The sequence below is a fragment of the Kosakonia sp. MH5 genome, from assembly GCF_009935945.1.
Taxonomy (GTDB): Bacteria; Pseudomonadota; Gammaproteobacteria; order Enterobacterales; family Enterobacteriaceae; genus Kosakonia; species Kosakonia radicincitans.
The window spans coordinates 1-57,671 of sequence record NZ_QODH01000014.1 but is presented as its reverse complement, the minus strand read 5'-3'; the positions used below and the strand labels follow the sequence as shown (position 1 = coordinate 57,671).

At 55.0% G+C, this 57,671-nt stretch carries 47 protein-coding genes, 1 tRNA gene and 2 pseudogenes (1 of these 50 running past the window's edge); 19 read left to right on the top strand and 31 right to left on the bottom strand.

Annotated elements, in window-relative coordinates; all coding sequences use genetic code 11:
* Together fadE and DK872_RS24555 are read left to right on the top strand one after the other, a co-directional pair.
* A protein-coding gene (fadE, locus tag DK872_RS24560) for an acyl-CoA dehydrogenase FadE (RefSeq protein ID WP_079516917.1) crosses the window boundary here: on the top strand, window positions 1-1,374 show its 3' portion. The gene continues 1,074 nt to the left of window position 1, outside the view; 1,374 of the gene's 2,448 nt are visible here — the last part of the coding sequence; the start codon falls outside the window, past its left edge; the stop codon is at window positions 1,372-1,374.
* 111 nt (window positions 1,375-1,485) lie between these two features.
* Window positions 1,486-2,256, top strand: a complete 771-nt coding sequence (locus DK872_RS24555) for an amidohydrolase (RefSeq protein WP_007373310.1) — start codon at window positions 1,486-1,488, stop codon at window positions 2,254-2,256.
* A 163-nt stretch (window positions 2,257-2,419) separates the two neighbouring features.
* Here DK872_RS24555 and DK872_RS24550 read toward each other — a convergent pair whose 3' ends face one another.
* The 11 genes from DK872_RS24550 to cysJ form a co-directional block, all read right to left on the bottom strand.
* Window positions 2,420-4,021, bottom strand: a complete 1,602-nt coding sequence (locus tag DK872_RS24550; protein WP_035889473.1) for a gamma-glutamyltransferase family protein — start codon at window positions 4,019-4,021, stop codon at window positions 2,420-2,422.
* Between the two features lie 9 nt (window positions 4,022-4,030).
* Window positions 4,031-4,906, bottom strand: a complete 876-nt coding sequence (locus DK872_RS24545; protein ID WP_079516918.1) for an ABC transporter permease — start codon at window positions 4,904-4,906, stop codon at window positions 4,031-4,033.
* Complete coding sequence (locus DK872_RS24540) at window positions 4,906-5,850, bottom strand: ABC transporter permease (protein ID WP_007373307.1); 945 nt, start codon at window positions 5,848-5,850, stop codon at window positions 4,906-4,908. Before DK872_RS24540 ends, DK872_RS24545 begins: the two co-directional genes overlap by 1 nt.
* Window positions 5,851-5,870: 20 nt before the next feature.
* Complete coding sequence (locus DK872_RS24535; RefSeq protein WP_007373306.1) at window positions 5,871-7,385, bottom strand: ABC transporter substrate-binding protein; 1,515 nt, start codon at window positions 7,383-7,385, stop codon at window positions 5,871-5,873.
* A 12-nt stretch (window positions 7,386-7,397) separates the two neighbouring features.
* Window positions 7,398-8,465 carry an ABC transporter ATP-binding protein gene (locus DK872_RS24530; RefSeq protein ID WP_071920246.1) on the bottom strand — a complete coding sequence of 356 codons (1,068 nt, stop codon included), beginning with the start codon at window positions 8,463-8,465 and terminating at the stop codon, window positions 7,398-7,400.
* On the bottom strand, window positions 8,462-9,475 hold the full coding sequence (locus DK872_RS24525; RefSeq protein ID WP_007373304.1) for an ABC transporter ATP-binding protein: 1,014 nt from the start codon (window positions 9,473-9,475) through the stop codon (window positions 8,462-8,464). The genes DK872_RS24530 and DK872_RS24525 overlap by 4 nt, the downstream gene beginning before the upstream one ends.
* Window positions 9,472-10,188 (bottom strand): FadR/GntR family transcriptional regulator, encoded by a 717-nt coding sequence (locus DK872_RS24520; RefSeq protein WP_007373303.1) that lies wholly within the window; start codon window positions 10,186-10,188, stop codon window positions 9,472-9,474. The genes DK872_RS24525 and DK872_RS24520 overlap by 4 nt, the downstream gene beginning before the upstream one ends.
* Before the next feature lie 773 nt (window positions 10,189-10,961).
* Entirely contained in the window at window positions 10,962-11,840 is an 879-nt protein-coding gene (locus DK872_RS24515; protein ID WP_035889476.1) for an NAD(P)-dependent oxidoreductase, read from the bottom strand.
* A gap of 95 nt (window positions 11,841-11,935) precedes the next feature.
* Window positions 11,936-12,670 carry a phosphoadenosine phosphosulfate reductase gene (gene cysH / locus DK872_RS24510; RefSeq protein WP_007373300.1) on the bottom strand — a complete coding sequence of 245 codons (735 nt, stop codon included), beginning with the start codon at window positions 12,668-12,670 and terminating at the stop codon, window positions 11,936-11,938.
* A gap of 108 nt (window positions 12,671-12,778) precedes the next feature.
* The gene (gene cysI, locus DK872_RS24505) at window positions 12,779-14,491 is read right to left on the bottom strand and encodes an assimilatory sulfite reductase (NADPH) hemoprotein subunit (RefSeq protein ID WP_007373299.1); all 1,713 of its coding nucleotides are present in this window, start codon (window positions 14,489-14,491) and stop codon (window positions 12,779-12,781) included.
* A complete protein-coding gene (gene cysJ / locus DK872_RS24500; protein WP_071920245.1) occupies window positions 14,491-16,296 on the bottom strand; it encodes an NADPH-dependent assimilatory sulfite reductase flavoprotein subunit in 1,806 nt (601 codons plus the stop codon). The genes cysI and cysJ overlap by 1 nt, the downstream gene beginning before the upstream one ends.
* Window positions 16,297-16,655: 359 nt before the next feature.
* Here cysJ and queD point away from each other — a divergent pair, with 359 nt between their 5' ends.
* Window positions 16,656-17,018: a 6-carboxytetrahydropterin synthase QueD gene (gene queD, locus DK872_RS24495; protein WP_007373296.1), complete on the top strand. Its 363-nt coding sequence runs from the start codon at window positions 16,656-16,658 to the stop codon at window positions 17,016-17,018.
* A gap of 43 nt (window positions 17,019-17,061) precedes the next feature.
* Here the strand turns inward: queD and DK872_RS27680 are convergent.
* Both DK872_RS27680 and queE read right to left on the bottom strand, forming a co-directional pair.
* Window positions 17,062-17,176, bottom strand: a pseudogene (locus tag DK872_RS27680) (oxidoreductase); the annotation flags it as partial.
* Window positions 17,177-17,374: 198 nt separating this feature from the next.
* Window positions 17,375-18,046, bottom strand: a complete 672-nt coding sequence (gene queE / locus DK872_RS24490) for a 7-carboxy-7-deazaguanine synthase QueE (RefSeq protein ID WP_007373294.1) — start codon at window positions 18,044-18,046, stop codon at window positions 17,375-17,377.
* A 383-nt stretch (window positions 18,047-18,429) separates the two neighbouring features.
* Between queE and DK872_RS24485 the strand changes: the two genes are divergently transcribed.
* Complete coding sequence (locus DK872_RS24485) at window positions 18,430-19,539, top strand: SDR family oxidoreductase (protein WP_035889478.1); 1,110 nt, start codon at window positions 18,430-18,432, stop codon at window positions 19,537-19,539.
* 57 nt (window positions 19,540-19,596) lie between these two features.
* Here DK872_RS24485 and eno read toward each other — a convergent pair whose 3' ends face one another.
* From eno to rlmD, 5 genes are all read right to left on the bottom strand, one after another.
* A complete protein-coding gene (gene eno / locus DK872_RS24480; RefSeq protein ID WP_007373292.1) occupies window positions 19,597-20,895 on the bottom strand; it encodes a phosphopyruvate hydratase in 1,299 nt (432 codons plus the stop codon).
* Between the two features lie 82 nt (window positions 20,896-20,977).
* Window positions 20,978-22,615 carry a glutamine hydrolyzing CTP synthase gene (gene pyrG / locus DK872_RS24475; protein ID WP_090397545.1) on the bottom strand — a complete coding sequence of 546 codons (1,638 nt, stop codon included), beginning with the start codon at window positions 22,613-22,615 and terminating at the stop codon, window positions 20,978-20,980.
* Window positions 22,616-22,967: 352 nt separating this feature from the next.
* Window positions 22,968-23,759, bottom strand: a complete 792-nt coding sequence (gene mazG, locus DK872_RS24470) for a nucleoside triphosphate pyrophosphohydrolase (protein WP_071920244.1) — start codon at window positions 23,757-23,759, stop codon at window positions 22,968-22,970.
* A gap of 63 nt (window positions 23,760-23,822) precedes the next feature.
* Entirely contained in the window at window positions 23,823-26,060 is a 2,238-nt protein-coding gene (gene relA / locus DK872_RS24465) for a GTP diphosphokinase (protein WP_007373288.1), read from the bottom strand.
* A 52-nt stretch (window positions 26,061-26,112) separates the two neighbouring features.
* Complete coding sequence (rlmD, locus tag DK872_RS24460) at window positions 26,113-27,414, bottom strand: 23S rRNA (uracil(1939)-C(5))-methyltransferase RlmD (RefSeq protein WP_035889487.1); 1,302 nt, start codon at window positions 27,412-27,414, stop codon at window positions 26,113-26,115.
* 57 nt (window positions 27,415-27,471) lie between these two features.
* On the opposite strand from rlmD, the gene barA reads away from it, so the two are divergent.
* Window positions 27,472-30,237 carry a two-component sensor histidine kinase BarA gene (gene barA, locus DK872_RS24455; RefSeq protein WP_161518928.1) on the top strand — a complete coding sequence of 922 codons (2,766 nt, stop codon included), beginning with the start codon at window positions 27,472-27,474 and terminating at the stop codon, window positions 30,235-30,237.
* Window positions 30,238-30,377: 140 nt separating this feature from the next.
* Here barA and DK872_RS24450 read toward each other — a convergent pair whose 3' ends face one another.
* From DK872_RS24450 to syd, 8 genes are all read right to left on the bottom strand, one after another.
* Window positions 30,378-31,517 carry a glycerate kinase gene (locus DK872_RS24450; RefSeq protein ID WP_161518927.1) on the bottom strand — a complete coding sequence of 380 codons (1,140 nt, stop codon included), beginning with the start codon at window positions 31,515-31,517 and terminating at the stop codon, window positions 30,378-30,380.
* An 87-nt stretch (window positions 31,518-31,604) separates the two neighbouring features.
* A complete protein-coding gene (gene gudD / locus DK872_RS24445; protein ID WP_035889489.1) occupies window positions 31,605-32,945 on the bottom strand; it encodes a glucarate dehydratase in 1,341 nt (446 codons plus the stop codon).
* An 18-nt stretch (window positions 32,946-32,963) separates the two neighbouring features.
* Window positions 32,964-34,304: an enolase C-terminal domain-like protein gene (locus DK872_RS24440; RefSeq protein ID WP_149289147.1), complete on the bottom strand. Its 1,341-nt coding sequence runs from the start codon at window positions 34,302-34,304 to the stop codon at window positions 32,964-32,966.
* Window positions 34,304-35,656: an MFS transporter gene (locus DK872_RS24435; RefSeq protein WP_007373281.1), complete on the bottom strand. Its 1,353-nt coding sequence runs from the start codon at window positions 35,654-35,656 to the stop codon at window positions 34,304-34,306. The genes DK872_RS24440 and DK872_RS24435 overlap by 1 nt, the downstream gene beginning before the upstream one ends.
* Window positions 35,657-36,034: 378 nt before the next feature.
* A complete protein-coding gene (locus DK872_RS24430) occupies window positions 36,035-36,484 on the bottom strand; it encodes a flavodoxin (protein WP_007373280.1) in 450 nt (149 codons plus the stop codon).
* A 5-nt stretch (window positions 36,485-36,489) separates the two neighbouring features.
* Window positions 36,490-37,284 (bottom strand): tRNA pseudouridine(65) synthase TruC, encoded by a 795-nt coding sequence (gene truC, locus DK872_RS24425; RefSeq protein WP_007373279.1) that lies wholly within the window; start codon window positions 37,282-37,284, stop codon window positions 36,490-36,492.
* Window positions 37,284-37,613 (bottom strand): YqcC family protein, encoded by a 330-nt coding sequence (locus DK872_RS24420; RefSeq protein ID WP_007373278.1) that lies wholly within the window; start codon window positions 37,611-37,613, stop codon window positions 37,284-37,286. The genes truC and DK872_RS24420 overlap by 1 nt, the downstream gene beginning before the upstream one ends.
* Window positions 37,614-38,245: 632 nt before the next feature.
* Window positions 38,246-38,791, bottom strand: coding sequence for a SecY-interacting protein (gene syd, locus DK872_RS24415; protein WP_007373277.1), 546 nt, complete (start codon window positions 38,789-38,791; stop codon window positions 38,246-38,248).
* Between the two features lie 69 nt (window positions 38,792-38,860).
* Here syd and queF point away from each other — a divergent pair, with 69 nt between their 5' ends.
* From queF to DK872_RS24385, 6 genes and pseudogenes are all read left to right on the top strand, one after another.
* Window positions 38,861-39,706: an NADPH-dependent 7-cyano-7-deazaguanine reductase QueF gene (gene queF, locus DK872_RS24410; protein ID WP_007373276.1), complete on the top strand. Its 846-nt coding sequence runs from the start codon at window positions 38,861-38,863 to the stop codon at window positions 39,704-39,706.
* 87 nt (window positions 39,707-39,793) lie between these two features.
* Window positions 39,794-41,158, top strand: a complete 1,365-nt coding sequence (gene ppnN / locus DK872_RS24405) for a nucleotide 5'-monophosphate nucleosidase PpnN (RefSeq protein WP_007373275.1) — start codon at window positions 39,794-39,796, stop codon at window positions 41,156-41,158.
* Window positions 41,159-41,602: 444 nt separating this feature from the next.
* Window positions 41,603-42,892 carry an HAAAP family serine/threonine permease gene (locus DK872_RS24400; RefSeq protein ID WP_007373273.1) on the top strand — a complete coding sequence of 430 codons (1,290 nt, stop codon included), beginning with the start codon at window positions 41,603-41,605 and terminating at the stop codon, window positions 42,890-42,892.
* Between the two features lie 56 nt (window positions 42,893-42,948).
* Window positions 42,949-44,316: an L-serine ammonia-lyase gene (locus tag DK872_RS24395; protein WP_079516926.1), complete on the top strand. Its 1,368-nt coding sequence runs from the start codon at window positions 42,949-42,951 to the stop codon at window positions 44,314-44,316.
* Between the two features lie 111 nt (window positions 44,317-44,427).
* Window positions 44,428-45,180 (top strand): flap endonuclease Xni, encoded by a 753-nt coding sequence (gene xni / locus DK872_RS24390; protein ID WP_007373271.1) that lies wholly within the window; start codon window positions 44,428-44,430, stop codon window positions 45,178-45,180.
* Window positions 45,181-45,367: 187 nt separating this feature from the next.
* Window positions 45,368-45,508 (top strand): annotated as a pseudogene (locus DK872_RS24385) (arginine/agmatine antiporter); the annotation flags it as partial.
* A 141-nt stretch (window positions 45,509-45,649) separates the two neighbouring features.
* On the opposite strand, the gene DK872_RS24380 reads toward DK872_RS24385, so the two are convergent.
* Window positions 45,650-45,726: transfer RNA gene (locus DK872_RS24380), tRNA-Asp, on the bottom strand.
* A gap of 133 nt (window positions 45,727-45,859) precedes the next feature.
* Entirely contained in the window at window positions 45,860-46,591 is a 732-nt protein-coding gene (gene dnaQ / locus DK872_RS24375) for a DNA polymerase III subunit epsilon (protein WP_090397556.1), read from the bottom strand.
* A 52-nt stretch (window positions 46,592-46,643) separates the two neighbouring features.
* On the opposite strand from dnaQ, the gene rnhA reads away from it, so the two are divergent.
* On the top strand, window positions 46,644-47,111 hold the full coding sequence (rnhA, locus tag DK872_RS24370) for a ribonuclease HI (RefSeq protein ID WP_071920241.1): 468 nt from the start codon (window positions 46,644-46,646) through the stop codon (window positions 47,109-47,111).
* On the opposite strand, the gene DK872_RS24365 is transcribed toward rnhA, so the two are convergent.
* On the bottom strand, window positions 47,108-47,815 hold the full coding sequence (locus tag DK872_RS24365) for a class I SAM-dependent methyltransferase (protein ID WP_071920240.1): 708 nt from the start codon (window positions 47,813-47,815) through the stop codon (window positions 47,108-47,110). The genes rnhA and DK872_RS24365 overlap by 4 nt on opposite strands.
* 33 nt (window positions 47,816-47,848) lie before the next feature.
* Between DK872_RS24365 and gloB the strand changes: the two genes are divergently transcribed.
* Together gloB and mltD are read left to right on the top strand one after the other, a co-directional pair.
* Complete coding sequence (gloB, locus tag DK872_RS24360; RefSeq protein ID WP_035889500.1) at window positions 47,849-48,604, top strand: hydroxyacylglutathione hydrolase; 756 nt, start codon at window positions 47,849-47,851, stop codon at window positions 48,602-48,604.
* A gap of 74 nt (window positions 48,605-48,678) precedes the next feature.
* Complete coding sequence (mltD, locus tag DK872_RS24355; RefSeq protein ID WP_035889501.1) at window positions 48,679-50,049, top strand: murein transglycosylase D; 1,371 nt, start codon at window positions 48,679-48,681, stop codon at window positions 50,047-50,049.
* 61 nt (window positions 50,050-50,110) lie between these two features.
* Here the strand turns inward: mltD and DK872_RS24350 are convergent, their stop codons facing one another.
* Window positions 50,111-50,911 (bottom strand): endonuclease/exonuclease/phosphatase family protein, encoded by an 801-nt coding sequence (locus tag DK872_RS24350; RefSeq protein ID WP_035889512.1) that lies wholly within the window; start codon window positions 50,909-50,911, stop codon window positions 50,111-50,113.
* Between the two features lie 228 nt (window positions 50,912-51,139).
* On the opposite strand from DK872_RS24350, the gene yafC reads away from it, so the two are divergent.
* A complete protein-coding gene (gene yafC / locus DK872_RS24345; protein WP_161518925.1) occupies window positions 51,140-52,039 on the top strand; it encodes a DNA-binding transcriptional regulator YafC in 900 nt (299 codons plus the stop codon).
* Window positions 52,040-52,072: 33 nt separating this feature from the next.
* Here yafC and dkgB read toward each other — a convergent pair whose 3' ends face one another.
* The gene (dkgB, locus tag DK872_RS24340) at window positions 52,073-52,876 is read right to left on the bottom strand and encodes a 2,5-didehydrogluconate reductase DkgB (protein WP_007373263.1); all 804 of its coding nucleotides are present in this window, start codon (window positions 52,874-52,876) and stop codon (window positions 52,073-52,075) included.
* 200 nt (window positions 52,877-53,076) lie between these two features.
* Here dkgB and DK872_RS24335 point away from each other — a divergent pair, with 200 nt between their 5' ends.
* From DK872_RS24335 to fabF, 4 genes are read left to right on the top strand one after another with little or no spacing between them, the layout of a single operon-like run.
* A complete protein-coding gene (locus DK872_RS24335; protein ID WP_035889502.1) occupies window positions 53,077-53,631 on the top strand; it encodes a helix-turn-helix domain-containing protein in 555 nt (184 codons plus the stop codon).
* Window positions 53,618-54,661, top strand: coding sequence for an HlyD family secretion protein (locus tag DK872_RS24330; protein WP_035889504.1), 1,044 nt, complete (start codon window positions 53,618-53,620; stop codon window positions 54,659-54,661). Before DK872_RS24335 ends, DK872_RS24330 begins: the two co-directional genes overlap by 14 nt.
* Window positions 54,658-56,220 (top strand): DHA2 family efflux MFS transporter permease subunit, encoded by a 1,563-nt coding sequence (locus DK872_RS24325; protein ID WP_035889505.1) that lies wholly within the window; start codon window positions 54,658-54,660, stop codon window positions 56,218-56,220. Before DK872_RS24330 ends, DK872_RS24325 begins: the two co-directional genes overlap by 4 nt.
* A gap of 19 nt (window positions 56,221-56,239) precedes the next feature.
* Entirely contained in the window at window positions 56,240-57,514 is a 1,275-nt protein-coding gene (gene fabF / locus DK872_RS24320) for a beta-ketoacyl-ACP synthase II (protein WP_161518924.1), read from the top strand.
* The last annotated feature ends 157 nt before the right edge of the window (window positions 57,515-57,671 follow it).

Below are 57,671 nucleotides of genomic sequence, written 5' to 3'. Positions count from 1 at the left end.
GCCGGTCAGGGCTGGCGTATGCTGGTGGAATGTCTGTCGGTTGGTCGCGGTATTACCCTGCCGTCTAACTCTACCGGCGGCCTGAAATCTGTCGCGATGGGGATTGGTGCTTACGCCCATATTCGCCGCCAGTTCAAAGTGCCAATCGGCAAAATGGAAGGTATCGAAGAGCCGCTGGCGCGCATCGGCGGTAACGCTTATGTGATGGATGCAGCCGCCTCGCTCATCACCTACGGCATTATGCTCGGCGAAAAACCAGCGGTGCTTTCCGCTATCGTGAAATATCACTGCACCCATCGCGGCCAGCAATCCATTATTGATGCGATGGATATTGCCGGCGGTAAAGGCATTATGCTCGGTGAAGGCAACTTCCTGGCTCGTGCCTACCAGGGCGCGCCGATTGCCATTACCGTCGAAGGCGCGAACATCCTGACCCGCAGCATGATGATCTTCGGCCAGGGCGCGATCCGCTGCCATCCGTATGTGCTGGAAGAGATGGCCGCCGCGCAGAATAATGATGTGGACGCTTTCGATAAACTGCTGTTTAAACACATCGGCCATGTCGGCAGTAATAAAATGCGCAGCCTGTGGCTTGGCCTGACGCGCGGTTTAACCAGCGCCACGCCGACCCGCGACGCCACCAAACGTTACTACCAGCATCTGAACCGCCTGAGCGCCAACCTTGCGCTGCTGTCTGATGTCTCAATGGCAGTGCTGGGCGGCAGCCTGAAACGCCGCGAGCGTATCTCCGCCCGTCTGGGGGATATTCTCAGCCAGCTGTTCCTCGCCTCTGCAGCGCTGAAACGTTATGACGATGAAGGCCGTCAGGAAGCGGATCTGCCGCTGGTCCACTGGGGCGTTCAGGACGCGCTGTATCAGGCGGAACAGGCGATGAGCGATCTGCTGGAGAACTTCCCGAACCGCTTCGTCGCGGGCGCATTAAGCCTGGTGATTTTCCCGACCGGTCGCCATTACCGCGCGCCGTCGGATAAGCTGGACCACAAAGTGGCGAAGATTCTGCAAACGCCGAGCGCCACCCGCTCCCGCATCGGGCGCGGTCAGTATCTGACGCCGAGCGAGCACAACCCGGTGGGCCTGCTGGAAGAGGCGCTGGTCGATGTGATGGCGGCCGATCCGGTTCACCAACGCATCTGCAAAGCGCTGGGCAAAAACCTGCCGTTTACCCGCCTCAACGATCTCGCCCAGCAGGCGCTGGCAAGCGGGTTGATTACTGCGGAAGAAGCGGCGCTGCTGAGCAAAGCGGAAGTCAGCCGCCTGCGCAGCATCAACGTTGATGACTTTGCGCCAGAGGCACTGGCAACTCAGCCGGTGGTCAAGGCGCCGGAAAAGCTGCGTAAACCGGAAGCGGCCTGATGCGGTAATCGCCTGAAAGCATTCTTCCCTTACCAAAACCCGCAACTGCGGGTTTTTTTCTGTCTTTGCATGCTACAGTGTGCAAATGCTGTCTTACGGGGAGTCAACACTGTGCCTGGTTTGAAAATTACACTGTTACAACAACCGTTAGTCTGGATGGATGGGCCCGCGAATCTGCGCCATTTCGACATCCAGCTGGAGGGCGTTACCGGCCGGGATGTCATCGTCCTGCCCGAAATGTTCACTACCGGCTTTGCGATGGAAGCGGCAAAACAGTCCATGTCGCAGGACGAGGTAGTGGCATGGATGCAAAGTAAAGCCCGCCAGACCAATGCGCTGATTGCGGGCAGCGCCGCGCTGCAAACCGACCGCGGGCCGGTAAACCGTTTTCTGCTGATTGAGCCAGAAGGCAAAGTGCATTTTTACGATAAGCGCCATCTGTTCCGTATGGCCGAAGAGCACCATCACTACGAAGCAGGGAATGAGCGCGTGGTATTTGAGTGGCGCGGCTGGCGCATCCTGCCGCTGGTTTGCTACGACCTGCGTTTCCCGGTGTGGTCGCGCAACCGCAACGATTACGATCTGCTGCTCTATGTTGCTAACTGGCCTGCGCCGCGCTCGCTGCACTGGCAGTCGCTGCTGGTGGCGCGCGCCATTGAAAACCAGGCGTGGGTGGCGGGCTGCAACCGCGTCGGCACTGACGGCAATGGTCATCACTACCGTGGCGACAGCCGGGTGATCAGCCCGCAGGGCGAGATTATCGCCACCGCCGAGCCGCACCTGGCAACCCGCATCGACGCCGAAATGTCGCTCAGCGCATTGCAGGAGTATCGTGCGCAGTTCCCGGCCTGGCAGGATGCCGATCCGTTTACGCTCGATTAACGCAAGGGTTGTAGTTTTGCAGGCCGGGTAAGCGAAGCGCTATCCGGCCTTTTTATTTACCGCGAGGTTCTGCCCGGTGGCGCGATGCTTACCGGGCCTACGGTCTGAAGATCGAAGAGAATCACAGGCCGGATAAGCCAGGCACCATCCGGCATGATGCCCTTTAACTGACTAACGCTTGTCCATCTTTGCGGCTTTCAGTCGCCGCAACGTAGTGCCCTTCCGGCAGGCGATAGATCACCTGCGCGCCACCGAAATGATAGCCTTCCAGCGGATCTTCCACCGTAATCCGGTGTCCCCGCGCGCGCAGCCCGGCAATCAGATTGCGTTCAAACGTAGCTTCCACCACCACGTCCCTGCCCTTCACCACGCGCCAGCGCGGCGCATCGATCGCCGCCTGTGGGTTCTGCCCGTGCAGCATAATACGCAGCGCCATCTGCATATGGCCTTGCGCCTGCATCGGCCCGCCCATTACGCCGAAAGACATCAGCGGTTTGCCGTCTGCTCCCATCGCAAAGCCAGGGATAATGGTATGCAACGGACGCTTGCCGCCCGCCAGCGCATTCGGGTGTTGCGGATCGAGCACAAAACCACAGCCGCGGTTTTGCAGGCTGATACCCGTTTCGGGCACCACAACGCCGGAACCAAAGCCCATATAGTTGGACTGAATAAACGACACCATCATACCGCTGGCATCCGCCGTGGAGAGGTACACCGTGCCGCTTTGCGTCGGCGAACCGTAAACAAAATCGGAGGCCTTATCCGGGTCGATCAACGCCGCGCGGGCTTTTAAATAGTCGTCGCTGAGCAGCAAGTCGGCGGCGAATTCCAGATGATCGGTATCAGCGACGTAACGATCGAGATCGGCCAGCGCCAGCTTCATCGCTTCAATCGACAGATGCAGCGACTGCACCGAATCCGGGTCATAGCGGCCAATATCGCAGTGCTCAAGAATGCCGAGCGCAATCAGCGTCGCAATCCCCTGCCCGTTCGGTGGCAGCTCCTGTACTGAACCACCGGCAAACGCCTTCGAGAGCAGCGGAACCCAGTCGGCTTTATGGTTTGCCAGATCCGCTTCGCTCAGGTGCGCCCCATGCTCTTTCGCGAAAGCGGCGATTTTCTGTGCCAGTTCACCGCGATAAAACGCTTCGCCATTGGTCTGCGCAATCAACTCCAGCGTTTTCGCCTGCGCCGGGTTACGGAAGATTTCGCCGATCTTCGGCGCGCGCCCTTCCGGCGCAAAACAGGCGCTAAAACCCGGTTGATCTTTTAACCTGTTATAGCCGCGCTGCCAGAGCTCACCAATCAGCGGCGAAACAGGAAAACCGTTACGGGCATACTCGATCGCCGGCTGCGCCAGCGTGGTCAGCGGCAGCGAACCGAAACGTTCGGCCAGCGCCACCCAGCCGGAAACCGCGCCCGGTACGGTAACGGCATTCCAGCCGAGCTCCGGCACCGCATCAAGACCGGCAAACATATCCGCATTCCAGCTTGCCGGTGAGCGACCGGACGCATTCAAACCGTGCAGTTCTTTGCCATCCCAGACAATGGCAAACGCATCGCTACCAATGCCGCAGCCGGTTGGCTCCACTACCGTCAACGCCATCGCCGTGGCAATCGCCGCATCCACCGCGTTCCCCCCGAGCGCCAGCATGCGCATGCCGGCCTGCGCCGCCAGCGGCTGGGAGGTGGCTACTGCGTTGTGTCCCATCATCGGTGCGCGGTATGAGGCATAACCTACTTTAAAATCAATCGCTTTCGTCATCGAGACTCCTTAGTCGTGGCGTGGATCGAGCGCATCGCGCAGCCCGTCGCCGAGTAAATTAAATCCCTGTACGGTGAGAAAAATCGCCACACCGGGGAAAACAGACATCCAGGGCGCCTGCTCCAGAAAACCTTTGGCGGTATTCAGCATCGCGCCCCAGGAGGGATACGGCGGCTGCTGGCCGAGGCCGAGAAAAGAGAGGCTGGCTTCGGTGATGATCGCCGAGGCAATCGCCAGCGTCGCCTGAACGAGGATCGGCGACATCACATTGGGCAGCACATAGCGCAGGATTATCCAGCGATCCGGCAGGCCAATCGCCCGCGCCCCGTCGATATACTCTTCGTTGCGAATGGCGATCACCTGGCCGCGCGTCAGACGGGCGAAGATCGGCATCGCCGACAGGCCAATGGCGATCATTGCATTACTCAGGCTTGGGCCAAGAAACGCGCCGAGGGCGATCGCCATGATCAAAAACGGACAGGCCAGCAGCGCTTCGATAAAGCGTGAAATCACGCCATCCCAGATCCCCTGGAAATAACCGGCCAGCAGGCCAAGCGGCACGCCAATCACCACCGCAATCAGCACTGAGATACAACCGGCCAGCAACGAGGTGCGCGCCCCCCAGACCATACGCGACAGAATATCGCGCCCCAGTTCGTCGGTGCCGAACCAGTACAGCTCAGAGGGGGGTTTACGTACCGCCAGAAAGTTCGCTTTTACCGGATCGAACGGTGCGATCCACGGCGCCAGCAAAGCGATCAGCACAAAGATGCCGACAATCACCGCGCCAATCACCGCACTTTTGTTGGCGAGGAATTTCTTCAGTACCCGGTTTTCCGTACGCGGCAGCGACGCCACCACGCCCGTAGTGGTCAGTTCTGCCATTATTCGCTCCGCATTTTCGGGTTAATCAGCACGTACAGCACATCGGCCAACAGGTTGAGCAACAGGAAGCCAATCGCCACCACCAGCACCACGCCCTGCACCACCGCGTAATCACGGTTAAACACGGAATCGACAATCATTTTGCCAAAGCCGGGAATGGTAAATACCTGCTCGGTCAGCACCGCGCCGCCCAGCAGTTCACCAAACAGCAACGTGGTCAGGGTGATCACCGGCACCAGCGCATTACGAAATGCGTGCTTCATGATCACCGTTTTCGGCAGCAAACCCTTTGCCCTGGCGGTACGGATGTAATCTGCTTTCAGAACAGCAATCATGGATGCGCGGGTGTGGCGCATTAAGGTGGCCGCCAGCCCGGTGCCAAGCACCAGAGAAGGCAACAGCAAGGTGCGCAGGTTCTGCAGCGGATCTTCGCTGAAGGGGACAAAGCCCGACGCGGGCAGCCATTGCAGATTGACGGAGAAAATCAGGATCAACAAAATCCCCAGCCAGAAGTGCGGCACCGAGATGCCGGAGATGGCGACAAAGTTAGTGCCGTGATCGATCCAGCTATTCCGGTTCACTGCCGCCATAATCCCCATGCTGATGCCGAACAGCAGCGCGAAGATCATCGCCAGCAAAGACATCTCCAGCGTAACGGGCAGTTTGGTGGCGATCAGATGCGTCACCGTCTCCTGAGTGCGTAAGGAGACGCCAAGATCCCCCTGCAAGGCGCGGGTAAGCCAGTGGAAATATTGCACCGGGATCGGCGCATCCAGATTCAGCTCCGCGCGTAGCTGGGCGATCACTGCCGGATCGCGCTCTTCCCCGAGCATGGCCGTCAGCGGATCGCCGGGCAGCAGCTTTTGCAACCCGAAGACCATCATACTGACCATCAGCAACGTCGGGATGGCGAGCAGCAGGCGTTTGCATATCAATTCCAGCATGGTATCTCCTTACAACTCCGTTACTTCGCGAACGTCATACCTGCCAGGCGCACAATGCCATCCGGGTAAGGTTTAAAGCCCTCTACTTTTTTATTCAGCCCAAAAATGCGCGGCTCGAAGTAGAGATACGCAATCGGCATATCCGTTTGCAATTGTTTAACAACGTTCTCATACAGCCCTTTACGGGTAGCCGGATCGTTATGCAGACGCGCCTGGGTCAGCCAGTCATCGACCTGCGCATTGCTGTAGCGGCCATCGTTGAGGGTGCCTTTGCTGTGAATAAAGCCGAAGATGCTGCCGTCTGGATCCGGGCGGCCAGACCAGCCGGAGTAGCTGAGCTGGAAGTCGCCGTTTTGCTGGCGATCCAGCAGCGTGGCGAATTCGGTCATTTGCAGATTGACGTTAAAACCGGCTTCGGCGGTCATCGCCTGTAATACCTGCGCCACCTGCTGCGAAGTCGGGTTATTCGGCACCAGCAACGAAACGGTGATCGGTGTCTGCACGCCTGCCGCTTTCAGCAGCGCTTTGGCTTTTTCGACATCGCGCGGCGGCACCGGTAGGTTAATGTGATACGGGCTGACCGGTGAGAACGCCTGGTTCGCCGGTGTGAAGAGGCCTTCGAATACCACCTGGTTTAACGCCTCGCGGTCAATTGCCTGCGAGAATGCTTCGCGCACGCGCGCATCTTTAAACGGATCGTTAGCCGGGACTTTGCCGTTGTTGATGTTAAAGGTGATGCCCTGATACCCCAGCCCGGTTACCTTCGCCAGTTTTAATTTGCCGTCGTTCTCCACCGTTTTCACATCGCTTGGCACAATGCCTTCGCTCAGATCCAGATCGCCCGCGCGCAGGTTCGCCAGACGCACCGAGGCATCCGGGATCGGCAGATAAATCACTTTGTCGAAGTGGTAAGCGCCTTTGTTCCAGTAGTTGTCAAAGCGCGAAAGTACAATGCGATCCTGCGAGACGCGGCTGTCAAACTTGTATGGTCCGGAGCAGACCGGATGCGCGGCGAAGTCAGGTTTTTTCGCTGCTTCTGGCGCCAGCATCGCGCCTGCGCGATCGGTAAGCTGCATCAGCAGCGCCGAATCCGGCGTTTTCAGATGCAGGGTGATTTGCATCGGCCCGGTCACTTCCACGGATTCTACCGAGGAGATCTCGCTTTTGCGCAGCGAGCCAGGCAATGTCAGGGCGCGATCGAGGCTGAATTTCGCGGCGGCAGCGTCAAATTTCTCGCCATCGTGGAACGTCACACCCTCACGCAGGTTCATGGTCAGAGTTTTGCCGTCTTCGCTCCACGACCACTCTTTCGCCAGACCCGGCACCACTTTCAGGTTTTCATCGACGTCCACCAGCCGATCGCACAGTGAGGCGAAGACAAAGCGGCCATAGTAGGTGCGCGCCAGGTGCGGATCGAGCATGTCCGGATCCGCGCCTAAACCAATACGCAGCACACTTTCAGCCTGGGCCGGCAGCGCCGCGCCCAGCAACATAACACTTCCCAGAACGGTCAAAAGAGAATTACGCACAATCATTATTTTTTTCCTTTAAAGGGATGAGTGAGAGGCCGCGTGTTCGAACAGAGCACGGCGTCGCAGGAACGCGGCGGAGGGTGGAGCAATCTGGATGATCGTGCGGTCACGGTTGAGCTCCTGCCAGCGATGGCAGGAGACCTGGCGGCCGCCTTCAAGTACCTGAGCGATCGGTTCGCGTTGCCGACACTCATCGGTGACGTGCGGGCAACGGGTGTGAAAACGACAGCCCTGCGGCGGGCTGGCCGGATTGGGTAAATCCCCCTGCAACAGCGGCATTTCACGCTTGAGGCCGGGCTGGGTTTGCGGCGCAGAGGCGATCAGCGCCTGCGTGTACGGGTGTAGCGGCGCATCGAAGATCTCATCGACGGTCGCCATTTCGACGATCTGCCCGAGGTACATCACCGCCACGCGATCGCTCATATGGCGGATCACCGCCAGCCCGTGTGCGACGATGATCATTGTCAGCCCAAGTTGCTGCTTCAGGTTTTCCAGCAGGTTCACCACCTGCGCCTGCACCGAGACATCCAGCGCGGACACCGGTTCATCGCCCAGCAGCAACTTCGGCCCGGAAGCCAGCGCGCGGGCAATGCCAATACGCTGGCGCTGGCCACCGGAGAATTCATGCGGGAAACGCCGCGCCCAGGCCGCAGGCAAACCAACGGTCGAGAGCAGTTCGGCGACGCGCGCCTGGCGATCCGCTTTGCCCATTTTCAGATGCAGCCACAGCGGTTCACCGACGATCTGCTCCACGGTCATGCGCGGGTTCAGCGAGGCGAAGGGATCCTGAAAGATAATTTGCAGTTCGCGGCGCAACTGGTTTAACCGCGCACCGCTGGCGTGAGTGATCTCTTCGCCCTGGTAGTAAACGCGCCCTTCGGACGCCGTCAACAGACGTAACAGCAGGCGGCCCAGCGTCGATTTACCGGAACCGGACTCGCCCACAATCGCCAGCGTTTCACCGGGGTAAACGGCGAGCGAAATGCGATCGACTGCCGTGACAAAGCGTTTTGGCGCGAACAGGCGCGTCGCGCCGACAAAGCGTTTGCTGAGATCGTGGGCCTCAAGGATCGGTGTGCTCATGCGGTTTCTCCCAGCGCAATATGTTGTTCAAGGGGCACGCGGAAACAGGCCGCCTGATGACCGCGGCCCAGCGGCTGTAGCGGCGGTTTTTCCGCGTGGCAGCGGCTCTGCGCAAACGGGCAGCGCGTGGCGAAACGGCAGCCTTTTGGCATCGCTTCCGGTAACGGTACGGCGCCGGGAATGGTGGAAAGCTGGCCTTTGCGTGCGCCCAGCGAGGGAATCGAGCCCATCAGGCCGATGGTGTACGGATGCTGCGGATCGGCAAAAATCGCCTCCACGCTGCCCTGCTCGACCACTTGCCCGGCGTACATTACGGCGACTTGCTGGGCGACTTCCGCCACCACGCCAAGATCGTGGGTGATCATCAATACTGCCGTGCCGGTGTCGGCTTTCAGAGTGTTGAGCAGAGCCAGGATCTGCGCCTGAATAGTGACATCCAGCGCGGTTGTCGGTTCGTCGGCAATCAGCAGACGCGGGTTGTTAATCAGTGCCATGGCAATCATCACGCGCTGGCGCATACCGCCGGAAAGCTGGTGCGGGTACGCTTTCAGGCGCATCTCCGCCGCCGGGATTTGTACCTTTTCGAGGATCTGCAGCGCGATATCCCGCGCGGCCTGGCGGGAGACATGCTGGTGGCGCATCACCGTTTCACTCAGTTGATCGCCAAGGGTGAACGAGGGGTTCAGCGAGGTCATCGGCTCCTGAAAAATCATTGCCAGTTCATTACCGCGCAGATCCGCATATTCCCTCGGCGAAAGCAGGCGCAGATTGTGGCTACGAAACTGCATTTCGCCGCTGAGGATCTGCGCGCTGTTGGGCAACAGCCCCATCAACGCCAGCGAGGTAATGCTTTTACCGCAGCCAGATTCCCCCACCAGCGCCAGTGTTTCCCCGCTTTTTATGGTCAGCGAAATACCGTCCAGTACGCTAACCGGGCTACCGGCGAACTGGACCTTCAGGTTGTGCAGACGCAGGACGGGCGCGGGATCGTGAAAAGGAATAGTGGTCATGGCGTATCGTCCTCGAGATGAATGGCCTGGATCAGGGCATGTTGCAGGTCGAGCAGATGTTCACGCATCGCCAGGAAGGCCTCCTGCGGCTGACGCTGCCGGATGGCGTGCATAATGCGGTGGTGGTGATCGTTATAACGATCGACCTTCGCCGGAGTACGCGCCAGCTCCCGCAGATGATGCCAGGCGGGTTCGCGACGCACGGCGTCAATGGCGTCAAAAAGACCGAGCATCAAACGGTTTCCCGCCGCTTCAGCGATGGCCCGGTGAAAAGCGCTGTCCCATAGCTCATTAAGATCCGGATCGTCCGGATTGACGTTATCGATGCGTTCCAGCATGCGCTGCATCAGCGCCAGGTTTTCCGGGTTGGCGCGAAGTGCCGCCAGCCGCGCAAGTCCCGGCTCAACCTGCAAGCGCGCTTCCATCACTTCCAGCATATTGGTTTGTTGCACCAGTCCCTGGAGTGCCAGCGGCGCGACCGGTGCAGCGGGGCCAATAAACGTGCCTTTACCCTGCTTACGCCAGATCCGCCCCTCTTCCTCCAGTACGTCCAGAGCGCGGCGTACTTCTCGTCGCCCGACGCCTAAGCGTTCCGCCAGTTCACGTTCCGTGGGCAGTGGAGTCCCTGGTGTTGACTCATGTTGGTGAATAAGCCCACGAAGTTGTTCAAGCGCCGTACTGGAATTTGCCAGATAGCGTGACGGTTTTTCCATATTGGTTCATCCGTATTTCGCGTTATCTTTTTCTTTAATTACATGAAGTTAATTATTTAATCCGCGATGTGTCGCCCTTATAACTAAGCAATTACCGAACCAATTAGGTATTGGTTCGGTCATATTTTTGAAATTTTTGTTAATACTTTGATTTATTAATGTTTATTTTTTACGGGCGAAACGGAGGTCTGGAAGGGCTGTGGTTCACTGAGCAGATAATGCACAATTTTAGTGCAAGGAATGCACTAAAACGGGAGGGATTGCCCGGTGGCGTTGGCGCTTACCGGCTTACATTGTTGGCTGTGGCGCTGGCCAGATAAGGCGGAGCCGCCATCCGGCAATCGTGCCTCCGGGCGTTTTGAGATTATTGTGGAATTATTCCGTTCACCATGCGTGCGGGAGTTTCTGTAAACCTTTATGCGGTGAACGGGATAAGGGGCGCTTACCGCGCTCCCCTTATCAATCCCCGCGGCCCCGCAGGAAATCGGTGCTACGCACTACGCTCACCTCCCGGTCATCTGCCTGCAGTCGGCTCAACTCGCCCTCCATGGCTCGGTTCGCCTCTGGACGCCATCCAGGGCGTCCAGACCTTGTCATCTGCCCTCCGGCTCGCCGATTTCAGCGGGGACTCAACCCCATCGCTTCAGCTTTTTTATTCATCGTAAGAAAGGTGTCGCTACAGGGAAATACCCGGAGGCTATGGCGCTTACCGGGTTTACATTGTTGGCTGTGGTGTAAGCCGGATAAGGCGGAGCTGCCATCCGGCAGGTTTGCTAAAGTTGTCCGGCGCGGCGGGCGGCGGTACGCGCCAGCGCGGCCCAGTCCAGATGCCCTTCATCATGGGCCAGGCTTTCGACATGCGCTGCGCGCAGCGTACCGGCAATCGCCATTGGCACATTCACTCGCTCGGCGGCATCCTGCGCCAGACGCACATCTTTCAACCCCAGTGCCAGCTTAAACCCGGCTGGCTCGAAGGTATCGCTGGCAATCGCCTGGCCGTAACCTTTATAGACCGGCGCGGCAAACAGCGTGGAGGTGATTAAATCAATGAAATCGGTTTTACTGACCTCATGCCCCTGCACCAGCGCAACCGCCTCCCCCATCGTGCCAATGGCGCTGGCGATCATAAAGTTGACCGCCAGCTTCGCGGCATTCGCCTGCTCCGGCCGCGCACCAAGATACCAGGTCTTCTGACCGAGCACATCCAGCAGCGGCTGCACCTTTGCCAGCAGCGCGCTGTCGCCAGCCGCCAGAATATTTAACTGCCCCGCTTCGGCAACATTTACCCGCCCCAGTACCGGCGCGGCAAGATAACCGATATTACGCGCCTGGTGCAGTTGCGCCAGTTCTACCGCCAGATCGACAGAGATAGTCGCCATATTCAGGTGGATAGCCCCGGGTTTCAGCGTTGCCAGCACATTGCCCTCCAGCACGACGCTGCGCGTGGCGTTATCGTCCGCCAGAATGGAAATAACCACATCAGCATCCCTCACCGCTTCTGCGGCCGTTTCCGCTGCGGTGGCGCCCAGCGATGCCAGTTTCTCGCGCGGCCCGGCAGAGCGGTTCCAGCCCTGAACCTGATAACCGGCTTTGATTAGATTCGCGGCCATTGGCAACCCCATGGTGCCAAGCCCCAGAAACGCAATCTTCATCACAATGCTCCTGTTGTTAGGTGACTGTGTTTAACTATAAAAAAGGCAGGGATTCCTCCCTGCCTCATTGTGTTTCAAAGTTTGATGCTGCTCTGTCAGCCTTCGTGCAGCCCGCATTCGCGTTTCAACCCGAAGAAGCGCGTCTCTTCTTCCGCCATGCCCGGCTCCCATTTGCGGGTGGTGTGCGTGTCGCCTACGGACAGATAACCCTGATCCCACAGCGGGTGATAATTCAGGCCGTGCTTTTGCAGGTACTGATATACCGTGCGGTTGTCCCAGTCGATAATCGGCAGCACTTTAAATACGCCGCGCTGGATAGCCAGCACCGGCAGATTGGCGCGGCTGCCGGATTGTTCACGGCGCAGACCGGCAAACCAGGTTTGCGCGTTCAGCTCGGCAAGAGCGCGATTCATAGGTTCAACTTTGTTGATTTCATTGTATTTTTCAATGCCTTCAACGCCCTGTTCCCATAACTTACCGTAACGCGCTTCCTGCCACGCCGGGCTTTGCTCTGCCCGGAATACTTTCAGGTTCAGCTTGAGCTTGTCCGTCAGCTCGTCAATAAACTGGTAGGTTTCCGGAAACAGGTAGCCGGTATCAGTCAGGATCACCGGAATGTTCGGCTGAACCTGGTTGACCAGATGCAGGCTTACTGCCGCCTGGATACCGAAGCTGGAGGAGAGCACATACTCGCCCGGCAGGTTTTCCAGCGCCCAGCCGACGCGCTCTTCGGCGTTCAGCTTTTCGAGTTGCGCATTGGTTTCAGCAAGCTGAAGCACACGTTCAACTTTCGGCAGTTCATTCAGCGCATTCAGATCGAGTCTGGACATAAGTTCCTCACCGTGTTTATTACCTGATGGCACTTCACTTATCAGGCCTACAAATTACGCCAACCCCAGGCCGGATAACGCGTTTACGCCGCCATCCGGTATTATGCATTATTCCCAGAAATCGCGCGCCGGATCGAGTACCGGACGGACGATCCCGGCACGAATGGTGAAATCGCCAAAGCCTTCACCCTCTTCGCGCTCGCTTGCCCAGCGTGCGACCAGTTCATCAAGCGTCGCCAGAATTTCCGTTTCGGTGATATTTTCCCGGAACATACGCGGAATACGCGTCCCGATGCGGTTACCGCCAAGATGCAGGTTGTAGCGGCCCGGCGCTTTACCGACCAGACCCACTTCCGCCAGCATCGCGCGGCCGCAGCCGTTCGGGCAACCCGTGACGCGCAGCACGATATGATCGTCGCCAACGCCATGTTTCTCCATCACCGCTTCCACTTTATCCACAAATGAAGGCAGGAAACGTTCGGCTTCGGCCATGGCCAGCGGGCAGGTCGGGAACGACACGCAGGCCATAGAATTTTCACGCTGCGGTTTCACCGCATCCATTAAGCCGTGACTGCGCGCCAGTTTTTCGATTTTCGCTTTCTGGCTTTCCGGCACGCCGGCCACAATCAGATTCTGGTTCGCCGTTAAACGGAAGTCGCCTTTATGGATCTTAGCAATTTCCAGCAGGCCGGTTTTCAGCGGACGGCCCGGATAATCCAGAATACGGCCATTTTCAATAAACAGCGTCAGGTGCCATTTATTATCGATACCTTTCACCCAGCCAATGCGATCGCCGCGACCGGTGAATTCGTACGGGCGAATCGGTTCGAATTTGATCCCCGCGCGGCGTTCCACTTCCGCTTTGAAGGTGTCGACGCCAACGCGTTCCAGCGTGTATTTGGTTTTGGCGTTTTTACGGTCAGTACGGTTACCCCAGTCGCGCTGGGTCGTCACCACTGCTTCCGCCACCGCCAGCGTATGTTCCAGCGGCAGATAACCAAACTCGCTCGCGGTGCGGGCGTAGGTTTTCTTATTGCCATGTTCAATGGAAAGCCCACCGCCCACCAGCAGGTTAAAACCGACCAGCTTGCCGTTTTCCGCGACCGCCACAAAGTTCATGTCGTTGGCGTGCAGATCCACGTCGTTCTGCGGCGGAATGACCACCGTGGTTTTGAACTTACGCGGCAGGTAAGTTTTCCCCAAGATAGGCTCTTCGTCCGTAGTCGCCACTTTCTCGGCGTCGTGCCAGATCTCCGCATAAGCGCGAGTGCGCGGCAACAGATGTTCGGAGAGCTTTTTCGCCCACTCGTAGGCTTCTGCATGCAGTTCCGACTCAACCGGGTTCGACGTACACAGCACATTACGGTTAACGTCGTTGGCGGTCGCCAGCGCGTCCAGACCAACTTCGTGCAGCATCTGGTGTGCCGGTTTGACGTTCTTTTTCAGAATGCCGTGGAACTGGAACGTCTGGCGATTGGTCAGGCGAATGCTGCCGTAGATCGTCTTATCGTCGGCAAATTTATCGATCGACAGCCACTGTTTCGGTGTAATGATGCCGCCCGGCAAACGGCAGCGCAGCATCATCGCGTGGCGCGGCTCCAGCTTCTGCTCGGCGCGTTCGGCACGAATATCGCGGTCGTCCTGCTGATACATGCCGTGAAAACGGATCAGCAGGAAGTTATCGCCGTTGAAACCGCCGGTCAGGCCGTCGTGCAGATCTTCTGCAATCGTGCCACGCAGATAGTTGCTTTCGAGCTTCAGACGCTCGGCGTCGGCCAGTTTACCTTCGACCACCAGTGGGCCGGGATGTTTTTCACTCATTAGTAGACATCTCGCTGATAACGGCGCTCAACGCGCAGCTCACTTAAAAATTCATCCGCCGCTTCGGTATCCATGCCACCGAATTCGGCAATCACGTCCAGTAAAGCCTGCTCGACATCTTTCGCCATGCGATTGGCGTCGCCGCAGACATAAATGTGCGCACCGTCATTGATCCAGCGCCACAGTTCTGCGCCCTGTTCGCGCAGTTTGTCTTGTACGTAGACTTTTTCTTTTTGATCGCGGGACCAGGCCAAATCAATGCGATTCAGCACGCCCTCTTTAACGTAACGCTGCCACTCCACCTGATAGAGGAAATCTTCGGTGAAGTGTGGGTTGCCAAAGAACAGCCAGTTTTTACCCGGCGCTTCATCGGCCGCGCGTTGTTGAATAAAGGCGCGGAACGGCGCAATGCCCGTGCCCGGGCCAATCATAATCACCGGCGTTTCCGGGTTGGCTGGCAGGCGGAAGTTATCGTTGTGCTCAATGAACACCCGCACTTCGCCCTCTTCTTCCACGCGATCCGCAAGGAAACTGGAAGCACCACCCGCACGCGCACGCCCTTCCACTTCGTAACGCACCACGCCGACGGTGATATGCACTTCGTTTTCCACTTCCGCCTGCGAAGAGGCAATGGAATAGAGCCGCGGCGTCAGCGGACGCAGCAGACCAATCAGCGCTTGCGCATCAAGCTGTGCCGGGGAGAAACGCACCATATCAACAATCGGCGTTGTCGCAGCATAGTGCTGCAACCGGGCTTTATCACCCACCAGCGGCAACAACGTTTCGCTGCGCGTCAGCGTGGCGTAATTTTCCACGATGTTGGCGGTGTTGACCGTCAGCTCGAAGTGCCACTGCAACGCTTCAGCGAGCGGCTGTGTTTTGCCGTCAACCGTAACCGGCTCATCGCCTTTCAACCACAGCAGTTCCACCAGTTCTTTCACCAGGGCCGGATCGTTCTGATACCAGACGCCCAGCGCGTCACCCGGCTGGTAGCGCAGCCCTGAATCCCCGAGATCGATTTCGATATGGCGAACATCTTTTTCGGAATGACGACCGGTGATTTTTTGGTTCACGGACAAACTCGCCGTCAACGGCGCTTCTTTAGTATAGGGGCTGGAGAAAACCTCGTTCACCGCGCCCGTCGCGCTCGCCGCCGCCTGCGCCGGAGAGTCTTTCGGTACGCGAGCTTTCAACACTTCGACAATGCGCGCACGCCATTCGGCGGCCGCAGCCTGATACTCGACATCAGCGTCAACGCGATCCAGCAGGCGCTCCGCGCCCAGCTCAGCAAGTTTGCTGTCGAAGTCTTTCCCCGCCTGGCAGAAGAATTCATACGAAGTATCGCCAAGGCCGAACACCGCAAAGGCTGTGCCATCCAGTTTTGGCGCTTTTTTCGAGAACAGGAACTTATGCAGCGCAACAGCTTCTTCCGGCGCTTCGCCCTCGCCCTGAGTGGAGGCCACCACCACCAGTAATTTTTCGTTAGCGATCTGTTTGAACTTATAGTCACCGGCGTTAACCAGGTTGACGTTAAGTTTCGCTGCCAGTAGATCGTCGCGCAGCGCTTCCGCCACGCGGCGAGCGTTGCCGGTTTGCGACGCGGAAATTAGCGTAATTGCCGGGATCTCTGCGGCAGATGTCGGTACGGTAACTGCTGTTGCGGGCTGTTGGTTCAGTACGCCCCAGAAATAACCAGAAACCCAGGCTAACTGGGTGGGCGTCAAATCAGTGGTTGCGGCCTGAAGGCGCGCCAGTTGCTCCGGGTTTAGCGGCAGCAACGCGGAAGGTGGAGCCTGAGTTGTCATGCGTTGTCATGTTCCAGTAGCGAAAATTCCCCTTCGTTTTGCAGACAGACTTTTTCGCGGTCAACAACGCAAAAACGATAAGGGGATATAATTTTAAAAAACGAAGTGAAACTAAGGTTAACGGCGGGATAATAACAATTAAAGAAAGGTTGGAAATAATAAATAACCAAAAGAACTAACCTGTTTTAGCTATAGTTAATAACACTAAAACTGGTTAATTAACTTATTGAATTGTAATAATAAAATAAATGCAGGTTAGTAGTATTCAGCGCGTAAACACTTTTAGCGATTTTAGTTAATGCTAAAAAAGGTCATTTCCGCTACTATGCGGCGGTTTTTTGTCAGTCTGAGAGTGCATTATGTCGACCACGTTGTTTAAAGATTTCACCTTTGAAGCCGCTCACCATTTACCGCATGTCCCGCAAGGGCATAAGTGCGGTCGTCTGCATGGCCACTCCTTTATGGTGCGCCTGGAGATCACCGGCGAGGTGGATCCTTATACCGGCTGGATCATGGACTTCGCCGAACTGAAAGCGGCGTTTAAGCCGTTGTATGACAGGCTGGATCACTACTATCTGAATGAGATCCCGGGCCTGGAAAACCCGACCAGCGAAGTGCTGGCGAAGTGGATCTGGGATCAGATGAAGCCGGTTGTGCCGCTGCTGAGCGCAGTCATGGTGAAAGAAACCTGTACCGCAGGTTGCGTCTATCGCGGCGAATAAGCGAGTCGGTCATTTCTTCCCGGAGATGACTGACCGATAGCCGTTAGTGAGTCAGGAAGCCGCCATCCACGGCCAGCATATGGCCGTTGGCAGAACCCGCTGCGCGGCTTGCAAGAAATCCCATCAAATCCTGCTTAATCTCCCCAGCGGTTCGCCGGACGTTTTGGCTTTACTGCGGGCGATTCGCGTCATATTTGCTGAATAATAGCCCGACACCATCAACCTGAATTATTTCTTGTTAATAAACGCAGAGAATGATTAATGACGGAACGGGCTTTGAAACGTGATATGCAGCGCAGTGAAAACTTCATCAGATATTGCGCGGAAAAAACAACCCGCCAGGGCGGGCTGATTTATCAGGCAATGTTCAGGTATTTATGTGTCTGCATCGAGAGCCGCCAGTTGCGGGCGATACAGGTTTCAATACACAGACGGGTTGCATCCTCTTTCTGGCTGATAGGCTGCAAGGCAATCACCCGCGGCTTGTCATCGGTTAACTGCGCCAGCAGCTCGTCCAGCGCTTCGATATCACGCATACGCCCGACCGGATGCTTAATTTCATCCGCACGCTCCAGCGCCGACAACAGCACATCGTAGCCGCCGCGCATATTCACCTTCGGCGATACCGTTACCCAGGTGGAATGGGAAGCGCGCACTTCATGCGTGCCGCTGGTTTCGATCTGGCAGCTAAAACCGTTCAGCTCAAGCAGGCTGGTGAGCGGCGTCAAATCATGGATGCAGGGTTCGCCGCCAGTGATCACCACATGGCGCGCCGTCCAGCCCTGGCGCGCAATAATCGCCAGCAGATCTTCACTACTGGCCGCGCCCCATTTATCACTCTCTTTGGTTTTCGCAAGGATGCTGAACAGCGACACTTCCCGATCTGCAAGCTTATCCCAGGTGTGTTTGGTGTCGCACCAGGCGCAACCAACCGGGCATCCCTGTAAACGAATAAAAATGGCAGGAACGCCGGTAAAATAGCCCTCGCCTTGCAGGGTCTGGAACATCTCGTTAATCGGGTACTGCATAGTCAACTCTGATCAGAAATAAACGCTAATTATTGCAGATCCTGGCTTAACCTTCATAGCCTTTCGCGGTATTGCGCTTTTTCTCCACTGGTGACAGCTAAAAATGATGTAACTATCTATGTTTTTTCTTACACTTCGACGCAAATTGTCGTCGCTATTTCACGCTGTCAATAAAAATATAAAGCATTCAAAATCAATTAGTTATTTTTTTAACGTTTCGTGCTGGAATTAATTGTTCACTGCCGTTGTCGAACGCCAATCCCCTTTCGTACTTTCCTTAAAACAAGCTTAAGAATCCCCCATTTCCCACTCAGCTTTATTGATATGGCGTTTAGCTTTCCGTGCCTACAATCCGCCCGAGCAACGCTGGAGAGATAGCACTCATGAATACATTATTAATAACGGGCGTGACGGGATTTCTGGGTGGAGCGGTATTGGAAAAAATCCTCCACGGCAGTGAAGCCATAAATTTACTGCTGTTGGTAAGGGCAGAAGACAAAGAGGCCGGACTTGAGCGCGTTAAAAGCAACATGCGCAAGTTTGGTCTGACGGATGCAGAACTTAACACACTTAATACTTCGCAAATCCTGCCAGGGGATTTGGGCGAACCGGAAGGCTTCATTAACGATCCGGCACTGGAAAGCGTCACTCACGTGCTGAACTGCGCGGCTGTTGCCTCTTTTGGCAATAACCCGCTGGTCTGGAAAGTGAATGTCGAAGGGACGCTGGCCTTTGCCCGCAGAATGTCGCAGGTGGCGGGCTTGCAGCGCTTTCTTCACGTCGGCACAGCGATGTCCTGCACGCCGGAACCAGATTCACTGGTGCCGGAAAGCGCAGAGTTTCACGAGAATGCTGAGCATCTGGTGGCCTATACGCGCTCCAAATCGACCATTGAGCAACTGATGCGCCTGGAGTGCCCGCAGATGCCGCTGGTGATTGCCCGCCCTTCTATCGTCGTCGGGCACACGCATCACGGATGTCTGCCATCAACCAGTATTTTCTGGGTCTTCAGTATGGGGCTGATGTTGCAGAAATTTATGTGCTCGCTGGAAGATCGCGTCGATGTGATCCCGGTCGATTACTGTGCCGATGCATTGCTGATGCTGCTTAAAGGTCCGGTCGCTCAGGGCGAAGTGGTGCATATTTCAGCCGGTGAAGAGAACAGCGTGCGTTTTGCTGATATCGATAAAGCCATGGCGCAAGCGCTGGAAAAAGCACCGGTGGGCGATAAATACGCGCAGGTCAGTTACGAGACGCTGGTGAAGATGCGCCGCGAGCTGAAGGGTATTTTCGGCCCCTGTAATGAGCGGTTGATGCTGAAAGCGATGCGTTTGTACGGTGCGTTCGCCATGCTCAACGTGCGTTTCAGCAACGATAAGTTGCTGAGTATGGGCATGCCGAAGCCGCCTCGCTTTACGGACTATATTGCCCGTTGCGTACAAACGACGCGCGGGCTGACAATCCCGCAGCAGATGGAAGTAGATTTCAAATAGCCAAAAAAAAATGCCAGTCAGATGACTGGCATTTTTCTTTTCATCAAGGCTTAGCGATTACGCCTGACCTTTGATCTCTTTACGACCGTTGAACGGAGCTTGTTCACCCAGCGCTTCTTCGATACGAATCAGCTGGTTGTATTTAGCAACGCGGTCAGAACGGCTCATAGAACCAGTTTTGATCTGGCCAGCAGCGGTACCAACAGCCAGGTCAGCGATGGTAGCGTCTTCAGTTTCGCCAGAACGGTGAGAGATGACAGCGGTGTAGCCAGCGTCTTTCGCCATTTTGATCGCAGCCAGAGTTTCGGTCAGAGAACCGATCTGGTTGAATTTGATCAGGATGGAGTTAACGATGCCTTTTTCGATGCCTTCTTTCAGGATCTTGGTGTTGGTTACGAACAGATCGTCACCAACCAGCTGGATTTTGTCGCCCAGTACTTTGGTCTGGTATGCGAAGCCAGCCCAGTCAGATTCGTCCAGACCATCTTCGATAGAAACGATCGGATACTGTTTGGTCAGATCTTCCAGGAAGTGAGTGAACTCTTCGGAGGTGAACGCTTTGTTGCCTTCGCCAGCCAGAACGTATTTACCGTCTTTGTAGAATTCAGACGCTGCGCAGTCCATCGCCAGAGTGATGTCTTTGCCCAGTTCGTAGCCCGCAGCTTTTACCGCTTCAGCGATAACAGCCAGTGCTTCGGCGTTAGAACCCAGGTTCGGCGCGTAGCCGCCTTCGTCACCAACAGCAGTGTTCATGCCTTTGGATTTCAGAACTTTTGCCAGGTTATGGAACACTTCTGAACCCATACGTACAGCTTCTTTCAGGCTTTTCGCGCCAACCGGCTGAATCATGAATTCCTGAATGTCGACGTTGTTATCAGCGTGCTCACCACCGTTGATGATGTTCATCATCGGAACCGGCATGGAGTATTTGCCCGGGGTGCCGTTCAGTTCAGCAATGTGAGCGTACAGCGGCAGGCCTTTAGAAGCAGCAGCAGCTTTAGCAACAGCCAGAGACACGGCCAGGATTGCGTTTGCACCGAAGTTAGATTTGTTTTCGGTACCGTCCAGATCGATCATGATCTTATCGATGCCAGCCTGGTCTTTTGCATCTTTACCCAGGATTGCCTGAGCGATCGGGCCGTTTACCGCGCCAACCGCTTTCAGTACGCCTTTACCCATGAAACGGGATTTGTCGCCATCGCGCAGTTCCAGCGCTTCGCGGGAACCAGTAGAAGCACCTGACGGCGCAGCCGCCAGACCTACGAAACCACCTTCCAGGTGTACTTCGGCTTCAACAGTCGGGTTACCACGGGAGTCGATGATTTCACGACCGATGACTTTAACGATTTTGGACATTAGGTTTTCCTCAGTACAAGTTAAACTAAAACTCCAGACAAACAACGCGTACCAAAGGTACGCGTTGTCGTTGTAACTTTTTTTACTTCGCCTGACGCTTTTGATGCTCGCTGGCGGCTTTCACAAAGCCTGCAAACAGCGGATGTCCATCACGCGGCGTAGAAGTAAACTCCGGATGGAACTGACAGGCGACGAACCATGGATGATTCGGCACCTCGATGATCTCGACCAACTGATCATCCCCGGAACGGCCCGCAACACGCAGACCCGCAGCTTCAATTTGTTTCAACAGCATATTGTTGACTTCGTAACGGTGGCGATGGCGTTCAACGATAGTCGATGCGCCGTAAAGCTGGCGAACCAGGCTGTCATCGCCAAGCTGGCACTGCTGTGCACCAAGGCGCATCGTACCGCCGAGATCGCTCTTCTCAGAACGCTGCTCAACGTTGCCATCTTCATCACGCCACTCGGTAATCAACGCCACAACCGGGTATTTACAGTCTGGCACAAATTCCGTGGAGTTGGCGTTCTCCATCCCGACCACGTTACGTGCAAATTCAATCAACGCAACCTGCATACCCAGGCAAATTCCCAGGTAAGGAATATTGTTTTCACGCGCATAGCGTGCGGTGGCGATCTTGCCTTCCACACCGCGGTAACCGAAACCGCCAGGGATGAGGATTGCATCCAGATCTTTCAGAATTTCCACACCGCGCGTTTCAACATCCTGCGAATCAATCAGCTTGATGTTGACGGTGACACGGTTTTTCAGACCACCATGCTTCAGCGCTTCGATCACCGATTTGTAGGCATCCGGCAGTTCAATGTACTTGCCGACCATACCGATGGTGACTTCACCTGACGGATTCGCTTCTTCATAGATAACCTGTTCCCATTCGGCCAGGTTTGCTTCCGGACAGTTCAAGCTGAATCGTTTACAAATATAATCGTCCAGCCCCTGGGATTTCAACAGGCCCGGGATTTTATAAATAGAATCGACGTCTTTCAGAGAAATCACTGCTTTTTCTGGAACGTTACAGAACAAAGCAATTTTCGCACGTTCGTTAGCAGGAACGGCACGATCGGAACGACAAATCAGGATATCCGGCTGAATACCGATGGAAAGCAGCTCTTTCACAGAGTGCTGTGTCGGCTTGGTTTTCACTTCACCCGAAGCGGCCATGTACGGCACCAGCGTCAGGTGCATGTAGAGTGTGCGCTCACGGCCCACTTCTACAGCCATCTGACGAATAGCTTCAAGGAACGGCAGGGATTCGATATCACCCACAGTACCGCCGATTTCAACCAGCGCGACATCGTGGCCTTCGCCACCTTCAATGATGCGCTCTTTGATAGCGTTAGTGATGTGCGGAATAACCTGTACGGTCGCGCCCAGATAGTCGCCACGACGCTCTTTACGCAGAACCTCGGAGTAAATGCGACCGGTGGTGAAGTTGTTGCGACGCGTCATTTTGGTGCGAATGAAGCGCTCGTAGTGACCCAAATCAAGATCGGTTTCAGCGCCATCTTCGGTAACGAACACTTCGCCATGCTGGATTGGGCTCATAGTCCCCGGATCGACGTTAATATACGGATCCAGTTTCATCATAGTGACGTTAAGGCCACGAGCTTCGAGAATGGCTGCCAGGGAGGCTGCGGCAATGCCTTTACCCAGAGAGGATACGACCCCGCCGGTCACAAAAATATAGTTCGTTGTCATGCTGAACCTGAGAAGTTAGGTTTAAAAGACGATGGAATAACCAGGACGGGAAAGCAGTATACCCGATCATGGCTGAGGCCACAAACTTTCATTCTCCCTCTCCTTCGTTCTTCAGGCCGCATCTGCCCTGGCTTCATTCGCCCATCCCGGACGCACGGCATGGCGATGCGCCCAGGGATTTTCTCAGTTGCCGCCTTGACGCGCCCCGAGTAAGTCGAAGAGGCGCTTCTCAAAGCGTTCTGGCAGATATAAGGAGTGTGAAAATAGCCGCTTTCAGGTAAATGTTTTTGACGTAAATCAAGCGCTTGTTATTTAAAAAATCACACAAATGGCGCTTACTGGAACAATTCCGTTAAAGATCATGTTCCTGGCGTTTTACCTGTTGCCAGACATTTTCCATTGTTTCCAGATCCACACCGGTCATTTCCAGCCCGCGCTCGCGGACAATTCGCTCCACCTCGCGGAAACGACGCTCAAATTTCAGGTTCGCTTTTTGCAGCGCGACTTCCGCTTTTACCCCCAGATGGCGCGACAGATTTACCGTAGCAAACAGTAAATCGCCGACCTCTTCTTCCAGTCTTGCCTCATCCACAACGGCCTGTTTCGCTTCGTCCATCACTTCATCGATCTCTTCATACACCTTATCGAGCACCGGGCCCAGCGACGTCCAGTCAAAGCCAACGCCGGAGCAGCGTTTCTGGATTTTATGCGCGCGCATCAGCGCAGGCAGGCTGTGGGGAATGTCGTCCAGTGCCGAGAGCTGCGCTTTCTCAGCACGTTCTTCGGTTTTGATTTGCTCCCAGCGCGCCAGCACTTCCGTGCTGTTTCCGGCAATGGCGTCGCCAAAAATATGCGGGTGACGGCGCTCCAGTTTGTCGCTAATCGCCGCGCAGACATCGTTAAAATCAAAGCGTCCCTCTTCCTGCGCCATCTGCGCGTAAAACACCACCTGGAACAGCAGATCGCCCAGTTCACCGCGCAGATCGTCAAAATCTTCCCGGTTGATAGCGTCCAGCACTTCGTACGTCTCTTCCAGCGTATAGGGTGCAATGGTGGCGTAGGTTTGTTCTTTGTCCCACGGGCAGCCGGTTTCCGGGTCGCGCAGGCGTTGCATAATCCCGAGCAGACGATCGATTTGAGTCATGAGTCTTCCTGGTAAAAAATGGGATCCTCTCCGCTGACGGGAGAGGATCGGATGAAGTGAAAATCAGCCACCGTGCAGACGACGGGCGTCGATAACGTCCGGCACCTGGTTGAGTTTGCCAAGCACGCGGCCCAGCACCTGCAGGTTGTAGATTTCGATATTCATATCGATGGTGGCAAGCTGTTCTTTGGTGTCGCTGCGGCTGGCAACGCCCAGCACGTTCACCTTCTCATTGGCGAGAATGGTGGTGATATCGCGCAGCAGGCCGCTACGGTCGTTTGCCGTCACGCGCACTACCAGCGAGTAACCCGCCGAGTAGCTCTCGCCCCAGACGGCATCCACGATGCGCTCCGGCGCAACGGTGCGCAGCTCTTCCAGTTGATCGCAGTCGGCGCGATGGATCGAGATCCCGCGTCCCTGAGTGATAAAGCCGACGATTTCATCGCCCGGAATCGGCTGGCAGCAGCGCGCAATGTGATGCATCAGATTACCAACGCCTTCCACCACCACACGACCATTGTCTTTGCTGCGGCTTTGCGGCGCATACGTTTTCTGCTGCAACTGTTTCAGCGCGGCGGCGTCCTGCTCTTCGGCGCTCGGTTTATTGAACTGCGATTGCAGGAAGTTCACCATCTGATTAAGACGGATATCGCCACCGCCAATCGCCGCCAGCAACTCTTCCAGTTCGTTAAAGTTGTAACGCGGCAGCAGATGTTTTTCCGCCTCTTTCAGGCTGATCCCCAGATGCGCCAGCTCATCGTCGAGGATCTGCCGTCCGGCAAGAATGTTTTTGTCACGATCCTGCTTGCGGAACCAGGCGTGGATCTTCGAACGCCCACGGCTGGTCGTCACATAGCCGAGGTTTGGATTCAGCCAGTCGCGGCTTGGATTCGGCTGCTTCTGGGTGATAATTTCGACCTGGTCGCCCATCTGCAACTGGTAAGTAAAGGGAACGATGCGCCCGCCGATCTTCGCGCCAATGCAACGATGCCCTACGTCGCTGTGAATGTGGTAGGCAAAGTCCAGCGGCGTGGAGCCCGCAGGCAGATCGACCACATCGCCCTTCGGCGTAAACACATACACCCGATCGTCAAAGACCTGGCTGCGAACTTCATCTAGCATTTCGCCGGAATCGGCCATCTCTTCCTGCCAGGCGATCAGTTTACGCAGCCATGCGATCCTGTCTTCATGCGCTGAACGCGGGCTGCCAGCAACTGCCGTCCCCTCTTTGTACTTCCAGTGCGCGGCGACGCCCAGTTCGGCATCTTCATGCATCTGGCGCGTACGAATCTGGATTTCAACGGTTTTCCCGCCCGGCCCCAGTACTACCGTATGAATAGACTGATAACCGTTTGGCTTCGGGTTGGCGACGTAATCGTCAAACTCATCCGGCAGGTGACGGTAATGGGTATGCACAATCCCCAGCGCGGCATAACAGTCCTGCAAGCGTTCAGCAACAATACGCACAGCGCGCACATCAAACAGTTCGTCAAAAGCGAGATGTTTTTTCTGCATCTTCCGCCAGATGCTGTAGATGTGCTTTGGCCGGCCGTAGACCTCAGCTTTGACGCCTTCGGTTTTCATTTCGGCGCGCAGATGGCCGACAAACTCGTCAATATAGTGTTCGCGATCGATACGGCGTTCATGCAGCAGCTTGGCAATGCGCTTGTATTCAGCCGGATGCAGGTAGCGGAAGCAGTAATCCTCCAGCTCCCATTTCAGTTGCCCGATGCCCAGCCGGTTCGCCAGCGGCGCATAGATGTTGGTACACTCTTTCGCCGCCAGTACGCGTTCATCTTCTGGCGCATCTTTTACTTCACGCAGATGCGCGATACGTTCGGCCAGCTTAATAACCACGCAGCGGAAATCATCAACCATCGCCAGCAGCATGCGGCGAACGTTATCGACCTGTTCAGAAGAGACGGAATCCGTATGCGTGGCTTTCAACTGGCGGATGGCGGCCATATCACGCACGCCGTGGATCAGGTTGACCACCGAGGTGCCGACGCTTTCACTCAGCACCTCTTCGCTCACCACTTCGGCATCGGCCAGCGGGAACAGCAGCGCCGCGCGCAGCGTGTCGATATCCATACTCAGCATGGAGAGAATTTCTACCATCTCAATGCCGCGCCACAACACTACGCCAGCATCCGGATGCCCCTGCGTTTGTCGCAGACAATATTCCCAGGTTTCGGTTAAGCGTTCACACGACGGTTGACTGGTGATCCCCAGACTGGCAATCCATTTGGCTGGATCGAATTCACCCGCTTTGTTCAAATGAGCACTGCGTACCGCAACCATTGTCCTCTCCTTTCAGGGACCGGGCCTGCCGAATTCGACAAGCCGAAATTAATCATTTGTTTTTCACAAACAACACCATCGATTCCAGATGGCCAGTGTGTGGAAACATGTCCAGCATCGCCAGCCGCTGAATCTGGTAACCTGCATTTAATAGCGCTTCACTGTCACGGGCAAGCGTGGCGGGGTTACAGGAAACGTACACCACTCTGCCGGGAGACAATTTTATAATATGTCGCATCACCCCGGCAGCACCTGCACGCGCGGGATCGAGCAACACCTTATCAAATCCCTGGCTCGCCCAGGGTTGCTGAGTGACATCATCCTCCAGATTTTCATGAAAGAATGTCACATTCTGCAAGCCATTCTGTTGCGCATTCTCCTGCGCTTTCGCCACCAGATCGGCGACGCCCTCCACCCCAACGACACTTAACGCGCGCCGCGCCAGCGGCAGAGTGAAATTTCCCATACCGCAGAACAGATCCAGTACGCGGTCGCCGGGCTGGATATCAAGCCACGCCAGCGCATGGGCCACCATCTGCTGATTGACGCCATCGTTGACCTGAATAAAGTCCCGCGGGCTGAACATTAAGCGTAGCCCGTCGGAGCTGTACCAGGGGGATTCTCCGCTAACGTGTTCAAGTATCTCGCTTTGTGGCGCGAGGTACAGCGCAATCCCCTGAGAATGCGAAAAACGTTCCAGTTTTTCTTTATCCGTGTGACTTAATGGCGCCGTGTGCCGCAAAACCATCAGCGGGCCATTGTCGGCCTCCACCAGTTCGACGTGCCCCAGATGGCGCATGGCTCCAAGCCCCGCCAGACATTCACGCAGCGGCGCCAGCATTGCCTCAAGACGGGGCACCAGTACCGGGCAACGCGTCACATTGATAATGTCGCTGTCACCCGCTTTGCGAAACCCCATATCCAGACGCTGCGTTTTCGGTTGCCAACTGAGGCTCAAACGCGCCCGACGGCGATATCCCCAGGGCTGTGCGGCGATCACCTCGTCAACATCCTGTTTCATCAATCGCGCCAGCGCCGCGCTTTTACTGCGCTGTTGCAGGGCGACACTGGCATGTTGCTGCTGGCACCCGCCACAAACGCCAAAATGCGGACATTCCGGTTTCACGCGCTCCGGGCTGTCATTCAGGCGACGTTTTACTTCCCCACGGGCAAACTGACGTTTTTCCTCTTTGAGGGTAATTTCCGCCGTTTCCGCCGGTAATAGTCCGGGGATAAACAACGCTTTACCATTATGGCGAGCAACACCCTGACCAAAGGGATCGAGGTCAGTTACCGTGACGGTAATGCGCTCACGAGTCGTCACGCGTCGTTTTGCAGAGTAGAATTGCGCCATTGCAGTGAATATTCTCAATAACTGTGTAATGGCCTAATTCTCCCATAACGGAACTCCATGACCAACTACAGCTTGCGCGCACGCATGATGATTCTGATCCTGGCCCCCACTGTGCTTATCGGTGTGCTGCTCAGTATCTTTTTCGTCGTTCACCGCTATAACGATTTACAGCGTCAACTGGAAGACGCAGGCGCCAGTATTATTGAACCGCTGGCGGTTTCCAGCGAATACAGTATGGCGCTACAGGATCGCGAAGCCATTGGCCAGTTGATTAGCGTGCTTCACCGCCGACATTCTGACATCGTCCGCGCTATCACCATTTACGACGGGCGCAACGACGTGTTCGTTTCGTCCAATTTCCAGCTTGATGGCGACGATCTCAGGCTGCCAGAAGGGCAGCCTTTCCCGCGCAAGCTGAGCGTTACCCGCCGTGGCGATACGATGGTGCTGCGCACGCCGATCCTGTCCGAGGGACTTGAACCGGCAAACACCGCTCTGCCTGCGGATAAAATCACCGGCAATATGCTCGGCTATGTGGCGCTACAGTTGGATCTGAAATCGGTACGCTTGCAGCAGTACAAGGAGATTTTTATCTCCAGCCTGATGATTTTTTTCTGTATTGGTATTGCGCTGATTTTTGGCTGGCGTCTGATGCGCGACGTGACCGGCCCCATTCGTAATATGGTGAATACCGTCGACCGTATCCGTCGCGGGCAGCTCGACAGCCGTGTTGAAGGTTTTATGCTCGGCGAGCTGGATATGCTGAAAAACGGCATCAATTCGATGGCCATGTCGCTGGCGGCCTACCACGAAGAGATGCAGCATAATATCGATCAATCCACCTCGGATTTGCGTGAAACGCTGGAGCAGATGGAGATCCAGAACGTTGAGCTGGACCTGGCGAAAAAGCGTGCGCAGGAAGCTGCGCGTATTAAATCTGAGTTCCTCGCCAATATGTCTCATGAGCTGCGCACACCGCTGAATGGCGTGATTGGCTTTACCCGTTTGACATTAAAATCTGAGCTGAATCCGACCCAGCGCGATCACCTGCTGACCATTGAACGCTCGGCAAATAACCTGCTGGCGATCATTAACGATGTGCTGGACTTCTCCAAGCTGGAAGCGGGCAAACTGATCCTCGAAAGCATTCCATTCCCTTTACGCAACACGCTGGATGAGGTGGTGATCTTGCTGGCGCACTCGGCGCACGATAAGGGGCTTGAGCTGACGCTGAACATCAAAAATGATGTCCCGGATAATGTGATTGGCGACCCGCTGCGTCTGCAGCAGGTGATCACCAATCTGATCGGCAACGCCATCAAGTTTACTGAACACGGCAATATTGATGTGGTGGTTGAGAAACGCGCCATCAGTAATAACAAAGTGCAAATTGAGGTGCAGATCCGTGATACCGGCATCGGCATCCCGGAACGCGATCAGTCGCGCCTGTTCCAGGCATTTCGTCAGGCGGATGCCAGCATCTCTCGCCGTCACGGCGGTACTGGCCTAGGGTTGGTGATCACGCAACGGCTGGTGAATGAGATGGGCGGCGATATCTCTTTCCATAGCCAGCCAAACCGGGGTTCGACCTTCTGGTTCCATATTGATCTCGACCTCAATCCAAACGCCATCACCGAAGCGCCGACCACGGAAAGACTGGCCGGTAAACGTCTGGCATATGTCGAACCGAATGCTGCGGCGGCGCAAAGCACGCTGGAAGTGCTGAACAACACGCCGCTGGAGATAATTTACAGCCCGTCATTCTCGGCGCTCCCGCAAGGGCACTACGATATTTTGCTGTTGGCGGTGCCGGTAACCGTGCGCGAGCCGCTCAGTATGCAGCACGATCGCCTGGCGCGTGCGGCAGCCATGACCGACTACTTGCTGCTGGCGCTGCCGTGCCACGCGCAGGTGAATGCCGAAGAGCTGAAACAGGATGGCGCAGCGGCTTGTCTGCTTAAACCGCTGACGACCACCCGCCTGCTGCCCGCGTTGACCGAATACTGCCGCACGACGCAACTGGTTCTGGCCTCACATGCGGATGAAAGCAAACTGCCAATGAGCGTCATGGCGGTAGATGACAACCCGGCGAATCTGAAGCTGATTGGCGTTCTGCTTGAGGATCAGGTGCAGCACGTTGAGCTGTGCGAGAACGGTTTGCAGGCCATCGAGCGGGCCAAACAGATGCAGTTCGATCTGATTCTGATGGATATCCAGATGCCGGATATGGACGGTATTCGCGCCTGCGAGTTGATCCGCCAACTACCGCATCAACAGCAAACGCCAGTGGTCGCCGTGACCGCCCATGCGATGGCCGGGCAAAAAGAGAAGCTACTCAGCGCCGGGATGAACGATTATCTGGCCAAACCAATCGAAGAAGATAAGCTTCATAACCTGCTGTTGCGCTACAAGCCCGGCCCGGAAACCAGTATCTGGCATACGCCGGAAACCGAAGAGATCCCGGTGGAACTGCCGATCAATCACGATGCCACACTCGACTGGCAACTGGCATTGCGCCAGGCGGCGGGAAAAACCGAACTTGCGCGCGAGATGCTGCATATGCTGGTCGAGTTTCTGCCGGAGATCCGCAATATGGTGGAAGAACAACTGGTTGGCGAAGCGCCGCAGGGGCTGCCGGAAGCGATCCACAAACTGCACGGCAGTTGCGGTTACAGCGGCGTTCCTCGGCTGAAAAACCTTTGCCAGCTCATTGAGCATCAACTGCGTAGCGGCGTCAGTGCCGACGAGCTGGAACCGGAGTTTCTGGAGTTGCTTGATGAAATGGATAACGTTACACGTGAAGCGCACCGCTTGATTGGGTAGCAATATTGAGAGTAACGGATGGCCTGAACGCCGGATGACTTGCATGCCGGATGGCAGCGACGCCTTATCCCGCCAGGGATAGCGCGAAATTTTGTCGCTTTGTAAGCCGGATAAGCGGCAGCGCTATCCGGCAAAAATAACTACAGTTGCTGCCCCGCTTTTAGCACCGCCGCCACATTGCGCGCCGTCATGCGGACGTTTTCGCCTGCATTTTCCAGCGCTTTTTCCAGCGTACAGATCGTATAGAGCACGCTGAAAACAGCATCAATGCCGTGATCGTGTACCACACCAACATCGGCGGTGAGGCTCCCGGCAATGCCGATCACCGGAATATTGTAGCGTTTGGCCACTTTCGCTACGCCGACCGGCACCTTGCCATGCACCGTCTGGCTGTCGATGCGCCCTTCGCCGGTGATCACCAGATCCGCGCCCCTGACGTGTTTATCCAGCGCCAGCGCGTCGGTGACAATCTCGATCCCCTGGCGCAATTCCGCGCCGCAAAAGGCATATAACGCCGCGCCCATGCCGCCCGCTGCGCCGCCCCCCGCCAGGTTCAGTACGTCGATATCCAGATCGCTGGCAATGATCTCTGCATAGTGCTCGAGCGCCTTATCGAGCCGGGCAATCATCTCTGGCGTCGCGCCTTTCTGCGGGCCAAAAACTGCCGATGCCCCCGCTTCACCGGTTAATGGATTGGTCACGTCGCAGGCGACCTCAATGCGACAACCGGCAAGGCGTTTATCCAGCTCGCGGAGATCAATGCGCGCCAGCGATTCCAGCGCCGCACCGCCTGGCGCAATCTGTCGATCCTGCTCGTCGAGCAGCTTTGCGCCCAGCGCCTGCACCATGCCAGCGCCACCGTCATTGGTGGCGCTGCCGCCGATACCAATAATGATATGTTTAACTCCTGCATCCAGCGCATGGCGGATCAGTTCGCCGGTTCCCCACGAAGTGGTAATCAGCGGATCGCGCTTCGCCGGTGGCACCATTTCCAGCCCGCTGGCCGCCGCCATTTCAATGAACGCCGACTGCTCATCGCCGGAAATGCCATAAAATCCTTCCGCCTGTTCGCCCAGCGGGCCTTTCACCGCTACCTTAACAATACGACCGTTGGTCGCTGCAACCATGGCTTCTACCGTCCCTTCGCCACCGTCTGCAACCGGAATTTTTATATACTCCGCCGAGGGAAATATCTCGCGAAAACCACGCTCAATGGCCGTCGCAACTTCCAGGGCGCTTAAGCTTTCTTTGTAAGAGTCAGGAGCGATAACAATCTTCATAAGCCATCCTTATGCATATTCACAACAATAAGCATACACCCAGGAAAGGTACTGAAATGCCAGCCCCCGCAAGGACTGGCAATTTCATTAACGCACCATGCAGGGCCGTTTGTTATCAAACTTCCAGTCAGGGATCAGATACTGCATCCCCATAGCATCATCACGCGCGCCAAGGCCATGTTTCTGATATAGCTCGTTGGCTTTCATCACCTGATCCATATCCAGTTCAACGCCCAGACCCGGCGTGGTCGGAACCTGTACCATCCCGCCTTTGATTTCGAACGGCTGTTTGGTCAGGCGCTGATTGCCCTCCTGCCAGATCCAGTGTGTGTCGATAGCGGTAATGTTGCCAGGCGCAGCGGCAGCGACGTGAGTGAACATCGCCAGCGAAATATCAAAGTGGTTGTTGGAGTGCGAACCCCAGGTCAGGCCAAATTCGTGGCACATTTGCGCCACACGTACCGAGCCCTGCATCGTCCAGAAATGCGGATCCGCCAGCGGAATATCCACCGATTGCAGCGACAGCGTATGCCCCATCTGCCGCCAGTCGGTGGCGATCATGTTGGTCGCCGTCGGCAGACCGGTCGCCCGGCGGAATTCCGCCATCACTTCACGGCCGGAGAAGCCCTGTTCAGCACCGCAGGGATCTTCCGCGTAAGCCAGCACACCTTTCAGATGCTTACCGATTTTGATGGCTTCATCCAGCGACCATGCGCCATTGGGATCCAGCGTGACGCGCGCCTGCGGGAAGCGTTTTGCCAGCGCGGAAATGGCTTCCGCCTCTTCCATGCCCGCCAGAACGCCGCCTTTCAGTTTGAAATCGTTAAAGCCATATTTTTCATACGCGGCTTCCGCCAGACGCACGACGCGATCCGGCGTCATTGCCTCTTCATGGCGAACGCGATACCAGTCGCATTTGTCATCCGGCTGACTCTGGTACGGCAGCGGCGTTTTTTTGCTGTCGCCGACGAAGAACAGGTAGCCCAGCATCTCCACTTCATTACGCTGCTGGCCTTCGCCCAGCAGGGAGGCGACGTTGACGCCAAGGTGCTGGCCTAACAGATCCAGCATCGCCGCTTCGATGCCCGTCACCACATGGATCGTGGTACGCAGATCGAAGGTTTGCAGGCCGCGGCCGCCTGCATCGCGATCGGCGAAAGTCTGGCGCACGCTGTTCAGCACGTTTTTGTACTCACCCAGCGTTTTACCAACCACCAGCGGAATCGCATCTTCCAGCGTTTTACGGATTTTCTCGCCGCCCGGAATTTCCCCCACGCCGGTGTGTCCTGCGTTGTCTTTGATCACCACGATATTACGGGTGAAGAAAGGGGCATGCGCGCCGCTCAGATTCATCAACATGCTGTCGTGCCCGGCAACCGGGATCACCTGCATGGATGCGACAACGGGGGTAGACGTATATGTGCTCATTTTTTATCCTTTTCTCTCTCAATGACGTCCAAAGACCGGGCGTTTTTTGTCAAACGTCCAGCCCGGGATGAGGTACTGCATCGGGCCTGCGTCATTGCGCGCGCCGCCAGGCAGTTTTTTATAGGCGGCATGCGCTTTCTCGATTTGATGCCAGTCGATCTCCACGCCGAGGCCAGGTGCATCCGGCACGGCAATTTTGCCCTGCCTGATTTCCAGCGGCTGTTGGGTCAGGCGGGCATCGCCCTCCTGCCAGATCCAGTGGGTGTCGATAGCGGTTGGCGTTCCCGGCGCAGCGGCGCCGACATGGGTAAACATCGCCAGTGAAATATCGAAATGATTGTTGGAGTGACAGCCCCAGGTCAGCCCCCAGTCGTCACACAACTGCGCAATCCGCACGGCGCCTGAGAGCGTCCAGAAGTGCGGATCCGCCAGCGGAATATCGACGGCATTCAGCATCACCGCATGGCCCATTTCTCGCCAGTTGGTGGCGATCATATTAGTGGCGACCGGCAGGCCGGTGGCGCGGCGGAACTCCGCCATCACTTCGCGGCCGGAGAAGCCCTGCTCGGCACCGCACGGATCTTCGGCGTAGGTCAGCACATCATTCAGCCCCTTACACAGGCTAATGGCTTCGTCCAGCAGCCAGGCGCCGTTCGGATCCACCGTAATGCGCGCATTCGGGAAGCGTTTTTTCAGCGCCTTCACGGTTTCAATCTCTTGCTCGCCGGGCAGGACACCGCCTTTCAGTTTGAAATCTTTGAAGCCGTAGCGATCCTGCGAGGCCTCCGCCAGACGTACCACCGCATCGCTGGTCATCGCTTCCTGATGACGCAGGCGATACCATTCGTGGCTGCCGGGCGTGGCATCCAGATAGGGAAGATCGGTTTTCGTGCGATCGCCGACATAGAACAGATAACCCAGTACCGTTACGGCATCGCGCTGTTTGCCGGGGCCAAGCAGTTCGCACACCGGTACGTTCAAAGCTTTACCGAGCAGATCGAGCAGCGCGGCTTCCAGTGCTGCAACCGCATTGACGCGCAGTTCAAAGGTCCATGCGCCTTTGCCGAAGGTGTCGAAATCCGCCGCCTGGTTGCCTTTATGCACGCGCTGCACCACTTTGTTCAGCCGGGCAACTTCCTGCCCGACCACCATCGGAGTGGCATCGACCAGCGTTTTGTAGATCACTTCGCCGCCGGGCGCTTCACCGACGCCAGTATTCCCGGCGTTATCCGTCAGCACGACAATGTTGCGCGTGAAGTAGGCGTTATGCGCGCCGCCAATGTTCATCAGCATACTGTCATGCCCGGCTACGGGAATGACTTTCATCCCGGTGATAATCGGGCTGGCTTGTGTATTCATTACTCGCGTCCTGTAGGTTTCAGTACGATACGTTTGATATCGCCGACCAGTACCAGATAGCTCAGTACCGCCACCAGCGCATGGATACCGACATAAATCAGCGCGCCATTAAACGAACCGGTAGAGCCAACGATGTAGCCGATAGCAATGGGCGTCACGATACCGGAGATGTTACCGAACATATTGAACAGGCCGCCGCTCAGACCGCTGATCTCTTTCGGCGCGGTATCTGCCATCACCGCCCAGCCCAGCGCGCCAATCCCTTTACCGAAGAAGGCCAGCGACATAAAGCCGATGATCATCATTTCGGAGTTGGTGTAGTTACAAAAAACCATGCTCATCGACAGCAGCATGCCCAGCACGATCGGTGTTTTGCGGGCCATATTCAGTGAGCCGTAGCGACGCATTAACCAGTCTGAAATGATGCCGCCAAGTACACCGCCGACAAACCCGCAAATAGCCGGAATCGACGCCATAAAACCGGCCTTCAGAATCGACATGCCGCGCGCCTGTACCAGATACACCGGGAACCAGGTGATGAAGAAGTAAGTCAGGGCGTTAATGCAGTACTGCCCCAGGTAAACACCGATCATCATGCGCGAACCCAGCAGCTGCTTAATCTGCCCCCATTTTTCCGAGAACGGGACACTGTGAGTATTGTTCTTCTGATCCATGTTGATCAGCGCGCCGCCTTCGGCAATGTACTCCAGCTCCTTCTTGTTGACGCCAGGGTGCTGATTCGGCTCGTGGATCATTTTCTGCCACAGCAGACTGATGAAGATCCCTAAACCGCCCATGAAGAAGAAGACATGCGACCAGCCCACTTCATGCGTCAGCCAGCCCATGATCGGCGCAAAGATAACGGTCGCGAAATATTGTGCGGAGTTAAAAATCGCCACCGCCGTGCCCCTCTCTTGCGCCGGGAACCAGGCCGCAACGATACGACTGTTACCGGGGAAGGAGGGTGATTCGGCCAGACCGACCATAAAACGCAGAGTAAAGAGAGCCACGATGATGCCGAAGCCACTGAAGATATCGACAAAGCCCTGCAATAAGGTAAACAGTGACCAGGTAAAGATGGACCAGAAATAGACCCGTTTGGAGCCAAAGCGGTCAAGCAACCAGCCGCCCGGTATCTGGCCAATCACATAGGCCCAGGAAAATGCAGAAAAAACATAGCCCATGGCGACCGAATCAAGGCCGATGGCTTTGGACATCTCCGAACCGGCAATCGACAAAGTTGCGCGATCGCCGTAGTTGAAGGATGTGACGATAAACAGCATCACCACTATCCAGTAGCGGGCGTTAGTGCGCTTTTCAGCGCCGCTCGCCGCCTGGCTGAATGTACTCATGGTTGTACTCCCGAAGCATCAATGTTCTTTTGTACATTCATCCTGTACGGCACAACCGGTAGGGGAAGACAGGATGATGTAGTTGTGTTTTTTGCTGTTCCTGCCGGGGTTTTCCCCTTAGCGGAGCGCATTTTTTTACTGGCAGGAAAAGTATAAGAAGCGGCCTTTCAAGTCTCACCGTGCAACAACACAACATTCATCAGACCCGGCAAGTTGCTTTATTGCATTAGCCCAGGGTGATGGGGAGTACTTCACGGAAATAGAAACCGGGGATCGGCAAAGAGGGCCTGACGAGGGAAAGGATCGAAGAATGTGAAATGCGTCGCTTGACGCCGTAAAAAGAGGGAATTTTCCCTCCCCGGACGAGGAGGGAAAACATTATTTCAGCAGCGTTGCCCAGCGTTCAACCCACGGATTTGACACACTTTCCGGCTCCGGGTCTTCATTCGCGTCAATCAGCAGCATATCACCGATGCGCTGTGCGCCCTGCTCCTGCAACAACGCATCAAATTGTTTGCCGCCGCCGCAGAAATTGTCGTATGTGCTATCGCCTAGGGCAATCACACCATAATGTAAATCCGGCTGGTAACCCACAGTATCGCGCAGGTAATGGAACAACGGCGCAATGCTGTCCGGCAAATCGCCCTGCCCGGTCGTAGACGTTACCACCAGCGCGTAATGGCCTTTGTTGTTATCCCAGTCCGCCGCTGTAGGATCTTCAAACACCACTGCGCTATGGCCGTGTGCGTTTAAAATTTCCTGCGCTTCTTCCGCCACCAGCAGCGAATTACCGTAGATGGTGCCAACAAAAATTCCGACCTTCGCCATGCTCATCACTCCTTGTGTGATTCGAGATGGCCCTCATCCTGACCGTTCAGCGGCGCAAACTCAACCCTTTCATTCTCAGGGAGAAGCCCGCGCCAGCCGAAGCGCGACAGCGCCTGCATCCACACTTCATCCAGCCCGGCGCGCAGCGTTAAAGCTTCGCCGGTAAACGGGTGCGTGAGCGTTAACTGGCTGGCATGCAGCATCAACCGCTGACAACCAAAATGCTCTGCGGCGCTGCGGTTTTGCCGCAAATCGCCATGCTTGCTGTCGCCAATGATCGGATGACGTAAGTGCGCCAGATGGCGACGTAACTGATGTTTGCGGCCGGTTTTCGGTTCCAGTTCAACCAGCCCATAACGGGTGGTCGGGAATTTACTGGTCGCCACGGGCATTTCGGTGGTCGCCAGCCCGCGATAATGGGTTACCGCTGGCTGCGGCTCTTTATTCGCGCGGGCGAATTTGTCGGCGACTTTGTCCAGCTCCTCCACCAGCGGGTAATCAAGCAGCGCCTCTTCCATCAACCAACCGCGCACAATCGCGTGATAGCGTTTCTGGATTTGATGCTGCTCAAACTGCTGCGCCAGGCGGCGGCCCGCTTCGCTGGAAAGCCCCATCAATAAAACGCCGGACGTTGGCCTGTCGAGACGATGCGCGGTAAAAACGTGCTGGCCGATTTGGTCGCGCACAGTTTGCATTACGACCACTTTTTCATCGCGATCCAGCCAGCTACGGTGTACCAGCCAGCCGGAGGGTTTGTTCACCGCCACCAGCCATTCGTCCTGGTAAATAATCTCCAGCATTAGTCAGCTTCGCTGGCGAACAGCGCGTCAAGCTGCTGAAGATGAACCAGCATCACCTCACGGGAGGGGTGCGTGGCGTCAACAGCGATTTCATAATAGGGCGCGATGGCAAACGCCTGCGGCAGCGGCTGCTGGCTGTCCAGCAGCGCGTGCATACGCGGAATTAATACCCATTGCAGCCACTCGAACGGCTCAAGGGTATCCATACAGAAGGGTTGCGTGCTTTCAAGGGCATCCGGCGCTGGCGCCGCGCTTTGCCACAGATTTTGCTCGCGCAGTTGCGCTTCGAGTTGATGAAGTTGCTCGCGCACTTGTTGATGCAGAGTCATAAAACCCCCAGTAGAAAACAGACTGGCGCGCAGCATAGCAAAGACCAGAGCAAATAAAAAAAGGGAGCACTGTAAAAACAGTGCTCCCGGTTCGTTTCGTAGCAATCCGGCTACTCGTTGTGCTCCCTGCTCATCCTTGAAAACTTTTCCTGTGGTCTCCTGACCGGTTCATCCGTGAACTGTGCATCATGCTCACACCACCCCGATGTGACTTAGCCTCATCCTTAATGCGTGTCCCTGATCATCCTGATCTGTCGGGCATCCTGACCGACTCTCATTCTCCTTCCTGGAGGTGTCCCTTAGCGCAATCCTGCGTTGTCCTGCTGCTTCATCCTGAAGCCTTTCCCTGTAGCACCTTCCCGGTGTGTCCCTGAAGCAACATCATCCTGATGTACGCTTCGTTGTCAGACTCCCTGTCGACAGAAACAGAATTACCCATTCCGCGGCCCCTTACAAGAACGCCTAACGCAAATTTTCTTTTGAATGAAACCCTTTAGGTATAAGGGTTAAAGCGTAACGTTATGAAATTAAATAGTTATAGGGGGAATAGCACAATAACGGTAGGGCAAATGTCCTGGCGATCTCTCACAGGTCGTGTGAGAGATCTCGCACACGCAGAGTAGCATTGAGGACTACACGACAGGTTCGAGGCGGTTGAGAAAATCCGCAAGGCTGGGGGCCAGAACGGTACGCTGACGGGTACCCAGCGTCTCTTGCACCACTTCACCGCTCAGATTACACAGCGAAATGACATCCAGCTCACTATCAAGCGTGGCGATAAACAACGTCGGCGAAAGCTTTAACCGTTTCTGCGTGACAAGGTGACCAATCAGGTTTTCCTGTACGCGCAGAAAATCTTCTTCGCTCCAGGTTTGCAGCAGCGTCAGCGGCAGTGCGCCAAGGCGCGCGTGCATATCGCCGGCGAATTGCGTGGTATAAAACGTATGAACTGGCGTTTGTACCACAATCTCCATTGCCTGCTCAATCGGGTTTACGTTCGGCTGCGCAGAAAATGGCTGAGGTTGCCAGATCACATACTCAGCGGTTGAAGAGATAATGCAGGGCGATGGAATGCCGTGCAGCTCCTCGCTTTGTGGCCAGGTGCCGCGCGCTGCGTGCCACGCGTCGCAATAACGTTCAGTAAAAGCTTTCAGCGCAATGGCCGTCTCGTTTTCCACCGATTTCTCTCTTCACATAAGCCAGGATAAACTCTGCGTAATAGTTTACCTGCAAAATGGCGATGAAACATGTCTTCTTACGATAACCACCAGGCTCTGGCTGGCCTGACGCTTGGCAAAACCACTGATTACCGCGATACCTATGACGCCAGCCTGTTGCAGGGCGTTCCCCGTTCATTAAATCGCGATCCGCTGGGTCTGACGGCCGGGAATCTTCCTTTTCACGGGACGGATATCTGGACGCTTTATGAACTCTCCTGGCTGAATGCCAAAGGTTTGCCGCAGGTTGCGGTAGGCCATGTCGAACTGGACTACGCCAGCGTGAATCTGGTGGAATCGAAAAGCTTTAAACTCTATCTCAACAGTTTTAACCAGACGCGCTTCGCCAGTTGGGATGAGGTACGCGATACCCTGCAACGCGATTTGAGCGCCTGCGCGCAAGGCAGCGTCAGCGTGGCGCTGTACCGCATTGATGAACTGGAAGGTCAGCCGATCGCCCATTTCCATGGCACTTGCATTGACGAACAGGATATTGAAATCGAGAGCTACGCTTTTGACGCTGCGTGGCTGACGGATGCCGCCAGCGGCAAAGTGGTTGACGAGACGTTGGTCAGCCATCTGCTGAAATCAAACTGTCTGATTACCCACCAGCCGGACTGGGGCTCAGTGCAGATCCAGTACCGGGGACCAAAGATCGATCGCGAGAAACTGCTGCGTTATCTGGTCTCTTTCCGCCATCACAACGAGTTTCACGAACAGTGCGTTGAGCGCATTTTTACCGACATTCAGCGCTTCTGCCAGCCGGAAAAACTGAGCGTTTACGCACGCTATACGCGCCGTGGCGGGCTGGATATCAATCCGTGGCGTACCAATACCGATTTCATCCCCGCCACCGGGCGTCTGGTACGTCAGTAAAACATTTCCAGCCGGGTTGTTAAACGTCATAAGCCAGGGCTATTGTAATCAGTGGGAAGATAAATTCCGTCCCGTTAAGGAGTTCACTTGATTACACATATTAGCCCGCTTGGCTCAATGGATATGCTGTCGCAGCTGGAAGTCGATATGCTTAAACGCACGGCCAGCAGCGACCTTTATCAACTGTTTCGCAACTGCTCGCTCGCTGTACTGAACTCAGGGAGCCAGACGGACAGCAGCAAAGAGCTGCTTTCCCGCAATGTCGGTTTTGATATCAATGTGTTGCGCCGTGAACGCGGCGTAAAGCTGGAACTGATCAACCCGCCGGAAGAGGCCTTTGTCGACGGGCGGATCATCCGCTCGTTGCAGGCCAACTTATTCGCGGTCCTGCGCGATATCCTCTTCGTCAGTGGGCAAATTCATAATGCCGGGCGTTTCCAGCATTTAAATCTGGAAAGCTCTATCCATATTACTAACCTGGTCTTCTCCATTTTGCGTAACGCGCGCGCCCTGCACGTCGGCGAAGCGCCAAATATGGTGGTTTGCTGGGGCGGCCACTCGATCAACGAAACCGAATACCTTTACGCCCGACGTGTGGGTACGCAGTTAGGCCTGCGCGAGCTGAATATCTGCACCGGCTGCGGGCCGGGCGCAATGGAAGCGCCGATGAAAGGCGCCGCTGTTGGTCATGCGCAGCAACGCTATAAGGATGGCCGTTTTATCGGTATGACCGAGCCATCCATTATCGCCGCTGAGCCGCCGAATCCGCTGGTCAATGAGTTGATCATCATGCCGGATATTGAAAAACGGCTGGAAGCTTTTGTCCGCATCGCGCACGGGATCATTATCTTTCCTGGCGGCGTGGGCACGGCGGAAGAGCTGCTCTATCTGCTGGGGATCCTGATGAATCCGGCGAACAAAAATCAGGTTCTGCCGCTGATCCTGACCGGGCCGAAAGAGAGTGCGGACTACTTCCGCGTGCTGGACGAATTTATTGTCAATACGCTGGGCGAAGCCGCGCGTCGCCACTACACCATCATCATTAATGATGCGGCTGAAGTGGCGCGTCAGATGAAAAAAGCCATGCCGCTGGTGAAAGAGAACCGTCGCGATACCGGGGATGCCTACAGTTTCAACTGGTCAATTCGCATTGCGCCGGATCTGCAAGTGCCGTTCGAGCCGACCCATGAAAATATGGCAAACCTGAAACTCTACCCAGACCAACCGGTAGAAGTGCTGGCGGCGGATCTGCGCCGGGCCTTCTCGGGTATTGTGGCAGGTAACGTGAAAGAGCCAGGTATCCGCGCGATTGAAGCGTTTGGTCCCTATAAAATTCACGGCGATAGCGACATGATGCGCCGGATGGACGATCTGTTGCAGGGTTTTGTTGCCCAGCACCGTATGAAACTCCCCGGTTCCGCTTACATTCCGTGCTACGAAATTTGTGCCTGATTAACCTTTCCAGGGCGGAGTCATAATCCGCCCTTATACATTGCATTTAACCAACCATTTGCTGATCAGCAATTCATACATTACAACCGCTTTTAATATCGATAAATAACTGCAAAAACGTTGTTTTGCAGTGCTTTTATCATCTTCCATCACCCTGGATTTGATCGCATATCTTGCGGGTGTTAGCCTTTTCGCCCATAAATTTCATATGTTAATAATTAGCCAGATAAATGGTCTAAATATACACACATAAAAAGTAGATTATTGCATTTGAGATCCGCATCACTGATGTTGTCATAACTTATCTGTATCTTTCCGCCGCAAATAGTTACAGGGAGAAATTATAAAAAAACTGTAATTGGCCGACTTAAATATTGACGCTGACGTTTCCGACATTTGATTTGTCTGCAACGGCAGTATTTTGCTTCCCCAGGAGATGTATAAATGGAAACCATTCAGACTGGCGTAGGAACCTCCGTAGAAACACGCAGTTCATGGCGCAAAACCGACACCATGTGGATGTTGGGCCTTTACGGCACAGCCATCGGCGCAGGCGTTCTGTTTCTGCCGATTAACGCCGGTGTCGGCGGCCTGATCCCGCTCATCATCATGGCAATTCTTGCTTTCCCGATGACCTACTTCGCCCACCGTGGCCTGACCCGCTTTGTGTTGTCCGGTAAAAACCCGGGAGAAGACATTACTGAAGTGGTCGAAGAGCACTTCGGTATCGGCGCGGGTAAGTTGATTACCCTGCTTTATTTCTTCGCGATTTATCCGATCCTGCTGGTTTATAGCGTGGCGATCACCAACACCGTGGACAGCTTTATGACCCACCAGTTGGGCATGACCCCGCCGCCGCGCGCGATCCTGTCGCTGATCCTTATCGTAGGTATGATGACCATCGTGCGCTTCGGCGAGCAGATGATTGTGAAAGCGATGAGCATCCTGGTATTTCCGTTCGTTATCGCTCTGATGGTGCTGGCGGTGTACCTGATTCCGCAGTGGAACGGCGCCGTGCTGGAAACCCTGTCGCTGAGCAGTGCTTCCGCCACCGGCAATGGTCTGTGGATGACGCTGTGGCTGGCCATCCCGGTGATGGTGTTCTCGTTTAACCACTCGCCGATCATCTCCTCTTTTGCCGTTGCCAAGCGTGAAGAGTACGGCGCAGAAGCCGAGCGTAAATGCTCCCGCATCCTCGCCTTCGCGCATATCATGATGGTGATGACCGTTATGTTCTTTGTGTTTAGCTGTGTGCTGAGCCTGGCACCCGCCGATCTGGCTTCGGCAAAACAGCAGAACATCTCCATTCTCTCTTATCTGGCGAACCACTTTAATGCGCCGGTTATCGCCTGGATGGCACCGATCATTGCGATGATCGCCATCACCAAATCGTTCCTCGGCCACTACCTGGGCGCGCGTGAAGGCTTTAACGGTATGGTGATTAAGTCTCTGCGCAGCAAAGGCAAATCCATCGAAATCAACAAACTGAATAAAATTACCGCGCTGTTTATGCTGTTGACCACCTGGGCCGTTGCCACCTGGAACCCAAGCATTCTGGGGATGATCGAAACCCTGGGCGGGCCAATCATTGCGATGATTCTGTTCCTGATGCCGATGTACGCCATCGCGAAAGTACCGGCAATGCGCAAATACAGCGGCGCTATCAGCAACATCTTCGTCGTGATTATGGGCCTCATCGCCATCTCCGCGATCTTCTTCTCCCTGTTCAGCTAATCTTTTCGCGCCGTCCTGCCGGGCGGCGCATCCCCTATAGCAATGGATAATGCGTCATGATCAGCGTATTCGATATTTTTAAAATCGGTATCGGGCCGTCCAGCTCGCACACCGTGGGTCCAATGAAAGCCGGTAAACAGTTCACAGACGATCTGATTGCTCGTGGCATTTTGCGCGACGTAACCCGCGTTGTGGTGGATGTTTACGGCTCTCTCTCCCTGACCGGTAAAGGGCACCATACTGACATCGCGATTATTATGGGCCTGGCGGGGAATTTGCCGGATAGCGTCGATATTGATGCCATTCCGGGCTTTATTCAGGATGTTAATACTCATGACCGCCTGCAACTGGCCAACGAAGCGCATGAAGTGGAGTTTCCGGTCGATCAATGCATGAATTTCCATGCGGATAACCTCTCGCTACACGAAAACGGCATGCGTATTACCGCGCTGGCAGGCGAACAGGTGCTCTACAGCCAGACCTATTACTCCATCGGCGGCGGGTTTATCGTCGATGAAGAACACTTTGGCCAGCCCACCAGCGCGCCGGTAGAAGTGCCCTACCCTTATCAAACCGCCGCCGATTTGCAGCGTCATTGCCAGGAGACCGGTTTATCGCTCTCCGGATTAATGATGAAAAACGAGCTGGCGCTGCACAGCAAAACCGAGCTGGAGCAGCATCTCGCGCGCGTGTGGGAAGTAATGCAGAGCGGCATAGAGCGCGGCATCGCAACGGAAGGGGTATTACCTGGCAAACTACGCGTTCCCCGCCGTGCCGCTGCGCTGCGCCGTATGCTGGTCAGCAGCGATAAAACCAGCACCGACCCGATGGCCGTGGTTGACTGGATCAATATGTTCGCACTGGCGGTGAATGAAGAGAACGCCGCCGGTGGGCGCGTAGTGACGGCACCGACAAACGGCGCGTGCGGGATCGTGCCGGCGGTACTGGCGTATTACGATCGCTTTATCCGCCAGGTTAACGCCAATTCACTGGCGCGCTATCTGCTGGTCGCCAGCGCCATCGGCTCGCTGTATAAGATGAATGCCTCCATTTCCGGCGCGGAAGTGGGCTGCCAGGGGGAAGTCGGCGTCGCCTGCTCCATGGCGGCGGCCGGGCTGGCAGAGTTGTTGGGCGGCAGCCCGGCGCAAGTCTGTATCGCGGCGGAAATCGGTATGGAGCACAACCTCGGTCTGACCTGCGACCCGGTGGCCGGACAGGTACAGGTGCCCTGTATCGAGCGTAACGCAATCGCTTCGGTGAAAGCAGTCAATGCGGCGCGAATGGCGCTGCGTCGCACCAGTGAACCGCGCGTCTGCCTCGATAAAGTTATCGAGACAATGTATGAAACCGGGAAAGATATGAACGCCAAATACCGTGAAACCTCTCGCGGCGGGCTGGCGATGAAGATCGTTTCCTGCGACTAATCCCGCATCAGATGCCTCATTTTGCGAGGCATCTTCCTGATTATTCCCTGCTTTATAGCCTCGCCAGGCCTGCGATGATACCCTTAGCGGATGATTTCAAGGAGGGTATCTGTGGCTCATCTGCTCATTGTTGACGCACTCAATCTGATTCGCCGTATCCATGCGGTGCAAGGTTCACCCTGCGTGGATACCTGCCTGCATGCGCTGGAGCAGTTGATTATCCATAGTCAGCCAACCCATGCCGTCGCGGTTTTTGATGATGAGGCCCGTAACCAGGGCTGGCGCCATCGGTTGCTGCCGGATTACAAAGCGGGCCGCCCTCCCATGCCGGATACCCTACAGACGGAAATGCCATTACTGCGCGCGGCTTTCGAACAACGCGGGATCCGCTGTTGGGCAACGCCTGGCAACGAAGCCGACGATCTTGCTGCGACGCTGGCAGTGAAAATGGCGCAGGCCGGACAACAGGCGACGATTGTCTCAACCGACAAAGGCTACTGTCAGTTACTCTCTCCGACGATCCGCATTCGCGACTACTTTCAGAAACGCTGGCTGGATGCGCCCTTTATTGCTCAGGAGTATGGGGTTACGCCAGAGCAATTACCGGATTACTGGGGGCTGGCGGGGATCAGCAGTTCGAAAGTGCCGGGTGTGGCAGGTATTGGTCCGAAAAGCGCAACGCAGTTGCTGAGCGAGTTTCCAACGCTGGAAGCACTATACGAAAACCTCGAAGCGGTACCGGAGAAGTGGCGGCAGAAACTGGAAACACACCGGGCGATGGCATTTACCTGCCGGGATGTGGCGCGGCTGCAAACCGATTTGCAACTTGATGGCAATTTACAACAGCTTCGCCTGACGCGCTGAACGCCAGCGGTATTGGTCGCTTAGCCGGTGAAGTGCTGGCAGAAACAACAATCTTCTGAACCATGATGCTCAGGCCTTTTGAACGCCAAATATCAGAATCAGCCATAAAATAATCCCCCTGGCGATTACCCCGCGGCGGGCATTTACTCTCCTTCACGTACCGCGTATTTAATATCGCATCCCACCTGTCTACTGCATCCGGGCCGTTATCGGCTCCAGCGCGAAAGAGGTGATGTGGTCGTTCGGCACGCTGATGATCAGCACCGCTTTCTATGTCCTGAACTACAACCACATTCATAAGAATCCTTATCCACTGGATAAGGCATGAGTTCAGAGAGTTATTCCATCAAAACTATCAACGTTAACGGTTGTATAAGAACGGGACCACCAGCCAGAGATTAAGAGTGATAGTGAGAAATGCAGAAACGACAAAGGCCTGAATCATTGCTGATTCAGGCCTTCTGAATAGTGGCGGAACGGACGGGACTCGAACCCGCGACCCCCTGCGTGACAGGCAGGTATTCTAACCGACTGAACTACCGCTCCACAGTGTTCCCGTCAGGGGAACGAGGCGCATATTACGTATTGCGCCTGGTGCCGTCAACGCTTTTTCTTCTGTTTCTAATCATTTGCTGCAAAAATCACCCATGCAGCAAATATTCACGCATAAGTGCCTGATTTAGCCGCGCCACAGGCAGCTTCCGCCCTTTTTCTGCACCAAATCCAGGCGCGATTCATGGGCTGCCAGCTCATCATCACTGGCTAAAACAACGCGCAGCTTACTGGCAGCGCGGACAACGCGTTGGATCCCCACTTCTCCCGTCTGAGACTGCCCTTCGCCTTCCATCGAAAATTTCATCGATGTCTGGCCGCCGGTCATCATCAGATACACATCAGCGAGGATCTGGGCATCGAGTAACGCCCCGTGCAGCGTACGTTTGCTGTTGTCGATTTCGTAACGGGAACAGAGCGCATCGAGGCTGTTGCGCTTGCCCGGAAACATTTTACGCGCCAGCGCCAGGCTATCGGTGACCTTACAGAACGTATCGGTCTTTGGGATCCCGCGATTCAGCTTGCCGAACTCATAGTCCATAAAGCCGATATCAAACGATGCGTTATGGATCACCAACTCTGCGCCGCGAATATAATCGATAAACTCATCGGCGATATCGGCGAACGTGGGTTTATCCAGCAGGAATTCATCGGCAATACCGTGAACGCCAAACGCTTCGGGATCGACCAGCCGATCGGGCTTCAGGTAGATATGATAGTTATTGCCGGTGAGTCGCCGGTTGACGACTTCTACCGCGCCGATTTCAATAATTTTGTGCCCTTCATAGTGGGCGCCGATCTGGTTCATACCGGTGGTTTCGGTATCGAGGACGATCTGTCGTGTAATTGCAGTGCTCATAGCGGCCATTTATGTCAGACTTGTCGTTTTCAACTCAGGAAGTCTACCAGAGATGCTTAAACAGGTAGAAATTTTCACCGACGGATCTTGTCTCGGTAACCCAGGTCCTGGCGGTTACGGCGCCATCTTACGCTATCGCCAGCATGAAAGAACCTTTAGCGCAGGTTACCGTCTTACGACTAACAACCGCATGGAATTGATGGCCGCTATAGTGGCGCTGGAAGCATTAAAAGAGCATTGCGAAATTGTGCTCAGCACTGACAGCCAGTATGTTCGCCAGGGGATCACCCAGTGGATCCATAACTGGAAAAAGCGTGGCTGGAAAACCGCAGAGAAAAAACCGGTGAAGAATGTTGATCTCTGGCAGCGGCTGGATGCAGCGCTCAGCCAGCATCAAATCAAATGGGAATGGGTCAAGGGCCATGCCGGGCACCCGGAAAACGAACGCTGCGATGAGCTGGCGCGAGCGGCAGCGATGAACCCGACACAGGAAGATATTGGTTATCAGCCAGAAGCTTAAGACTGGCGCGTTGCGCCAACGGCCTGACGCAATGGGGTTTTGTTACGGCTCTGCTTCATCGGATTGAGCGTCAATGGAATGGTGCGTTTGCGGGCGACGATCAACTGCATGCACCCCAGCGCAGGTAAATGCGAACTAAGCAGTTTACCGCCCTGCTTCGTCCATGGCAGCACGCGAAAACGGCTATAATGTAACACTTCGAAATTGAGCAGTGATAACCAGTCGAACTGGCGCATCAGCGTAAACATGCGGCTTTTGACGGCTGGCGAGCGGCGGACAAACGGTACGGCCTTCGCCAGCCCGAGCAGGCTAATCGGATTAAAACCGCTCATCACCAGCCAGCCGTCGTCAATCAGTACACGATCAACTTCCTGCAATAAACGATGCGGATCGGTACACCAGGAAAGCGTGTGCGCCAGCAGGCAGGCATCAACGGATTTATCCGCAAAGGGCAGATGCAGCGGATCGGCACGAACCTGCATGGGCTCGCCAGCCAGGGAAACATTCACCTGATGGGAAACAGCGCAACTTTCGGCATTGATTTCTGCGCTGAGATTGCCGATTTTAAGCAAATGAAAACCATACATTTTTGCAAACCACGGCTTGAGTTCTCCTTCCAGCGCCTCACGGTAATATGCGCCTTTGGGTAAATCATTCCAGCTTACTGGTGCTACGAATGTCTGAGGAGTCCTTGCCGGTTTCATCACCACCTTCCGCTACGCTTTAAGAGGTATTTTATGAATCTTAACAGTATTCCCGCCTTCCAGGATAACTACATCTGGGTACTGAGCAATGATAACGGCCGCTGCCTGATTGTCGATCCAGGCGAAGCCGCGCCTGTGCTGCAAACTCTTGAAGAGAAACAATGGCAGCCGGAAGCCATCTTCTTAACACATCATCATAATGACCACGTTGGCGGCGTGAAAGAACTGCGCCAGCGGTATCCCGACGTCGTGGTGTATGGGCCCGCAGAGACGCAAGATAAAGGTGCTACGCACATCGTCGCTGATGGCCAGGTCATCTCTGTTTTGGGGCATGAATTTTCTGTATTCGCCACGCCCGGTCACACTTTAGGACATATCTGTTTCTTCAGCTTTCCTTATCTATTTTGCGGTGACACGCTCTTTTCCGGCGGATGCGGCAGACTTTTTGAAGGTACGGCAACCCAGATGTATCAATCGTTTTGTAAGATAAACGACCTTCCTGATGAGACGGTCATTTGTTGCGCACACGAATACACTTTAGGGAATATGAAGTTTGCAATCAGTATCCTGCCAGAGGATCCTGCACTTAACGAATACTATCGAGAAGTGAAGGAGTTACGTGCAAAAAATCAAAAAACACTACCCGTAATTCTGAAAAACGAGCGTCGAATTAATTTATTTTTACGAACCAAAGATATTGATTTAATTGATGTAATCAGCAAAGAAACAAATTTGCAACACCCTGAAGAGCGTTTCGCATGGTTACGGGCAAAGAAAGATAACTTCTGATATTTCCTGGTTGCCTTTTCTGAGCTGCGCCGTTATTATCGCTCGTCTTTTAAGCAACTACTATTGACACACACATGAAGGCAAAAGCGATATTATTCGCCTCTGTCCTGCTCGTGGGGTGCCAGGCGTCTAAGCACGACGGCACGGTCCAACAGCACGCACAGAGCCTTTCTGCAGCTGGTCAAGGGGAAGCAGGGAAGTTTACTAGTCAGGCGCGGTGGATGGACGATGGAACATTCGCCGCCCAGGATAACAGTGACTTGTGGACCTCCATTAGCGACGAGCTAAAGATGGGAATTCCGGAAAATGCCCGGATTCGCGAACAGAAACTGAAGTATTTAAGCAATAAGAGCTATCTCCACGATGTAACTTTACGGGCAGAGCCGTATATGTACTGGATAGCAGGGCAAGTTAAAAAACGTAACATGCCCATGGAACTGGTACTACTACCCATAGTGGAGAGCGCTTTTAACCCACACGCGACGTCTGGCGCCAATGCCGCAGGCATTTGGCAGATCATTCCGAGCACTGGGCGAAATTATGGTTTAAAACAGACACGCAATTACGATGCGCGTCGTGACATTGTGGCGTCTACAACAGCCGCGCTCGACATGATGCAGCGTCTGAATCGTATGTTCGACGGCGACTGGTTACTGACCGTAGCCGCCTACAACAGCGGTGAAGGGCGTGTACTGAAGGCGATAAAAGCGAACAAAGCGCGTGGTAAATCCACTGATTTTTGGTCGCTCTCACTGCCGCAGGAAACCAAAATTTACGTGCCGAAAATGCTGGCATTGAGCGATATTCTCAAGAACAGCAAGCGTTATGGCGTTAATTTGCCAACGCCGGACGAAAGTCGCGCCCTGGCGCGAGTCAGATTGAGCAGCCCGGTTGAAGTTGCTCAGCTGGCGGAAATGGCTGGCATCTCGGTAAACAAGCTGAAAACGTTTAACGCAGGCGTTAAAGGTTCCACGCTCGGTTCCGTTGGGCCGCAGTACGTGATGGTACCGAAGAAACACGCCGATCAACTGCGTGAATCTCTGGCCTCCGGCGAAATCGCCGCTGTACAGCCAACCCTGGTGGCGGATAACACCCCGCTGACCAGTCGTAGCTACAAAGTTCGTTCAGGCGACACGCTTTCAGCGATTGCCTCACGCCTCGGCGTGACCACGAAGGATCTCCAGCAGTGGAATAATCTTCGCGGCGCAAACCTGAAAATCGGTCAGAACCTGACGGTTGGCGCAGGCAGCAGTGCGCAGCGTCTTGCCCGCAATAGCGACAGCATTACGTATCGCGTGCGCAAAGGTGATTCGCTATCGAGTATCGCAAAACGTCACGGCGTTAACATCCAGGATGTGATGCGCTGGAACAACGATACGGATAATTTGCAGCCAGGCGATCAATTGACGCTCTTTGTGAAAAACAGCGCCACGCCGGATTCCTGATTTAAGCCCATTAAAAAAGCACCGTTTCCCCGCGGTGCTTTTTTTTGCCTTTTTCGCGGTGTCACTTCCCGGCTTTGCCAGGACTAAACTCCACCAGCAGTGGGTTATGATCCGACGCGCGGGTCACCAGGACTGAAGCTTCCTCCACGTTTAACCCGCGATAAAAGATAAAATCGAGCGGTCGACCAAAGGCACGCCGGCGATTGTCGTCGGTAAAGCGCACCTGCCGCAGAGACATATCCCGGGTGAAGCGGTACAGAGCATTCATGCGTGGACGGCTCCAGGCATTAAAATCGCCAGCCATGATCACCGGCCCGTTATGGCGCAATATCTGATCGCCAATCGGCAGTAATTGCTTGCTGTAAACGTCCACGCCAAGACTGAAATTCACTGCATGCACATTCACGACCATCAGATTGCGTAAATCAGGCAACGGATAAACCGTTACTAATGCCGATTTTGCCAGCCGCAAGATCGGCTCACGTTCACGTAACGGACAGCAATAAACCGGATGCGCCGAGGAAAGTGTCATTACTCCCGAGGGGTGCTGCGGTAAAACAAAGGCGGGAACCTGGTCAGCAGCAAGATAGTTAGTGGTCGCAAACCGGACCAGTTCCGGCGTGGTTTGCGCTTCCTGCAGTAAAACCAGATGCGCATCTTTACCAAAATTTTGCAGTACCGACAGCCACTCCGCGCGCTGCTGCTTGAAAATATTCCACACCAGAACGCGAATTTTTTCGTCGCTGCTTAGCGGAACGCCTGCGGGCAGCGCCTTGCCAATACTCGCGAAAGACCCCGGCGGTAATATTCGCTCCGCGGGTTGTCCGGCAACATATCGCATGGCATAGGTATTTTTTGGCACTTTCGGCTTCAAACCTCTTTGATGTCCGCCCCAACATCGGGTGGTCATTCAGTTATAGGGATTTTAACACCGAGTTTCAACGTTCAATCACCAGAAAAACACCCTGTGCTGGTGAGTAAGTACTTAGTGACGTCACTAATGAATAGCCGTCGTGGCACCCTCTCTGACAACATGGTTAAATAACTTATGGATGAAAAATATCGTTGAAATGTTGCTACAGAGGCAATAATGAAAACCACTTCAGAAGAACTCGCGATTTTTGTTGCCGTTGTTGAAAGCGGCAGCTTCAGCCGGGCAGCGGAATGCCTGGGACAAGCCAATTCGGCCATCAGCCGCGCTGTGAAGAAGCTGGAAAATAAGCTTGGGGTTAATTTGCTTAATCGCACCACGCGCCAGCTCAGCCTGACCGAAGAAGGCGAGCGCTACTTTCGGCGCGTACAAAGCGTCTTGCAGGAGATGGCAGCAGCAGAAACCGAGATCATGGAGACCAACTCCACGCCCAGCGGTACGTTACGCATCGACGCCGCAACCCCTGTGGTGCTGCATTTTTTGATGCCGTTGATAAAACCGTTTCGCGAACGCTATCCGGAAATTAAACTGTCACTGGTCTCCAGTGAAACCTTTATCAACCTGATCGAACGTAAAGTGGATGTTGCGATCCGCGTAGGTAAACTGACCGATTCCAGCCTGCGCGCCCGTCCGCTGTTTAAAAGCTATCGCAAAATTATCGCTTCGCCGGAATATATTGCTCGCTACGGAAAACCGGAAACGGTGGAAGAGTTAAGCAACCACGTCTGCCTTGGTTTTACCGAACCGGTTTCGCTTAACGTCTGGCCCATTGCTGCTGCCGATGGACAACTGTATGAAGTGACACCAGATATTGCGTCGAACAGCGGTGAAACGCTGAAACATTTGTGCCTGAGCGGAAATGGCATTGCCAGCCTGTCGGACTATATGATCGACAAAGAACTGGCGAGTGGGGAACTGGTTGATTTGCTGGCGGATAAGCGTCTGCCGGTGGAAATGCCTTTCAGCGCTGTCTACTACAGCGACCGGGCAGTGAGTACCCGCATCCGCGCTTTTATCGATTTTGTCAGCGAGCATTTACCGCCGACGGTAGAGAAATAACAACGGGAGCGCAGGCTCCCGTTATTCCATCGCTTAATCCCAGTTTGGCGCAAGCCCTTCCGGGCTGACCAGGCGGTCATTGCAATCCAACCCGGCAATTGCCGCTTTATCTGCTGCATCCAGTTTAAGTGTCTGCGACTGTAGGTTGCTGGCAAGGTTTTCACGCTTAGTGGAAGACGGGATCACCGCATAACCTTCACCCATCGCCCAGGCCAGGATAACCTGTGCCGGCGTAGCGTTATGTTTCTGCGCGATGCGGCCAATCACTTCATCTTTCAGCGCCTTACCATAAGCCAGTGTCATGTAAGAGGTGATGTGAATACCGTGCTGTTTCGCCCAGTCGACCACTTTGCGGTTTTGCAGATACGGCGAGAGTTCAATCTGGTTGGTCGCGATATTCTCTGCGCCCACCGCCGCAATCGCTTCTTCCATCAATGGGATGGTGAAGTTAGATACGCCAATCTGACGAGTCAGGCCCTGCGCTTTTGCCTTCATCAACTCCTGCATAGAGACTGCAACCGGTACTTCTGCCCCAGGAGACGGCCAGTGGATCAGCGTCAGATCAACATAATCGGTGCCCAGTTTCTTCAGGCTCTCTTTCAGGCTTGGGATCAGCTTTGCCTCACCCAGATTTTCCGTCCAGATCTTGGTGGTGATAAACAGCTCTTCACGCGCCACACCGCTTTCAGCAAGCGCTTTACCAATGGCTTCTTCATTACCGTAAATCTGTGCGGTATCAATCACGCGATAACCCAGTTCAAGGGCATTTTTTACCGAAGCGATCACCGCTTCATCCGTTAAACGGAAGGTACCCAGACCAAATGCAGGGATAGACATAAAAATTCCTCTTTCGTCGCTTACTAAGTCAGTGCGCAGATTATTACCAGGTGCCGGATAAGGAAAAAGAGCATAAAAAGCAGAGGATTTTTGCCTGAGAAGCAATAGTTCAGCGGGAACACGCGCACCGAGTGACTTGCATTTTGATAGTCACTATGTCACCGTGAGCACAATGACACAGCAAATTTCCAGGCCAGATAATGAAAAATGAACCGCTTTGCACTGCTCCCTGCCCCATCGCCCGCAGCCTGGGACGTATTGGTGATAGCTGGAGCATGATAATCCTGCGCGACGCGTTTGCCGGTTTCACGCGCTTTGATGAGTTCCAGAAAAGCACCAACGTTGCTCCGAATATTCTCTCTCGCCGTCTGAAAGAACTGGTGGATGACGGATTACTGGAAAAGGTGAGCTATAGCAGCACGCCACCTCGTTACGAATACCATTTGACGCAGCTCGGGCGCGACTTCCGCCCGGTGATCCTTGCGCTGGCTGAATGGGGAAATCGCCACTTCTCCCCGGAAGGGGCACAAATTCAGCTGGTTGAACGAGAAACACAGCGCGCGGTCCAGGCAATCCTGGTAGATAAAGAAACCGGTGAGCCAATCACACCGGAGAAATACACCCTGGTTCCAGGCCCTGCGGCATCGCCGATGATCCACTACCGCCATGACTATCTGCAACGAAAACGGGCTGGCGATAACACGCAGAAATTCGTACCGCAACACTATGCGAGCCGCGATCATGACGCTGAATAAAAAGAAAAAAACGCTGGTGCTGATAGCGCTGATGGCTGGATTGTTGGCGGGTGCAAGTTACGGCGTTTACTGGTGGCAAAGCGGGCGTTTTATTCAGTCGACTGATGATGCTTATGTCGGCGGCGATATCAGCGCCATTTCCAGTAAAGTTTCCGGCTATATCCAGCAGATCGCGGTACAGGACAATATGTTAGTGAAGCGAGGCGATCTGTTAATCCGTCTTGATGATCGCGACTACCAGGCCGCCGTTGAACAAGCCATCGGTGAGGTTGCCGCCCAGCAGGCCGCTCTTGCCGACATTGACGCCACCCGACAATTGCAACTGGCTACCATTGAAGGTTCGGCAGCTTCTCTGACGGCAGCCAGAGCCGTTACGGAAAAGTCCGCAAACGACAATCGCCGCTATAACGCGCTGGTGATGTCCAGTGCCGTTTCCGCCCAGGTGAGGGAAAATGCCTCTGCGGATTATCGTCGCGCCCGTGCGGAAGAGAGCAAAGCGCAGGCGGATACGACGGTCGCCGAACGCCAGTTATTAGTGCTGAATGCCAAAGAAAAACAGACGCAAGCCGCGCTGGTACAAGCACAAGCCAGCCTTGCAATGGCGCGATTAAATCTCAGTTATACGGAAATTCGGGCACCGTTTGATGGCGTGATCGGTAACCGTCGTGCGTGGTCCGGCTCCTTCGTCAACAGCGGAACGCAATTGCTTTCGCTGGTTCCCGCTGACGGTTTATGGATTGATGCAAATTTTAAAGAGAGCCAGTTAGCGCATATGCGTCCAGGGCAAAGCGCCACGATCGTAGCCGATGTTTTGCCGGGTCATACTTTCCATGGCCATGTTGCCAGCGTTTCACCGGCAACCGGCTCGCGGTTTAGCATTCTCCCGGCAGAAAATGCTACCGGAAATTTCACCAAAATCGTTCAGCGCGTCCCCGTACGTATCGCGCTGGAAGGTGATGCGGCAAAACTTGATGTATTGCGTCCGGGGCTTTCTGTCGTCGTCACTGTTGATGAAAAGAGCTCGCGATGAGCAGCACTGGCGCAGTACCGCTGCCACAAGGCGTTTCAATGCCGGTCAGTCAGAAAGTGTTTGCCTTCGCCACCATGTGCGTGGGCATGTTCATTGCGCTTATTGATATTCAGATTGTTTCAGCTTCATTGCGGGACATTGGCGGCGGGCTTTCTGCTGGTGACGATGAAACGGTGTGGGTGCAGACCAGTTACCTAATCGCAGAAATCATCATTATTCCTCTCTCCGGCTGGCTGGCGCGGGTTATGTCAACACGCTGGCTGTTTGCCGCTTCTGCGGCCGGTTTCACCGTGATGAGCCTGCTGTGCGGCTGGGCATGGAATATTCAAAGCATGATCGCTTTCCGCGCCTTGCAAGGCCTGGCGGGTGGTTCAATGATCCCACTGGTTTTCACGACAGCGTTTGCTTTTTTCCAGGGAAAACAACGTGTCATCGCAGCGGCAACGATCGGCGGCCTGGCATCGCTGGCACCGACTCTTGGCCCAACGGTCGGTGGGTGGATAACCGAAAATTTTAACTGGCACTGGCTTTTTTTTATCAACATTCTGCCCGGAATTTACATCACCATTGCGGTTCCGCTGTTAGTAAAAATCGATACGCCTGACCCTTCGCTTCTGCGCGGAGCTGATTACCTGAGCATTATTCTACTCGCCGTTTCACTGGGTTGCCTGGAGTACACACTTGAGGAAGGGCCACGCTGGGGTTGGTTTGATGATACAACGCTGGCGACTACCGGCTGGATAGCGTTGCTGTGCGGTATTGCTTTTATTGTGCGTACCCTCCGTCATGCGCAACCGGTGATGGATCTTCGGGCTTTGCAGGACAGAACCTTTACGCTGGGCTGCTATTTCTCGTTTATGGCAGGAGTCGGCATCTTTGCTACGATCTACCTGACTCCGCTGTTTCTTGGGACGGTTCGCGGTTACAGCGCGCTGGAAATCGGTCTGGCGGTTTTTTCTACTGGTCTGTTCCAGGTGCTCTCGATACCGTTTTATGCCTGGCTGGCCAACCGTGTCGATTTACGCTGGCTGTTAATGGTGGGGTTGCTGGGTTTTGCGGTTTCGATGTACAGCTTTATTCCTCTCACCCATGAATGGGGAGCGCAGGAACTGCTTTTGCCGCAGGCATTTCGCGGGCTGGCGCAGCAGTTTGCCGTCGCACCAACGGTCACACTTACGTTGGGTAGTCTGCCGCCCACACGCCTGAAACTGGCATCCGGGCTGTTTAATTTGATGCGCAACCTCGGTGGCGCCATTGGTATCGCCCTGTGCGGTACAGTGATCAATGACCGAACCAATTTTCACTATAGCCGCCTTGCCGATCATCTCAATAACGCCAGCCTTCCAGTGACGGATTTCATTCAAAACAGTACCAACCGGTTGATGAGCCAGGGAGTTTCGCCGGAAATAGCCAACAGTGCCGCCCTGAAAAACCTTTCGGCATTAGCGATGAGGGAGGCGCGGACACAGGCTTTCTCGGATGCATTCTGGTTAATTATGCTGGGTTTTTTGATTGCTGCGTTGCTTGTTCCATTTATGAAAAAGCCGCAGACACCATGATAGTTCAGGAGAAAGAGTTATGAGCGTTCCAACAAAACGCGTCGTCGTGACAGGAATGGGGATCGTCAGCCCGCTCGGCTGCGGAGTGTCACATGTCTGGCAAGCATTATTGCAGGGAAAATCCGGGATCTCCCGTCTTGATGAGGAGATCGTTGAAGATATTGCCTGTAAAGTTGCGGGACAGGTTCCTTCCATTGAAGACGATCCGTTACATGGATTCGATCCCTCAGTAGCGATCCCATCGAAGGAACGGAAAAAAATGGATCGTTTTATCGAATTTGCGATGGTGGCTGCGCAGGAAGCGCTCTCTCAGGCAGGTTGGTTTCCAGAAGATCAAGCTGAAAGAGAGCGCACCGCAACAGTGATCGCTACCGGTATTGGCGGTTTCAATGAGATAGCTAATGCCGTACGCACTACTGATACTCGCGGGCCGCGCCGTCTTTCCCCCTTTACCATCCCTTCCTTTCTCGCCAACCTGGCTGCTGGTCACGTTTCTATTGCCCACGGTTTTCGAGGTCCGATTGGCGCGCCTGTTACTGCCTGCGCAGCAGGAGCTCAGGCAATTGGCGATGCAGCACGAATGATTCGCGCCGGTGAAGCGGATATTGCACTGTGCGGTGGAAGCGAGGCCGCGATCCATCGGGTCAGTCTTGGCGGTTTTGCTGCAGCAAAAGCATTATCCAGCAATTTTAATGATCACCCCGAGGCGGCATCACGGCCTTTTGACCGCGATCGTGACGGTTTTGTGATGGGAGAAGGTGCAGGTCTCATCGTTATTGAATCGCTGGAGCGCGCTCTGGCGCGGGGCGCTACGCCGCTGGCGGAATTGGTCGGATATGGTACCAGTGCCGATGCGCATCATCTTACTGCCGGGCCAGAAGATGGTAACGGCGCACGTCGGGCGATGGAGGCGGCGATTAAGCAGGCAGGTATTAGCTCAGCAGATATTCAGCATATTAATGCTCATGCCACATCAACACAGGTTGGAGATAAAGGGGAACTGGCCGCGATTAAGAGCGTGTTTGGAACACATCAGGTAGCCGTTACTTCAACGAAATCAGCGACCGGCCACCTGCTCGGAGCGGCGGGAGGAATTGAAGCCATCTTCACCATTCAGGCATTGCGTGAGCAGGTTGTTCCACCAACGTTGAATCTGCATCACCCGGATGCTGATGCCGAGGGGCTCCATCTGGTTGGGCTTACCGCGCAGCCTCAGCGCATGCACTATGCGTTATCGAATGGGTTTGGTTTTGGTGGCGTAAATGCCAGCTTACTGCTGAAACGCTGGGAATAACATAAAGGGCGTGATTGCCCTTTTTACGCGATCAACAGACGAAAAAAAACCGTATCTCTTATGAGATACGGTTCTAAATAAGTGGCGGAACGGACGGGACTCGAACCCGCGACCCCCTGCGTGACAGGCAGGTATTCTAACCGACTGAACTACCGCT

Coding starts and splice junctions, on each gene's coding strand:
- DK872_RS24400 (WP_007373273.1), top strand. CDS start 41,603: ATGGAAACCATTCAGACTGGCGTAGGAACCTCCGTAGAAACACGCAGT.
- DK872_RS24450 (WP_161518927.1), bottom strand. CDS start 31,517: ATGAAGATTGTTATCGCTCCTGACTCTTACAAAGAAAGCTTAAGCGCC.
- cysJ (WP_071920245.1), bottom strand. CDS start 16,296: ATGACAACTCAGGCTCCACCTTCCGCGTTGCTGCCGCTAAACCCGGAG.
- barA (WP_161518928.1), top strand. CDS start 27,472: ATGACCAACTACAGCTTGCGCGCACGCATGATGATTCTGATCCTGGCC.
- eno (WP_007373292.1), bottom strand. CDS start 20,895: ATGTCCAAAATCGTTAAAGTCATCGGTCGTGAAATCATCGACTCCCGT.
- gudD (WP_035889489.1), bottom strand. CDS start 32,945: ATGAGCACATATACGTCTACCCCCGTTGTCGCATCCATGCAGGTGATC.
- DK872_RS24430 (WP_007373280.1), bottom strand. CDS start 36,484: ATGGCGAAGGTCGGAATTTTTGTTGGCACCATCTACGGTAATTCGCTG.
- relA (WP_007373288.1), bottom strand. CDS start 26,060: ATGGTTGCGGTACGCAGTGCTCATTTGAACAAAGCGGGTGAATTCGAT.
- truC (WP_007373279.1), bottom strand. CDS start 37,284: ATGCTGGAGATTATTTACCAGGACGAATGGCTGGTGGCGGTGAACAAA.
- queE (WP_007373294.1), bottom strand. CDS start 18,046: ATGCAGTACCCGATTAACGAGATGTTCCAGACCCTGCAAGGCGAGGGC.
- fabF (WP_161518924.1), top strand. CDS start 56,240: ATGAGCGTTCCAACAAAACGCGTCGTCGTGACAGGAATGGGGATCGTC.
- DK872_RS24520 (WP_007373303.1), bottom strand. CDS start 10,188: ATGGAAAAACCGTCACGCTATCTGGCAAATTCCAGTACGGCGCTTGAA.
- DK872_RS24395 (WP_079516926.1), top strand. CDS start 42,949: ATGATCAGCGTATTCGATATTTTTAAAATCGGTATCGGGCCGTCCAGC.
- yafC (WP_161518925.1), top strand. CDS start 51,140: ATGAAAACCACTTCAGAAGAACTCGCGATTTTTGTTGCCGTTGTTGAA.
- DK872_RS24545 (WP_079516918.1), bottom strand. CDS start 4,906: ATGGCAGAACTGACCACTACGGGCGTGGTGGCGTCGCTGCCGCGTACG.
- DK872_RS24330 (WP_035889504.1), top strand. CDS start 53,618: ATGACGCTGAATAAAAAGAAAAAAACGCTGGTGCTGATAGCGCTGATG.
- DK872_RS24365 (WP_071920240.1), bottom strand. CDS start 47,815: ATGAAACCGGCAAGGACTCCTCAGACATTCGTAGCACCAGTAAGCTGG.
- DK872_RS24435 (WP_007373281.1), bottom strand. CDS start 35,656: ATGAGTACATTCAGCCAGGCGGCGAGCGGCGCTGAAAAGCGCACTAAC.
- queD (WP_007373296.1), top strand. CDS start 16,656: ATGTCGACCACGTTGTTTAAAGATTTCACCTTTGAAGCCGCTCACCAT.
- DK872_RS24525 (WP_007373304.1), bottom strand. CDS start 9,475: ATGACCACTATTCCTTTTCACGATCCCGCGCCCGTCCTGCGTCTGCAC.
- DK872_RS24485 (WP_035889478.1), top strand. CDS start 18,430: ATGAATACATTATTAATAACGGGCGTGACGGGATTTCTGGGTGGAGCG.
- DK872_RS24550 (WP_035889473.1), bottom strand. CDS start 4,021: ATGACGAAAGCGATTGATTTTAAAGTAGGTTATGCCTCATACCGCGCA.
- DK872_RS24530 (WP_071920246.1), bottom strand. CDS start 8,465: ATGAGCACACCGATCCTTGAGGCCCACGATCTCAGCAAACGCTTTGTC.
- DK872_RS24440 (WP_149289147.1), bottom strand. CDS start 34,304: ATGAATACACAAGCCAGCCCGATTATCACCGGGATGAAAGTCATTCCC.
- dkgB (WP_007373263.1), bottom strand. CDS start 52,876: ATGTCTATCCCTGCATTTGGTCTGGGTACCTTCCGTTTAACGGATGAA.
- DK872_RS24335 (WP_035889502.1), top strand. CDS start 53,077: ATGAAAAATGAACCGCTTTGCACTGCTCCCTGCCCCATCGCCCGCAGC.
- mltD (WP_035889501.1), top strand. CDS start 48,679: ATGAAGGCAAAAGCGATATTATTCGCCTCTGTCCTGCTCGTGGGGTGC.
- queF (WP_007373276.1), top strand. CDS start 38,861: ATGTCTTCTTACGATAACCACCAGGCTCTGGCTGGCCTGACGCTTGGC.
- rlmD (WP_035889487.1), bottom strand. CDS start 27,414: ATGGCGCAATTCTACTCTGCAAAACGACGCGTGACGACTCGTGAGCGC.
- pyrG (WP_090397545.1), bottom strand. CDS start 22,615: ATGACAACGAACTATATTTTTGTGACCGGCGGGGTCGTATCCTCTCTG.
- DK872_RS24540 (WP_007373307.1), bottom strand. CDS start 5,850: ATGCTGGAATTGATATGCAAACGCCTGCTGCTCGCCATCCCGACGTTG.
- dnaQ (WP_090397556.1), bottom strand. CDS start 46,591: ATGAGCACTGCAATTACACGACAGATCGTCCTCGATACCGAAACCACC.
- mazG (WP_071920244.1), bottom strand. CDS start 23,759: ATGACTCAAATCGATCGTCTGCTCGGGATTATGCAACGCCTGCGCGAC.
- cysH (WP_007373300.1), bottom strand. CDS start 12,670: ATGTCCAGACTCGATCTGAATGCGCTGAATGAACTGCCGAAAGTTGAA.
- DK872_RS24325 (WP_035889505.1), top strand. CDS start 54,658: ATGAGCAGCACTGGCGCAGTACCGCTGCCACAAGGCGTTTCAATGCCG.
- DK872_RS24535 (WP_007373306.1), bottom strand. CDS start 7,385: ATGATTGTGCGTAATTCTCTTTTGACCGTTCTGGGAAGTGTTATGTTG.
- cysI (WP_007373299.1), bottom strand. CDS start 14,491: ATGAGTGAAAAACATCCCGGCCCACTGGTGGTCGAAGGTAAACTGGCC.
- gloB (WP_035889500.1), top strand. CDS start 47,849: ATGAATCTTAACAGTATTCCCGCCTTCCAGGATAACTACATCTGGGTA.
- DK872_RS24515 (WP_035889476.1), bottom strand. CDS start 11,840: ATGAAGATTGCGTTTCTGGGGCTTGGCACCATGGGGTTGCCAATGGCC.
- rnhA (WP_071920241.1), top strand. CDS start 46,644: ATGCTTAAACAGGTAGAAATTTTCACCGACGGATCTTGTCTCGGTAAC.
- DK872_RS24420 (WP_007373278.1), bottom strand. CDS start 37,613: ATGACTCTGCATCAACAAGTGCGCGAGCAACTTCATCAACTCGAAGCG.